Genomic DNA, 46,975 nt, shown 5'->3' on the forward strand with positions numbered 1-46,975 from the left:
AGCCATTTGAAATCAACCACCTGAACCACCAATCACCGCGGGCAACGTTTGCTCGTTGCCGGCAGCGGATGCGTACTTTACGGCTTCAGCGGCGCCCCCGCAAGGCCTTCCTGTAAAAAAATTTCAGACGCGTGACGCCAGGATGACACCTCGACGAAAGGCGACTTATCCACACCGCACAATAACAACCGGCTGTGGATACACGGCGATGTCAGGCTAGCCGCCGACCACTCACAAAAACGCCCGCACTGCGGCGGGCGTTTCTCGGACGTCGACGCGCCGATCAGGCCTTGATCATCACTCGGGCATAACGCTTCTTGCCCGCTTGAATCACGAAGGTATCGCCAACGGCCAGCATGTGGTCCTTGGCAACCACCGCTCCGTCGACCTTCACGCGCCCGTTACCCAGCATATCCTTGGCCTGGGCGCTGTTGTTGGCTAGCCCGGAACGGTTGAGAACCGCGGCGATGGGGGCCTGGTCGGCGCCGTCGAACACGATTTCTACCTCGGGCATGTCTTCCGGAAGCTCGCCATCGGCCAGCTGATTACCAGCCAGACGGTGGGCATTGGCTGCGGCCTCTTCGCCGTGATAGCGACCGATCAGCTCCCGCGCCAGCTCCATCTTGATATCACGAGGATTATCGCCGCGCTCGATACGCTGGCGCAGGTCTTCTATCTCGGCATTGTCCTTCAGCGACAATAACTCGAAGTAGCGCCAGATCAAGGTGTCGGGCATCGACACCAGCTTGTTGAACATCGAGCCCGGCGACTCATCCACGCCGACATAGTTGCCGAGCGATTTGGACATCTTCTGCACGCCGTCAAGCCCCTCGAGCAGAGGCATGGTGATCACCACCTGAGCCTCCTGACCGACGTGTTTCTGCACCTCGCGCCCCATCAGCAGGTTGAACTTCTGATCGGTGCCACCAAGCTCGACATCCGCCTCCAGCGCCACGGAGTCGTAGCCTTGCACCAGCGGGTAGAGGAACTCATGCAGGGAAATCGACTGGCCGCTCTTGTAGCGCTTCTCGAAATCGTCGCGCTCGAGCATACGCGCCACGGTGGTCTGGCCGGCCAGCTCGATCATGTCGGCCGCGCTCATCGTCGAGAACCACTCGGCATTGAAGCGCACTTCGGTCTTATCCGGATCGAGAATCTTGAACACCTGCTCCTTGTAGGTCTGGGCATTCGCCTTGACCTCGTCCTCGGTGAGCGGCTTGCGGGTCACGTTCTTGCCGGTGGGGTCACCGATACGGCCGGTAAAGTCGCCGATCAGAAAAATCACCTGATGGCCAAGGTCCTGAAACTGACGCATCTTGGTCAGCAGCACGCTGTGCCCCAGGTGCAGGTCGGGAGCGGTGGGGTCGAAGCCGGCCTTGATCCGCAGCTTGCGCCCGGAAGCGAGCTTCTTCACCAACTCGTCTTCCAGCAGAATCTCATGGGTGCCGCGCTTCAACAGCGCCAGGGCGTCAGCCACATCGGTCATGGTGTCCTCTCCACTCCTCATCAAGGCAAGTCATCAAGTCAAGTCATCAAATCATCACGACAAGGGTCGGCTGGCGACCCTGGCATTCGTCGAATGAACAGAATGGTACCATGATCCTCCACTCCGGTTGAGACGACAGGATCGCCCATGCAACGCTTCGTAGGACTGATGTCCGGCACCAGCCTCGACGGCATCGACGCCGCTCTGGTGAGTTTCGATGATCAGGGGGTCCCGCGCCTGGAAGCGACCCACGGCGAGGCCATGCCGGCAACGCTGCGCGCCACGCTCTGGCGATTGTGCCACGAACAAAGCGTGGCCTTCTCCGACCTGGCAGTCGCCGAAGAGGCATTCAGTCAATGCCAAGCCCGCGCTGTCGGCGGGCTCCTGGCCGAAGCCGAACTCCGCGCCGACGCCATCAGCGCCATCGGCAGCCATGGCCAGACCATCGAGCATGCCCCCGATGGGCATGATCAGAAGGGTCAGGCGGCGGGGCCGGCATATACCTTGCAGCTCGATAACCCTAGCCGACTGGCGGAGTTGACCGGCTGCCCGGTCGTCGCCGATTTCCGCCGACGCGACCTGGCCGCGGGAGGCCAAGCCGCCCCTCTGGCCCCCATCTTCCACCAGGCCATCTTTCGTCACCCGACTCGCTGGCGGCTGGTCCTCAATCTGGGTGGCTTCGCCAACCTGACGCTGCTGCCCCCAATTGGTGACGATCGTGACCCCGTCGGCTTCGATACCGGCCCCGCCAATGCCCTGCTGGATGCCTGGCATGAACACCACTGCCAGGGACCCTTCGATGCCGACGGCGCCTGGGCGGCGCGAGGAAGGGTCGACGCCTCGTTGCTGGAACGCCTGCTCGCCGAGCCATTCTTTCACCGCCCTCCACCACGAAGCACCGGTCGTGAGCTCTTTCACATGGGCTGGCTCGCGGGCCACCTGGCCGGCGAGGAGGCGGCCGTCGACGTACAGTCGACCCTGGCGGAACTGACGGCCACTACCATCGCCCTGGGCGTCGAGATGGCCACCGAGGCCTTGGACGCCCCACAGGATCTGGACATCGTTCCCTGCGGCGGCGGTGCACACAACATCGACCTGCTCGGGCGCCTTGCCCAACGGCTACCGGAGGCCACGCTGCTCACAAGCGATGACCTTGGATGGCCCGGCGACTGGCTCGAGGCCGCGGCCTTCGCCTGGCTGGCGCGCCAACGCCTGCTGGAGCTGCCCGGGAATCTTGCGTCGGTCACCGGCGCATCGGGGCCGCGCGTGCTGGGCGGACTCTACGCACGCTAGCCCGTAAACCGACACCCGAGGCTCGCGGAAACCGGCGAGAGGGGCCCTGCCAAGAACGCACGGCCGGATGCTGACGGCACTATAACGACAGCGTATGACGAGCGTGGCGCTCGGCGTCTTGGCGTGCGACCACGTTGTCGGTCACGAGACGGCCAAGCGCGGCATCCAGGGTCTGCATGCCGAGCTGAGCGCCGGTCTGGATCGCCGAATAGATCTGCGCCACCTTGTCCTCGCGGATCAGGTGGCGGATGGCGGACGTGATCAACAGGATTTCTCGCGCGGCAACCCGCCCTCCCTGCCGCCGCTTGATCAGTGTCTGGGATACGACCGCCTGAAGCGACTCGGAGAGCATGGCCCTGACCATGGCCTTCTCCGCCCCGGGAAAGGCGTCGATGATGCGATCGATGGTCTTGGCAGCGGAAGCGGTATGCAGTGTGGCGAAGACCAGGTGACCGGTCTCCGCCGCGGTCAATGCCAGCCGAATGGTCTCCGGGTCGCGCATCTCGCCCACCAGGATGACATCGGGGTCCTCGCGCAGGGCGCTGCGCAGCGCCGGCGCAAAGCCAAGAGTATGCCGATGGACTTCGCGCTGGGTGACCAGGCTGCGTTTGCTGTGATGAACAAACTCGATGGGGTCTTCGATGGTCAAGACATGATCGGGACGCTGACTATTGATATGGTCGATCATCGCGGCCAGCGTCGTGCTCTTGCCCGACCCGGTCGGCCCAGTGACCAGCACCAGCCCCCTTGGCAACGCGGTGAGGCGCTCGAACACTTCGCCCAGCGCCAGGTCATCCAGCGTCGGAATGCGCGTCGGAACGGCACGTAGCACTGCCGCAGTGCCCCGTTGCTGCCGATAGACATTGACCCGATAACGCGATAGTCCCGGCATCTCGTAGGAGAAATCGAGCTCCAGGGCGCTCTCGAAACCGCGCCTCTGATCGTCATCCATCAGGGTGCCGACCATGCTCGACACCTGAGCGTCATCGAGGGCCGCCAGCTCCAGCCGACGCATCTCGCCATCGACGCGAATCATCGGCGGCAACCCCGCCGACAGGTGTAGGTCTGACGCCGCGTGCTTTGCCGAGACTGCCAGCAGTTCGGTAATATCCATGAGGCTCCCTGGCTGATCCCTGGCGACAGGGAAGAAAGGTGCCTCACCATAGGACAGACATTACCCCATGACCACGCAGATCGCCGATTCCTTGACCTCCGCCAGAGACCGGCTGGCGAAGGCGCTAGAGAGCGCCGGACGCAGCACACAAGACGCTCTCCTTCTGGCGGTCAGCAAGACCAAGCCTGCCTCGCTACTGCGTCAGGCCTACGGCCTCGGCCAACGCGACTTCGGCGAGAACTATCTGCAGGAGGCACTGGGCAAGCAGGCGGAGCTTGCCGACCTGAGTGACATCGTCTGGCACTTCATCGGCCCTCTCCAATCCAACAAGACCCGCGAGGTGGCAAGCCAGTTCACCTGGGTCCACAGCGTCGATCGCGACAAGATCGCCCGGCGACTGTCGCAACAGCGCCCCGCCGCCCTGGGCCCGCTCAATGTCTGCTTGCAGGTCAACGTCAGCGGCGAGGCCTCCAAGTCGGGCGTCTCGCCGGCAGCGTTGCCGGAGCTGGCGGCGACCGTCGCCAGTTTGCCCGGCCTGCGCCTGCGTGGCTTGATGGCGATTCCGGCTCCTGGCGAGCCCCAGGACCAGGACGCCCAGCGCGCACCGTTTGCCCAGCTACGCCGAGCGCTGGAGACGCTGCGCACCGAGCTTCCTGACGCGCCCCTCGATACACTCTCCATGGGCATGTCCGCGGATCTGGAAGCCGCGGTTCTCGAAGGGGCGACGATGGTGCGTCTGGGCACCGCCATCTTCGGCTCGCGCTCCTGACGCTGGCCGCCGAGCGCCGAGACCAGCACAATCAACGACAACAGCAGCACAGAACATCCCGTCAACAGCGGCGTAGACGACGCCGCTGCCGCCATCTAAGGAGCCTTGCATGGCCAGCAACGTGACGTTTATCGGCGCCGGCAACATGGCCAGCGCTATCTTCGCGGGCATGGTCGAGAGTGGTTACCCCGCCTCCGCCATCACCGCCACCGCCACCCGCGAGGCCACCCTGGCACCGCTGCGGGAGCGCCTGGGCATCCAGGTGACCACCGATAACCAGGCCGCCATCGCCAATGCCGACGTGGTGGTACTGTCAGTCAAGCCGCAGATCATGCGCAGCGTCTGCGAGGACCTCCGCGAGGCCACCCAGGCACGCAAGCCCTTGATCGTCTCGGTGGCGGCGGGTCTCACGGCAGACACCCTCGAGTCCTGGCTCGGCGGGGACCTGGCGGTGATTCGCTGCATGCCCAACACCCCCTCCCTGGTGGGGGCCGGTGCCAGCGGCCTATACGCCAACCGACACGTCGATACCGCCCAGCGCGAGCTGGCCAGCGCACTGCTGGAAAGTGTCGGTATCGTCGAGTGGGTCGATGAAGAGGCGCTGCTCGAGGCGGTGACTGCCGTCTCGGGCAGCGCACCTGCCTACTTCTTTCTGATGTTCGAAGCCATGGAAGAAGCCGGCACCAAGCTCGGTCTGCCCGCCGCGACAGCCCGACGGCTGGCGATGCAGACCGCTTACGGCGCCGCACGTATGGCGATGGCCAGCGACAAGGCTCCCGCCGAACTCAAACGCAATGTGATGTCGCCCGGCGGCACCACGGAGCGTGCCATTGCCCACCTGGAGCAAGCCGGCTTGCGCGACGCCGTGGAAGGCGCCATGCGCGCCTGTGCCGAGCGAGCCCAGGAAATGTCTGCCGAACTCGGCAAGAGCTGACACCAGCCAACACACCACACGGAGGAGCCCCAATGGGCGGTCAAATGGGAAACGCGGGCCTGCTGCTGGTCAACACGCTCATCAACATCTACCTGTTCCTGCTGATGCTGCGCTTTCTGCTGCAGGCATCACGGGCGGACTACTACAATCCCCTGAGCCAGTCGGTGGTCAAGGTCACCCAGCCGGTCGTGCGGCCCTTTCAGACCGTTCTCGGGCCGGTCGCCGGCCGCTATGACCTGGCCAGCCTGGCGGCTGGCTTCGTGGTCAAGGTGGTCAGCATCATCATCCTGCTGCAGGTGGCCGGCATCGGCATGCCTCCGATCGGTGGGCTGGCCATCGCCGGGGTGGCGGCACTGGCCAGCGCCATTCTGAAGATCTACTTCTTCGCCCTGATCGTGATGATCATCCTGAGCTGGGTGGCGCCCCAGGCCAACCACCCCGGAGCCCTGCTGGTCATGCAACTGGTTGAGCCGATCATGGCCCCGGTACGACGGGTGATTCCGCCACTCGGTATGCTCGATCTGTCACCTATCGTGGTTTTCATCGGCATCAATCTGATCGATGGTATCGTGGTCGGATCCCTGGTCCGTGCCGCCGGCATCTCCGGCATGCTGGTCGGGCTCTAGGCAGCCCCAGCACTGGGCGCGCAGCGCCATGCGCTAGAGCGGGCCACAGGGGCACGGTTCGCGCCGGCACCTCCGGCGCGAACGACCCGAACCATCGAGACGACAACGAACAGACTTTCACTTCACTGGACACGACACGACTGATGCCCGAGCTTCCTCGCGATTCGGTCGGACTGGTGACGCCACAGACGGCGCACTTCGACGACCCTCTGTCTCTGGTCTGCGGCAAGACGCTGCCGACTTACGATCTGGTCTACGAGACCTACGGCACGCTCAATGACGAGCGTAGCAACGCCATTCTCATCTGCCATGCCTTGTCCGGACATCATCATGCCGCCGGCTACCACGCCGACGACGAGCGCAAGCCCGGCTGGTGGGACGCCCATATCGGCCCGGGCAAGTCCATCGATACCGAGCGCTTTTTCGTGGTCTCGCTGAACAATCTCGGTGGCTGCCACGGCTCCACCGGCCCCTCGAGCCTCAACCCCGAGACGGGCCGTCCCTGGGGGCCGGACTTCCCCATGGTCACGGTCTGTGACTGGGTCCAAAGCCAGGTACGCCTGGCCGAGCGCCTCGGCATCCAACGTTTTGCCGCCGTCATCGGCGGCAGTCTCGGAGGCATGCAGGTGCTGCAGTGGTCGCTGGCCTTCCCCGAGCGCATCGCCAATGCCGCCGTCATCGCCGCCACGCCCAAGCTGTCGGCCCAGAACATCGCCTTCAACGAAGTCGCGCGCCAGGCCATCCGCTCGGATGCCGACTTCCACGACGGCCACTACGCCGATCTCGAGACGCTACCTCGACGCGGTCTGAAACTCGCTCGCATGGTGGGACACATCACCTACCTGTCGGAAGACGCGATGGGATCCAAATTCGGCCGCGACTTGCGCACCGACGACTTGAACTACGACTTCGGCGTCGAGTTCCAGGTCGAGTCCTATCTGCGCTATCAGGGCGATGCCTTCTCGACATCCTTCGATGCCAACACCTATCTGTTGATGACCAAGGCGCTGGACTATTTCGATCCCGCCGCCGACCACGACGGCGACCTGGCCAAGGCCCTGGCACCGGCCGAATGTCCCTTTCTGGTCGTCAGCTTCACCACCGACTGGCGCTTTCCTCCGACGCGCTCCAAGGAGCTCGTCAACGCCCTTGTCCGCGCCGGGAAGTCGGTCAGCTATGCCAACATCGACTCGCCCCACGGACACGATGCCTTTCTGATGCCCGAGCCACGCTACCAGGCGGTGTTTGCCGGCTTCATCGATCGCATTGCCAACGACCTGGGGCTGGAACCACGCAACGAGGAGGCCGCGCGTGCGCTCTGACCTGACGCTGATCTACGACTGGGTGCCCGAGCGCGCCAAGGTTCTCGACCTGGCCTGCGGCGATGGCACCCTGCTGCACGCCCTGGCACGTGACAAACAGGTCTCTGGCTACGGGCTCGAGATCGATCCCGACGGCATCACTCGCTGCGTTAGCCAAGGCGTCAACGTGATCGAGCAGAACCTCGATGAAGGCCTGGCCAACTTCGAGGATGATGCCTGCGACCTGGTCATCATGACCCAGGCGCTACAGGCACTGCGCCGCCCCGACCTGATGCTCGACGAAATGCTCAGGGTCGCCCGCGAGTGCATCATTACCTTCCCCAACTTCGCCTACTGGCGCCACCGCGTGCACCTGGGGCTGCGCGGCTACATGCCGGTATCCAAGACGCTACCCCATGCCTGGTACGATACGCCCAATATCCACCTGTCGACGTTCAATGACTTCGAGGCCTTGTGCCGCGACAAAGGGCTGAAGATTGTCGACCGGGCGGTCGGCATCAAGGATCATGAGGGCCGCCTGATGTCACGCCTGTGGCCTAACCTGTTCGGTGAGATCGCCATCTTCCGCATCACTCGCGACTAGGATGTCAGGCCCGCCACGCCATTCGACATTCAGGCGGCCCGCCAGCGCCCCGTCATGGGGAGGAGGATTGCATGCAAGCCATTCATCGACGCCTGTTCCCGCCCCTGGGGTTGGCCATCCTGCTGGCGCTGACAGCGCCTTCCAGCCATGCCCAGCAGTTCGAGCGCTTCGGCGATGTCGAGGCACACTACAGCGCCATCCCGACCACTTTCATTCCCCGTGAAGTGGCCGATCGCCTGGGCCTCATGCGCAGCCAGGCCCAGGGCCTCGTGACCCTGACCGTGCGCGACGCCGCCGGCGAGACCCTGAACGTTCCCGTGGACGGAACGGTCACGGTGGTCGGCGAGAGCGGCGAATCACCGCTGGCCTTTCGCCGCCTCGACACGGGCGGCGGCGTTTCGCGTATCGCCACCTTCCCGTTGACGACCAGCGCTCCCATGCGCTTTCGCCTCGCCCTCCAGCTCGACCGCAATGCGGCACCGGAGACCCTTAGCTTCATGCAGCGGTTCCATCGTGACGACTGACACGCCTTCCTCCTCCCGAGCCCTCGCCGGCACCGAGCTCGGTGACGCGCTGTCCGCCTGCGCCCGCGGCTCCCTTGCAGGGCTCGAGGCCCTGGCCATTCACAGCGTGCCCAGCATGGTGACCATCGGACGCCAGTTCATGGCCAGCGACCGCGATATCGAGGATGTCGTTCACGATACCCTGGTGCTCGCCTGGCACAACGTCTGGCGCTTCGATGCCAGTCTGACGACCCCGGGCCATTGGCTGATGAGCGTCTTCGGCAGCCGCCTGGGCAGCCAACTGCGCGCACCCCACATCGAGTCCGGGGCCCTCACCCCCTCCGGCCGCCTGCTCGATGTCGATCGCATCAATCTGCCGCCCCCCCAACTACCGTTGGAGCCGTTGAGCGGCGAACGGTTGTGGGACATGGCCCAGCAACTGCCCGGCGCCGAGATCGACGATGGGCTGAAATCGCGACTCTACTGCGCCTTCGAACTGCTCTCCGCCACCGCCGCCATGCCGCTGACACCGGACGGCGAACATGCCGACCCAAGCCTGTTCGACCCCATCCTGGCACCACGCATGCAGCTATCGCGCTTCGCCTTTCGGGCCAAGGCGGCCTTCAACCGCCACCTGGGGATGCGCCTGGAAACCGCCGCCCTGGCGCTGTGGCGACATCAGGCACCGGGTAGCCGACGCATCGAAGCCACGGGCTTGCCGCGACGCGCCATCGAGAACCGCTACGCCGACGCCCTCGACGTCAACGTCGATCCTCGAGCGCTGCTGCGTCAGGTCAACTACCCTCGCTCCTTCCCCGACCGGCGCCTGCGCCATCGCATCGGGGGCCAGCTACTGTGGCACGGAGACTGGGACTTGCCCTTGACCCATGCGCTGTCCAGTCGCCGCATGCACTTCATCGCCGATATCTGGGAGCACCGCCGCGACCCAGCCCACAGCGCAAGCTTTCATCAGCTTGCCGAGCGCCTGGCCCGAGGCAAACCGGTGGCATCACACTCCGAAGGCATGCTGCTGGATCGGCCGGAACGCATCCTGGCCTATCTGAAGCGCTACCTGCTGTACATGGAGTCCATGGCCTGCTTCGGCTTCGATGAGGGGCTCGGCAAGGATCGGCTCGGCGCCGCCGTGGACCGTCACGGCGGCCTGATCAAGATCAACAAGGGACTCCACCGCATGGCCATGGCCCAGGTCCTCGGCGTGCCGAGCATCCAGGTGCGAGTACGCGGTATTCATCGTCAATGGTGGCAGCAGACGGCCGACGGCGCCCAGGGGGAGCAGGCGCTGGAGAGAGTGCTCGCGGCGCTCCCGAACTGTCGCCCCTCTCCCCCACCGGCCTGATCACCACCAGCGGCCGGACCGGCTCTCGTGGCCGGCACCCCACCCGCTCGCTTTTTGCCCGCGCCGTCAGACCAGGTCCGGCGCCGCCAGCCGAACGTCGAGGCTGTCGCCCAGCGCAATACCGAGCGGCCGGCCCAGGTCATCGCGCATCACCTCGATGCCGCTGGCCATCACCTCAACGCCGTTCCTCGCCACTCGACGCAGCGTCTCGGCGTAGACGGGGTCGAGATGGGTCGCCGGCGCGACGTCACGAATGCCCTCGTGAGCGACCAGAAACAACAGCACGGCACGCTGGCCCTCGGCCGCCAATTCGGCCAGCACTTCGAGGTGCCGGCGCCCGCGCTCGCTGACGGCATCCGGGAAGTAGCCATGGCCATCGTGCTCGCGCAGCGTCACCTGCTTGACCTCCACGAAGCAGTCGCGACGCCCCTCCGCCCGCAGGCGAAAATCGAGCCGAGCCCCCTCGACCTTGGCTTCGCGCTTGAGCTCCTCGTAATCACCTAGGCTCAGTGGCGCGCGAGCCCCCGACAACCCTTCTTCGACGATGCGGTTGGCACGCCCGGTGTGCACCGACGCCAATGCCGTGGCGCCGTCCGGCTGCGCCAGCTCGATCAGCTCCCAGGTCCAGGCCAGCTTGCGCGCCGGATTGTCACTGGCGGCCAGCCATACGCGACTGCCGGGCACATTCACCGCCCGCATCGAGCCGGTATTCGGGCAATGGGCGACGACCACACGGCCATCGTCGAGCCGCACATCGGCGAGAAAGCGCTTGTAGCGCTTGACCAGCACACCGGGTACCAAAGTGGGATACATCATGGTCGCCTCACCGTTGCCGGGCCAGGAATCGTTCGAGGCGCCCTACCGCCTCTTTGAGGCGGGGAACAGTGGTGGTGAAGGCGATGCGCACATGATGCTCACCGCCTGTCAGCGCAAAATCGGTCCCCGGGGTGATGGCGACGTTCTCCTGCTCCAGCAGCTCCTGACAGAACGCCTGGCTGTCGCGGCTATAGGCGGAAATATCCAGCCACAGGTAGAACGCCCCCTGGGGCGGCAGCGCCGGCGCCAGCCCAAGGCGCTCGAGCCCCCTCAGCAGAGCATCGCGGCGGACGGCCAACTCCTGCCGGCGCGCTTCCAGCACCTCCAGACACTGCGGTTCGAAGGCGGCCAGAGCCGCATGCTGAGCCGGCGTCGAAGGCGCCAGGAACACGTTCTGCGCCAGCCGGGTCAGGGGCTCGACCGCCTCTTCCGGCGCGACCAGCCACCCGAGGCGCCAGCCCGTCATGCCGAAGTACTTCGAGAAGCTGTTGACCACAAAGGCACGGTCGCTGATCGACGTCACCGAGAGCGGCGCCATGCCATAGTTGATGCCCTGGTAGATCTCATCGACCAGCAGATGTCCGCCTCTGGCCGCCACCACCTGCGTCACCGCCTCCAGCTCTGCACGCGGTAGCACGTGCCCGGTCGGGTTGGAGGGCGAGGCCAGCATGGCCAGACGCGTGGTCTCTCGCCAGTGGCTTGCGATCAGCTCGGCGGTCAATTGCCAGCCGCTGTCATCGCCGACCGCCACGGCATCCACCTCGGCCCCGGCAAGCGCCATGAAGTGTCGGTTGCAGGGGTAGTTCGGGTCCGCCATCACGACGCGATCGCCCGGGCCCGCCAGCAGTTGGCTGGCCAGCAGCAGCGCCCCGGAGGCCCCGGGCGTCACCAATATCCGCTCAGGCGCGACATCGGCAGCGAAGTGATCGCGATAGTGGCCCGAGATGGCCTCGCGCAGCGCCGGGATGCCACAGGCCGGGGTATAGCGGGTACGACCGTCCGTCAATGCCTGCAGCCCGGCATCGCGCACCGCAGTGGGGGTCGGAAAATCGGGCTCGCCGACCTCGAGATGAATGACGTCGTGACCGTCGGCTTCTCGCCTCTGTGCCAACTCCAGCAAATGCATGACGCGGAACGGTGCGACCCGATCCAGCCTGGCATTCCAGGTCATGGGTGTCTCCAAAACAAGCGGCCGGCCGGGCCAGACCCGAAACCTTAGCCGTGTGGGTTAGTCTAACCAATGCCTACGACTTTTGGGGAGGTAGAGCAAGTCACAGACGCTCAGGTGTTGCATTACGTCCAAATATTCGCTAAACAAGCTTCCCTTTGGCGTGAGATACCTTAGCCTAGCGTGGGGTATTGATCAGCAGTCACTAAAGTAACGAGGCAATCCCATGCCAGTAGCAGAAAAGAAAACGGAAGTGCCCAAGAAGTTCACCCCCTACGAACCGGCGGCGGGTGAAGAGTACATGAACGAGAAGCAGCTTGAGCACTTCCGCCAGATCCTGCTGGGTTGGAAACAGGAGCTGATGGAGGAGGTAGACCGCACCGTCCGCCACCTCCAGGAAGAGGCGAACAACTATGCCGACCCAGCTGACCGGGCCACCCAGGAAGAGGGCTTCAGCCTGGAACTGCGCACCCGCGACCGCGAGCGCAAGCTGCTGAAGAAGATCAATGAAACGCTCGAGATGATCGACGAAGACGATTACGGCTTCTGCGATGCCTGCGGTGTCGAGATCGGCATCCGCCGCCTCGAGGCTCGCCCCACCGCCACCTTGTGCGTGGACTGCAAGACGCTCGCAGAGCTGAAGGAAAAGCAGCTCGGCGGCTGATTGTCGTACCAGACGCAACACAACGGGCACCCCAGGGTGCCCGTTTGCGTTTGAGTCGGCTGGGCTCCCGCCTCGACAGCCAGGCCAACGGCAGTGGCGGATCCACACCAAACCGCTTGCTCGGGTGGGCCACGCGGTACCCCTGGCAGGCTGCGCCAAGGCGCCCTAGCAGCACGCCAGAGCCCCGAATGGTACGCTATCGGCCAAATTCACAGCTCCCACCCAGGTAGGGCTCGACGGGGACACCGCCACCTTGCGTGAACCACCTATCGCTCCCCGACGGGAGCCACCCCATGGCCGTTTCGCCCCAACGCCCTCCGGCCCCCTCCATGCCGGCTCCCTGGTGGCGGCGGTGGCAAGCTACCTCGATGCTCGCCATGTCGGCGGGCGCTGGACGGTGCGCATCGAAGATATCGACCCACCGCGCAACCCCACCGGGGCCGATGCCACCATCCTTGCCCAGCTCGAGGCCTTTGGCCTGCACTGGGATGGCGAGGTCAGCTACCAGAGCCGGCACGGCGAGGCCTACGGCGAGGCCCTGGCACGGCTGATCGAACAAGGGATCGCCTATCCCTGCAGTTGCTCACGCAAGCAATGGCGCGACTACGCCGTCTACCCGGGCTGGTGCCGTCACGGGGCTCGTCACCCGGATGCCCCCAAGGCCTGGCGCCTGCGCAGTGACCTGGCCACCCGCCCGGTGGCCTGGAGCGACCGCGTCTACGGCGCTCAGAGCTTCGATCCCGAGGCCCTTGGTGACGTCATCCTGAAGCGCAAGGACGGGCTCTGGGCCTACCAGCTCGCGGTGGTGGTCGATGATGCCGCCCAAGGCGTCACCGAGGTCGTGAGGGGAGCCGACCTGCTGGACAACACGCCCTGGCAACTGCAGTTGCATTCGGCGTTGAACCTGCCTTCGCCTGGCTATCTGCACCTGCCCCTGGTGATGGGCGACGATGGCCAGAAACTGTCGAAACAGAACCTGGCCGCCGCACTGCCCGGCGAGCCCCCGGCCATCCGGCGACTGCTCCACGAGACACTGGTTGCCCTCGGCCAACCCGCTGATCCGCACCGCGCAGCGTCACCGGTCGACGAACAGTTGGCCGACGCCACGCAACACTGGGACACCTCGCGGATTCCCGTCGGCGAGCTGCGCCTTGACGCGCAGGCGTACCTTGACACCGGTGAGCGCAACAGGCGTTAACATCGCGTGACCCGAAAGGCCTATGCTGGCAACGGTATCAACCACGGCCAGCCACGACGCTTGCTCAAGGAGGCACCCTTGTACGTCTATCGCATCATGCTGTTTCTGGTGTTCGGTGGCTATCTGCTGTCGCCCCTGTTGATGAGCGGCTGGGGCCAGGCCGGTGCGGCCTGGTATCGCCCGTTCGCGATCTGGGGCGTCCTGATCGCCCTGACCCTGTGGCTCGACCAGAAGCGGGCCCTCGATGAACGCTAGCCTGGCCGCCATCCTGGCCCTGGGGGTCGGCTATCTGGTGTTGCTGTTTGCCGGTGCCCAGGCCGTGGAGCGCCGCCTGATTCCGTCTCGCTGGGTGCGTCACCCGCTGACCGCCACCCTGTCCCTGGGCGCCTACGCCAGCGCCTGGGCCATCCTCGGCAGCGTCGAGTTTGCCGGCCGCGTCGGCTACGGCTACCTGGCCTACTACCTGGGCATCGCCGGCGCCTTCCTGCTGGCCCCGGTGCTGCTGGTGCCGATCCAGCGCATGGCTCGCACCCACCAACTGGCATCGCTGGCCGATCTGTTCGCGTTCCGCTTTCGCTCACGCTGGGTCGGTACCGTCATCACCCTGATCAGCCTGCTGGCGGTGATGCCGTTGCTCGCGCTGCAGGTCCAGGCCATGGGCAACGCCCTGCATCTGCTCACCGGCATCGCCTCCCCGGCACTGATCGCTTTAGCGTTCTGCTGCTTGATCGCGCTGTTCGCGATCCTCTTCGGCGCCCGCCATACCCACGCCCACCGCCGCCACGACAGCCTGATGGCGGCGCTGGCCACCGACTCCCTGGTCAAGCTACTGGCGATGCTCGGCCTGGGGCTGTTCGCCCTCTACGGTGTCTTCGACGGCCCCGGTGATCTTCAGGCCTGGCTCGACGGGCCCGGGGCGGCGATGCAGGCATCGGCCCATCAGCTGGATCCGGCCCAATGGCGCACCCTGCTGTTGCTGTTCTTCGCCGCGGCCTTCCTGATGCCCCACATGTTCCACATCACCTTCTCCGAGGCGCTGTCCCGCGACACCCTGCTCAAGGCGGGGTGGACCCTGCCGCTATTCCTGCTGCTGATGGCGATACCGGTGCCCTTGATCCTGTGGGCCGGGCAGAAGCTCGGCGTCAGTGTTAGTGCCGGCGACGCTTACGTCGTGTTCGCGCTGTCCTCGTCATGGGCCGTCGGCGCACTGGCCTTCCTCGCCGTGCTCGCCGCCGCCAGTGGCACCATGATCGTCATTTCCCTGGCCCTCGCCGGCATGATCCTCAACCACCTGGTGCTGATCGCCCATCCGCCGGTCGACCAGCCCGACCTGTATCGCTGGCTGCGCTGGGGCCGCCGTGGACTGATCGCGGCGGTGATCCTGGCCGGCTGGCTGTTCTACCGCACCGTGGGGCTCAACCACGACCTCACCTCCCTGGGCCTGGTCTCGTTTGCGGGCATGGCACAGTGCCTGCCAGGCATTCTCGCCTTGCTCTACTGGCCCGGCGCCAATCGCAAGGGCATGCTGGCCGGGCTCGGCGTGGGTGTGGGCATTTGGCTGGCGGGCCTGTGGTTGCCCTTGCTCACCGGACTGCCCTCCCCCCTGACCCTGCTTCCAGGGCTCGACCTTGTCGCCGAGGCCCCCGGCTGGTATCGCGTCAGCCTGGTGTCACTCGCGGCCAACGCCCTGACGTTCATCCTGGTATCTCTGCTGACGCGCACGTCAGCAGGAGAGCGGGCCGCCGCCGAAGCCTGCTCGGTCGACGCGGTGATCCGCCCCAAGCGTTTGCCGCTATCGGCAACCAATGGTGAAGACTTCAAGCGTCAGTTGGCGCGGGCTCTCGGCGACGACGTCGCCGAACGCGAGGTCCAACTGGCCCTGTCCAGCCTGCGCTTGTCGCCTCAGGACGGCCGCCCCTACGCCCTGCGCCGCCTACGCGATCGCATTCAGGCCAATCTGTCCGGGCTGATGGGGCCATCGGTAGCGCAGGACATCGTCGACCGCTTCCTGCCTTACCGCGACGACGGCCCCGGCGCCAAGGAAGACATTCACTTCGTCGAGAGCCGCCTCGAGGCCTATCGTTCACGGCTCACCGGCCAGGCTCGCGAGTTGGACGGCCTGCGACGCTACCATCGCCGCACCCTCACCCGGCTCCCGGTGGGGCTATGCGCCTTCGGCGATGATGGCGAAGTACTGATGTGGAATGACGCTCTGGCCCAGCTCAGCGCCATCGAAGGCGACGGCGTCGTCGGTGATCGACGCGAGAACTTGCCCGCGCCCTGGGCCGAACTGCTCGGCCGCATCCTCGCCAGCCCCCACGACCATCTCTACAAGGAAAGCGTGATCCTCGACGATACCCCGCGCTACTTCAGCCTGCACAAGGCCGCGCTGGACGATGACGGCGACGCCTTGGTCCAGCAACCCGCGGGAAGCGTCATCCTGGTCGAGGACCACAGCGAGATGAAATGGCTGGAAGACGAACTGATCCACGCCGCTCGGCTAGCGTCCATCGGCCAGATGGCCGCCGGGGTGGCCCACGAAATCGGCAACCCTATCACCGGCATCTCCTCCTTGGCGCAGAACCTGCGCTACGACACGGACGATCCCGAGGTACTCCGCACCGCCGATCAGATCCAGCAACTCACCCAACGCATGTCTCGCATCGTCGGCTCGCTGGTCGGCTTCGCCCACGACGGTCGCCATATCGGTGGCAGCCAGTTCCGACCGGTCGCCGTAGCGCCCCTGGTCGATCAGGCCTTGCACTTGATCCTTCTGGCCAGAACGGGGGAGGATGTCCGCTACGCCAACCTTTGCCCGACCGGACTCACGGTCATCGGAGATGAACAGCGCCTGTTACAGGTACTGGTCAACTTGCTGAGCAATGCGCGCGATGCCAGTACCCCCGGCGGACGGGTTCTGATCGAAGGCGGCAGCGAGCGGGGCCATCACTGGCTTTCCGTCACAGACAACGGCGAGGGCATCGCGGCATCGGTGCGAGATCGCCTGTTCGAGCCCTTCACCACCACCAAGCCTCCGGGAGAGGGAACGGGCCTCGGCCTGCCGCTGGTCTACAGCATCATCGCCGAGCACCACGGGCGAATCGAGATCGCCTCGCCGCCAGACGGCCAGCCATCGGGCACCCGTATCGTGGTGTGGTTACCCCAGCATCTGCAACGGCGTGGTAGCGATCACAAGGGCCATGAGTCGGATATGGCGTTCACAGAACCGGGAACAGAGTGACAGCCTTCATGAGTCGGATCCTGATTGTCGAAGACGAAGCCATCATTCGTGGCGCGCTCAAGCGCCTGCTGGAGCGTCATGGCTACGACGTCGTCGAGGCGGGCAGCGTCGCCGATGCCCGCGACGCCGACCCCCAGCGCTTCGACTTGATCATCAGCGACCTGCGCCTCCCGGAAGACCCCGGCACCGACCTGATCGCACTCGCCGCACCGATACCGGTCCTGATCATGACCAGCTACGCCAGCATGCGCTCGGCGGTGGATGCCTTGAAACTCGGCGCCGTCGACTACGTCGCCAAGCCCTTCGATCATGACGAACTGCTCGAGACCGTGGCTCGGGTGCTGCACCAGCAGGCCCACCGATTGAGCGAACCCCCGGCGGTATCCGGTGACGGCGGCGAGCGCCAGGCCATGATTGGCAACTGCCCTGCCATGCAGGTGGTCTACACCCGCATCCGCAAGACCGCACCCGCCGATGTCACGGTGCTGATCCAGGGCGAGTCGGGCACCGGCAAGGAGCTCGTGGCCAGGGCCCTGCATCAGCAAAGCCGGCGCGCCAGGGCACCGCTGGTGTGCGTCAACTGTGCCGCCATTCCCGAGACGTTGATCGAGTCGGAGCTCTTCGGCCACGAGAAAGGCGCCTTCACCGGCGCTACCGCGACTCGCACCGGGCTGGTCGAAGCCGCCGACGGCGGCACCCTGTTCCTGGACGAGATCGGAGAACTGCCGCTAGATGCTCAGGCCCGTTTGCTGCGCGTGCTGCAAGAGGGGGAGATCCGCCGCATCGGTTCGGTGGAGACCCGTCACGTCGACGTTCGCCTGATCGCCGCAACCCACCGCGACCTGCGCGCCCTGTCGCGCAGTGGCGAGTTCCGTCTCGACCTCTATTACCGCCTCAACGTGATGCAGATCGATCTGCCACCGCTTCGCGAGCGCGCGGACGACATCCTGGAGATCGCCGATATCCTGCTCGACAAGGCCTGCCACCGCCACGAACGCGACGGGTTGCGCCTGTCCCGGGCCGCCCGCCGCGATATCCACGACTATCCCTGGCCCGGCAACGTCCGCGAGTTGGAGAATGCCCTGGAAAGAGGCGTGATCCTGGCCGAAGGCCACCTCATCCACCCCGATGACCTGGGGCTCGGGCCCATGCCGCGCCCGCTGGAAAAGCCGTCACAGCCCTTGCCGGCACCTGCCGCAGGCCAGGCTCCCGTGCGCGACGACGCCGCGGCGCCGCTTGCGTCGTCAACCGAGGCGTCAGCGCCAGGCTCGTCGCCAGGACATGAAGGGAAAGAGTCGAAGCTCACGACCAGCGACGAGGACCTGTCCCTGGAGGACTACTTCGAGCACTTCGTCCTCGAGCACCAGGACCAGATGAGCGAAACCGAACTGGCGCACAAGCTCGGCATTTCACGCAAATGCCTGTGGGAGCGCCGCCAGCGGCTCGGCATTCCGCGCAAGAAGCCGCCGCGGCGCGCCTAGTGACCTAGTGACCTAGTGACCTAGTGACCTAGTGCCAGGCGAGCCCCTCTCAAAGCCCCTCGCTCGCGCCAGGCAACCCTTGGGTCATCGCTCACGCCTGACGATGACGGCCTGTCGGCCCCGGCTCGCCCAGGACCGCCTCTGATGAGCCCAGGCACGTCCCTCCCTTGCAATGGTCCACCGTGGCTGCCTGGCATCTCGGGGCGTCACTCCCTCACTTGTCCTGAGCACATCACGCCGCCGCGAGACCGCTTCTATCAAGCACTGCGAGGCCGGTGCCGGCGGAGGCGCCGCCCCCTCCTTTGGTCCATTCGACCATGGTGCAAGTGCCTGTAATGCCGAATACAGGCACTGTAGGCCCTGCACGCCAGCTCCCAGGTTCGCACCAGTTGTTACCATCTCACACAACGGGCGCACGAAAATGGGTAGATACGGGTAACACCTTTGAACCGGCGGCCTGCCTCCTTCCAAACACAAAGAGGCAAGCGGCTGAAAAAGAAGAAAAAATCCAAAGTAGGCACGACGACTGCAGTTAGTCTGGGCAAGAAAAACAAATCCGGTGATCGCAGGCCGCCAACAATAACAAGACACGCCATAGCGATCAGTTCTGCCAGCCAACAAGAACAACAGCTTCGAGAAACGAGCAGCACAGAAGCAGGCAGATCAGTTTTTTGCGCAGCGCCGACCGCCAACAACAACAATCGGTCAGCAGCAGCGAGTACCTTCGTCGAACAATAACAAGACGACGAAGCCCGGAAGACCAGGACGCGACGCACCAAACGACGACCGCCAAACAACATCAACAAGGTCGTCAGGGTGCACTCCCGGCAACAATGCCAAGAATCCGGGAGGAGGCATGATCCCATGCCGTCGTGGTTGGATTATTGTTTTGAATACGAGACGGTCGCCCCCAGGAGCGCCAATAACGACAACAATATTGCTTGCCTGAACCTCCTTGGTGACTGTGGTGCGTATTCAAGGCGATGCGCCATCACGAAGAAGAATCAGCAGCACGGACGCTGCATCCTGCTTTGATCGGGGAGGCCTCAGGCCTCCCCTTCTTCTTTTACGTGCCACGCTGCCAGCGGCCCGCCCCTGGCCACCCTAGCAGCCGACCCAGAAGATCGTCAGCATACGACCAAGGTGCCGGTTACCAGGCACCGAATCAGCCAAAGCCAGGAGCCAGGACACGAAACACAGGACCCCACGGATTCGCCCCACCCTGCCCCGCGTCGAGCGAGCGGGTATAGTGGCAACGAATTACCGCGGCACCTGACGCCGACCACCCAGCAGGCCCTCGCCGCCACGGTCGGCACCGGCGGCCGACGACGGTCCCCCCGAGCCGAGACCAGGCGACGACGCCCCCTTCAAGCCGACACGGCGAGCCAAATGGATCGCCCGTCATCTGCCGACCACGGTCACTGGACTGTATCGGTGCACGCTTTGCAAGGTGGGTAGCGTCCGCTACACTCATCACCTTTCCGCACCCCGCGAGTCGATATCGCCGCATGATCAAAGGATTTACCCGCTTTCTGCAGAGCCCAGGCGAGCACCTCCGGTCCCTGTTCGGCCCGCAGGAGGCAGCCGCAGGCCCCCCGACACCGCGCGTCATTGCCCGGGACGACCACCCGGTATCACGCCGCCAGTTCAGTGAAGCCGCCCTCAAGGTGCTCTACCGCCTGCACAATGCCGGCTACGAGGCCTACCTGGTCGGTGGCTGCCTGCGTGATTCGCTGCTCGGGCTGACCCCCAAGGATTTCGACGTTGCCACCGACGCGACACCGGAGCAGGTCAAGCAGCTGTTTCGCAATTCGCGCATCATCGGCCGCCGCTTCCGCATCGTCCATGTGCGCTTCGGCCGCGAAGTCATCGAGGTCACCACCTTCCGCGGCAAGCCCAACGACGATCACGCCGAGCATATCTCCGCGCAGTCCGACGATGGGCTGCTGTTGCGCGACAACGTCTGGGGCAATATCGAAGAAGACGCCATACGCCGCGACTTTACCGTCAACGCGCTGTATTACAGCATTGCCGACTTCAGCATCCACGACTTTGCCGGTGGCCTCGAGGACATCGAGAGTCGCACCTTGCGCATGATCGGCGACCCGGCAACGCGCTACCGCGAAGACCCGGTCCGCATGCTGCGCGCCGTGCGCTTCGCCGCCAAGCTCGACTTCGACTTCGCGCCGCAGACAGAAGCCCCCCTCGCCGAGATGGCACCACTGCTGCTGCAGATACCCGCGGCGCGCCTGTTCGATGAAGTGCTCAAGCTGTTCCTTTCCGGCGAAGGCCTCGTCGCCTTCCGCCTGCTGCGCGACTACGGTCTATTCGCCATGCTGTTCCCCGAGGCCGATGAGGCGATGGCGGAGCTACCCTGGTTCGAACCCCTGATCGAGCAGGCCCTCGAAAGCACCGACCGCCGCATTCGCGACGAACGCCCGGTCACGCCGGCGTTCCTTCTGGCCGCCTTCATGTGGGGGCCGGTCCAGATTCGCCAGGCGCGCCTCGAAGCCGACGGCATGCCTCCGGTGCCGGCCCTGCAAGCCGCGGCCCAGCAGGTCATCACCCACGAGCTCCAGCATGTCTCCATTCCCAAGCGCTTCAGCATGCCGATGCGCGATATCTGGGACCTGCAGCAGCGCCTGCCTCAGCGCCGAGGCAAGCGGGCCTTCCAGACCCGCGACCATCCGCGCTTCCGCGCCGCTTACGACTTCCTGCTGCTGCGCGAGGCTGCCGGCGAGCTCGAGCCCGGCCTCGGTGACTGGTGGACCGCCTTTCAGGAGGCCGATGACCACGAGCAGCGCCGCCTGCTGGGCAAGGTCGGTGCCGACCCGGCGGGTACGGCGGTGCCGCGCAAGCGCAAGCGCCGGCGGCGCAAACCGCGCGCCAATGGTCCCTCGAACGGCTCGCCAGACGGCCCTTCCGACGACTCATGAGCGACGTTCAGGCCGGCGAACGCGGGTCCGGAGAGGCTCAGGCCTGGATCGGGCTCGGCAGCAACCTGGACGGCCCTCATGAGCGTATCGTTCAGGCATTGGCGGCCCTCGAGCGGCTGCCGCTGACGCGCCTCGAGAGCGCCTCCCGGCGCTACGCCAGCCGCCCGGTAGGCCCTCAGGATCAGCCCGACTTCGTCAACGCCGTGGCCGCCGTCCGCACCCGCCTGTCACCGCTCGCCTTGCTCGATCAGCTGCAGGCACTGGAGCAACAGCATCGCCGGGTGCGAGAACGCCACTGGGGGCCCCGTACCCTGGATCTTGACCTGCTACTTTACGCCAAGGAACGCTGGCAGCATCCCCGTCTGACGCTGCCACACCCGGAGATGGCGCGACGCGCCTTCGTCCTGCTGCCGCTCGCCGAAATCGCCGCCACCCTGGTCTTGCCCGACGGCCGCCGCGTGGCCGAGGCCGCCGATGAATTGGCCATGGGGTTGGCCGCCGATGATGTTCGAGCGGTGTGACCTTGAGCGTGGCCCGTCGGTAGCAGTGTTACCTATCGACACTCCTTCACGCATCGGTAACAATTCACGGTAACACCCGAGGAGGCGCCCATGTCGCCCTCCCACCGCCAACCACGAGATCACGCCATGACGTCTGTCACCCTGAGCTCGCTCAAGGCGCGCAAGCGCGCCGGTGAGGCCTTCAGCTGCCTCACCGCCTACGACGCCTCTTTCGCCGCCGCCGCCGGCCGTGCCGGCATCGATGTGCTGCTCGTCGGCGATTCCCTGGGCATGGTCCTGCAGGGCCACGACAGCACTCTGCCCGTCACCATGGCCGACATCTGCTACCACACTCGCTCAGTGGCCCGCGGCAAGGGGGACAGCCTGCTGATGGTCGACCTGCCGTTCATGGGCAACCCGAGCCGCGAGAAGCTGCTGGAGAACGCCGCCGAGTTGATGCGCGCTGGCGCCGAGCTGGTCAAGGTCGAAGGCGAAGGCTGGATGGCCGACGACATCCGCGAACTGACCCGCCGCGGGGTGCCGATCTGCGCCCACCTCGGCCTGACTCCCCAGACGGTGCATCAGCTGGGCGGTTACAAGGTACAAGGGCGCGAGGCCGAGGCCGCCAGCCGCATCCTCGAAGACGCCCGGGCGCTGGTCGATGCCGGCGCCTCGGTCATCCTGCTCGAGTGTGTGCCAGCGAGCCTCGGCCGCGCGATCACCGAAGCGCTGGAGGTACCGGTGATCGGCATCGGAGCCGGCCCGGATACCGACGGCCAGATTCTGGTCATGCACGATGTCCTGGGCGTCACCCACGGCCGCACGCCACGCTTCGTGAAGAACTTCCTCGACGGCGCCGACGGCATCACCGATGCCTTCCGGCGCTACCACGAGGACGTGCTCGCACGCCGCTTTCCGGCCGACGAACACTGCTTCTAGGAGGTCGCGATGCACACCACCAGCGATGTCTGCGACCTGCGCACGCGACTCGATGCGCAGCGCCGCGCTGGCCACCGCATTGGCCTGGTCCCGACCATGGGCAACCTGCACCGCGGCCATCTGGCCCTGGTCGAGGCGGCTCGCGCCCGCTGCGATACCATCGTCGCCACCATCTTCGTCAATCCGCTGCAGTTCGGTCCCAACGAGGATCTCGACAACTATCCGCGCACGCTGGACGCCGACAAGGCCAAGCTCGAAGCGGCCGGCTGCGATCTCCTGTTCACGCCGACGCCCCAGGTCATGTATCCGCGTGGACTCGAGTGCCAGACCCTGGTCAGGGTGCCTGAAGTCAGTGAAGGGCTGTGCGGCGGCTCCCGCCCCGGCCACTTCGACGGGGTATCCACCGTGGTCAACATGCTGTTCCAGCTGACCCAGCCTGACGTCGCCTGCTTCGGCGAAAAGGACTACCAGCAGCTGGCGGTGATTCGGCGCATGGTGACCGATCTGCACATGCCGATCGACGTCATCGGTGTGCCCACGGTACGCGAGGATTCCGGGCTGGCCCTGTCGTCCCGCAACGGCTATTTGAGCGATGCCGAACACGCCACCGCCGCCGAGCTGCAGCAGACGCTGCGCCAGATCCGCGACGCCCTGCAAGCCGGAGGCGACATCCAGAGCCAGCTGCACCTGGGCCACGAGCGCCTGAGCCGCGCCGGCTTCGTCCCCGACTATCTCGAAGTGCGCACCCCGGATCTCGGTGCCGTGACGGCCACTACCCGTGAAGCCATCGTCCTGGCTGCCGCCAGACTCGGCACCACCCGTCTGATCGACAACCTGTCTTTGACCTTGCCGCGCGAAGCCGCGGACGCTTGACGCGAGGAATAGCCCCATGCAGACCATCATGCTCAAGGCCAAGCTGCACATGGCCCGTGTTACCCATGCGGTGCTCAACTACGAAGGGTCCTGCGCCATCGACGGCGAGCTGCTCGACCTCTCGGGCATCCGCGAAAATGAGCAGATCCAGATCTACAACGTGGAAAACGGTCAGCGTTTCACCACCTACGCCATCCGCGCCGAGGAAGGCTCACGAATCATTTCGGTCAATGGTGCCGCCGCTCACCTGGCGAGCGAAGGCCAGCGGGTGATCATCTGCAGCTACGCCCAGTACAACGAGGCGGAGCTCGAGCGCCATCGCCCGGCCCTGGTCTATCTTCAGGAAGGCAATGCGGTCAGCCACACCAGCAACGCCATCCCGGTGCAGCTCGCCTGACGCAGCCTACCGTCAGGCGCTCACCGCGCACCTCGCCGACCGGCGGGGCGCTCCATCGCCACGCGCGAATTCCCGTCCCGTTTCACTCCCCAGGAGGCTCCCCATGGCATCGCTCAAGGAACAACTCGGCGGCCTGGTCTACTCCACCGAGCACGGCGATATCTGCCCGACGTGTCGCGCCCCACGCGAGGCTTGTCGCTGCGATGAACTCGGCGACGAAGCCCGGCTCGCCGCCCTCGACGGTATCGTGCGCATCCGTCGCGAGACCAGCGGCCGCAAGGGCAAAGGCGTGACCACGATCAGCGGCGTGCCGTTACCCCAGGCCGAGCTCAAGGCACTGGCCAAGGAGCTGAAGAAACGCTGCGGCACCGGGGGGGCGTTGAAGGAGGGCGTCATCGAGATCCAGGGCGATCATCGCGAGACGCTCAAGCGCGAACTGGAAAAAAGCGGCTATCAGGTGAAGCTGGCGGGCGGCTAGGCGCCTCAGCGCCCGCTCCCGTTGCCGAGGGCCGCGACCAGCGCTTCCAAGGCCTGGTCGGCACTCGCCTCGAGCTTCAGCGCGTAAAGCTCATCGCCGCGGGTCCGCCCCAGGTTAAGACAGGCCACCGGTTGCGACCGCTTGGCGCAGGCGCGTACGAAACGGTAGCCCGAGAACACCATCAGCGACGTCCCGACGACCAGCAGGGCATCGCTGTCCTCCACCAGCGCGAAGGCATCATCGACCACCCTTCGCGGCACGCTGTCGCCAAAAAAGACGACGTCGGGTTTCCAGACGCCGTCGCCGCAGCGCGAACAACCGGGCACCCAGAAGCTAGAGAAGTCGGCCTCCAGATCCGCGTCACCATCCGGCGCCGCGCGCTCGGGGTTGGCCTCGGTCAGCCACGCCGGATTGTGGCTGGCGAGTTCGGCGTGCAGGGCGTGGCGCATCTGGCGTGCACCGCAACTCATGCACACCACGAGGTCGGCACGCCCGTGCAGATCGATCACCCGCTTCGATCCGGCACGCTGATGTAGCCCATCGACGTTCTGAGTGATCACCCCGCTGACCCGTCCTCGGCGCTCGAGCTCGGCCAGGGCGAGATGGGCACCGTTGGGACGCGCCTGCTCCAGGGTGCGAAAGCCGACCAAGGCCCTCGCCCAATAGCGTTGTCGAGCCGCCGGGCTGGTCATGAAGGCTCGATGCTGAATCGGCGGCGATCGCTTCCAGTCGCCCTGCTCATCGCGGTAGTCGGGAATGCCGCTGGCGGTACTGATGCCCGCACCGGTCAAGACCGCGAGTCGTCCATGCCCGGCGACGAAGTCCACCAGGGCCTCGACGCCCTTCGGTACTGCGCCGGGCTTCGCCGCGCCGTGATTCATGTTCGCCCCCTTTGCCAGCCCACCAGGCCTGCCAGTCTACACCGAGTCGCGTATCGATCGGCTCGACGTGGCCCCCGACGGGATAAGTTGTCTACAATGGTCCCCATTCTTCTTTCTCGCGAACGCCAGGAAGCCCTCCGTCACCGGGCAAGCTTCCAAGGCAAGGAGTGCCGATGGCCTGGCTGGACTATCTTCTGCCACTGATCTTCCTGTTCCCGCTGGTCGCTGCCGGCGTGGTCGTGGTGGCCTTGCGCAGCCTGCACGATGCGCGCGTCCACTCGCCCTTCGACGCCCATGCCCTGCGAGAGCCCGGCCAGATGCTGCGTGACCGCCTCGACCGTGCCTTCGCCAACCTGTTTCTCAATGCCGCCCTGGGCCCGCTGATCATGCTCGCGCCGCTGGTCTATGGCATGGGCCGCATGCTGTTCTCGGACCACCAGAACTGGGTCGAATGGGCCCTGTACGGCGCCCTTTGCACCGTCCTGGCCCTGCTCGTCTGCCTGCGCCTGATCCGCGACTATCAGCGCATCAGCCGGCTCAAGCTGGGGCTCGCCTGCGAGCTTGCCGTGGGACAGGAGCTCGAGCGCCTGATCCGCCCCGAGGCGCACCCCTTCTACGTCTTCCACGATGTGCCCGCCGACACCTTCCTGATCGACCACGTCGCCATCACCCCCTACGGCGTGTTCGTGATCGAGACCCGGGCGCGGACCCCGGCCATCACCCCCGCCGGCGAGACTCAGGATACGGTCGTTGTCGAGCACGAGCGGTTGCGCTTTCCCGGTTGGAACGAGCGCCTGCCCCAGCGCAAGACTCGCCAGGCGACACGCTGGGTCGCTGCCTGGCTGTGCCGCGAGCTGGGCCAGCCGGTGCCGGTACGCGGTATCCTCGCGCTACCGGGCTGGAAGATTGCGCGGGAATCGGAGCCGGGAGATCTCGAAGTGGTCAGCGGAGAGGGCCTCGCCGCCCACATCACGGACGCCCGCCCCGGCAGCATTGCCCCGATCGTTCACGATCGCATCATCACCGCCCTGCGTGGCCGTGCACGACTGGTGGAGCTCGGCCACCTCGAAGGGCCATCGGTCTAGCGCTCCCGCGTGGCGTGGCGACCGGTCAGAACGCGGGGATCTCGATCGTACGCGGGCAGCGCCCTCGCGCTATCGCCACCAGGCTGTCGGCCGCCGGGAAGTCATCGATGCGATCGGCGTCGATGCCGATCCGCGCCTCGGTCAGCAGGCGATTGCCGCGCCCACCGCATTGCAATGACAACGCCCGCCCGGTGTTGCGCCCGAAGGCTGCCTCGAAGGCCTGGATCAGATCGTTGCGCCCCACCTGACCTCCCTGGTGGACAAGCACGAACTCGGCGAAGGCGCTGGCATTGACGAGGTCAGACAGCACCACCGCAGCGGCGAAGAAATCGTCCTCGGGAAGCGTCAGACAGGCCGCATGCTTGGCGAACTCGTAGCGATCCAGACAACTGGCGCGCCCCGGCATGGCCTCGTCCAGCGCCTCCTCCAGGCCTGGCTCCAGGGCCAGCGCCGGCCCGGCCTGACAGAACCCGCCCCTCGGCCGTGAGTCCTCGACGAAGCAGCCTTCGCGGTGCCATTGCGCCACCGAGACGCCCGTCTCGATCAGCCGCTGCGGCCGCGATGGCCATAGGCCATGGATCACGAACCCATCATCGGCCGCCGCCATCAAGCGCGGCTCGCGGCACTCGCGTGGCGGTTGACGGCGCGTGGCACAGAACCCCGGATGCCAGGTCAATGCCAGGGTGTAGTGCGCGAAGCTGGTCCGTTCGATGTCCTCCAGGGCATCGCGTTGCGCACTGGACGGCGCGAACTCGGCCGCCGCCGGCGACGCGCCAACCAGGCCGATGGCCAGCCCCAGCAAGGCCGCGACGACACGGCGGCGACCCCGCGCCATCGTCGAACCGCTGGCGCCTGTGCGCGTCGTCGGTCGCAGAGAAGTCACCATCCTGTGCTCCTGATCTGGCGGCGCCATGCCGGCGCCCGATAGTCTGGCAACCGCCCCCACCGGGGCCGGCCAGGCCCGCTAGTCGCCTCTGAGGCGTCCGCCCATCTCCTGGGCCAGGTCCACCGCGTAATGGTCGGTCATGCCACCGATGAAATCGAGCATGCGCCGATAGCTGTCGTACAGCGACCAGGAGGGCAGTGGCGTGTTCTCCCCGATCAATGCCAAAACCCGCTGGTGCTTGAAGCTCGAGCGCCCGGTATGGTGCAGCTCATGGGCCGCACCGATGAAGGCCTCGAGCAGGATGCCGAGGGTCGTGTAGGCGCCGATCTCGAGCTTGGCCTTGCGGGTGTTCTTGAAGATGCGCTTGCGTGCCAGCTGCTTGGCAAGCTTCACCCCCCAGTCCAGATCCGGGTGGCACAGCTCCAGCAGGTCATCCTGCAGGGTGCCGCCGAGCAGTTCGGACTCGTGCTCGACGAAGACCTTGGCGACATCGGTCACCGCGCGTTCCATGGCCGCGCCGCGCAGCGCGGCGATACGCCGCCGCTGGGAAACACCGGCGCGGCACATTTCGGCGTAGTCGGCGGGCTCGCCACCGGCGATCTGGATCAGGATCTCGGCCACCTCGTCGAAGCCGAGAATATCCATCTCGACGCCATCCTCGAGATCCAGCAACGCATAACAGATGTCATCCGCCGCCTCGACCAGCCAGGCCAGCGGATGACGACACCAGCGATTCTCGCCCTGGGGGATCAGGCCGAGATGGTCGGCGACCTGCTCAAGCAGCTTGACCTCGCTCTGGTAGCAGCCGAACTTGCCGGCCAGCCCCCCATGAACGACCGTCCAGGGATACTTGAGCAGTGTCCCGAGGGTCGCGGCGGAGAGGCGCATGCCGCCGCGGAACTGGTTGTATTCGATCTGGGTGACGATACGAAAGCCCTGGGCGTTGCCCTCGTAGGTCAGCAGGTCCTCGCGCTCGAGCTCCGACAATCCGTCGAGCAAGCCACTGCCGTTGACCTCAGCGCACTTGAACCAGTCCCGAATGGCGTACTCGCCGGCGTGACCGAAGGGCGGGTTGCCGATGTCGTGGCCGAGACAGGCCGCCTGGATGATGACCCCGAGTTCCGCCGGAGTGATCCACTCAGGCAGCCGCCCCTTGAAGTGTTCGGCAACGCTCATGCCAAGCGAGCGCCCGACGCAGCCGACTTCCAGCGAGTGGGTCAGGCGGGTGTGAATATGGTCGTTATCGGTCAGCGGGTGGACCTGGGTCTTGCGTCCCAGACGCCGAAAGGAGCCGGCGAAGACGATCCGGTCGTGATCCTTGTGGAACGGACTACGGCCGATTTCTCTCTCGCTGGTACCGCGAGGATCGTGCAGGCGAACGGGATCGAGCAGTCGCTCCCAGGTCATTGACTTCATGAACGCTCTCTCTATGGGAACCCGATCATCTCAGGGCCCTTGTCCGTGAGGGCTCCATTCTGGCACCGGGCAGCCACAGATTGCCACGCCGAGTGGCGAGAAGTTGGTTCCGTTCGCCACCGGCGCGCTCGCCCCTCTGGCTCCCGTCGGCTTGCCTGCCAGGTTTATGCGGCTAGGCGCCGACGAGCCCGGGCACGACCAGGCCGAAGCCCAGCCAGACCAGGCAGATGACGACGCCGGCGCGCAAGATCCAGTCGCCGAGACTGGCCCCGGCGGCGTGGTCGTGATGGTGCCCATGACCGCCATGGGCAGGCGTCGCCTGACGCCACAGCACCACCAAGGCGGCGGAGCCCGCCAGGAAGATCAGGTTAAGGACGAAGCCATAGTCGAAAGCGAAGAAGTCTCGCTGGGTAATGCTCTGCTGGCCCTGGTTCTGGGGCAGCAAGTCCAGCGTCGCGAGCCCAAGGTGCAACGTCAACGATACCGCGACCAGACCACAGAACAGCAGCAGCAGGATGTACAACGACATCTTCCAGCCATAGTAGGTCGCATTGATGCGCAGCACCGGCAAGACCACCAGGTCCGAAAACACGAACGCCATCACCCCTGCGAAGCCAACGCCGTTGTCGTACAGGACGGCCGCCAGCGGGATATTGCCCATCGAGCCGATGAAGGTGAAAAATGCCGCAACGGGTGCAACCAGGGTCTGGGTGACGACGTCCAGAGGCCCTGGCGCCGCTTGTTCTCCCGCGCCCGGAAACAACACGGCGTAGAAGCTCGCCGGGACGAAGGCGGCAATGATGCCCGCCACCGTGAACCCGATCAGGACATCCTTCCACACCATCTGCCACTCCATGACATAGGTCTGGCCAATCTGCTGCCAGCCCTCGCGGCTACGCAGCTTGTCACGCCAGTTGCGGCCCTGATCATCAGGCTCGTGAGCCCCCCCGAGGCGCTCGCGGACATCTTTCACCATCTGCCAAGGACGCGTAAGCGCAACGAAGGCCCAAGCAAACAGGATCAGAAGCAATCCGCCCAGGTATTCCCCCACCACGAACTGCCAGCCCAGAAAAATGGCAATCACGAAACCCAGCTCGATGACCAGGTTGGTCGATGCCAACAGAAAGGCCAGCGATGGCACCAGGCCCGCGCCTTTTTGAAACAGCGTCCGGGTGGTGGCCAAGGCAGCGAAACTACAGGAACTGGAGAGAAAACCGAAGAAGGTACCGAGAGCGATGCTGCGTGGACCGGTCGTGCCCATGGTGCGCTGCATGCGCGCCTGGGTCACCAGCACCTGGATCAGGCTACTGACCAGGTAACCGAGGCCAAAGGCCCAGAATGCCATCCAGAAAAATCCCAGACTGGTCACCGACGCCTGATGCCAGGTGGAGAGAAAATCCGCCATACGCTCGCCTCCCGAAGGTCATGGATCACGACCGGCCTCCGATGCCGTCCCCGCCGAGCGCGTATGCCATTGTTCAACGCAAAGAAACGATGAGCGCTGCCGAGGAGAGCGATCACGCCCCGGGCGATTGCCAACCAGAGCTTTCAAGACCGAACTTCGTGTTGAGCCAACGTAAACCTATGTGCAGCACAAAGGTCAAGGCGAGGACTGCTGCACAGGCCATCATTCGCCACAATCACTAGAAAAATGATACAGAAACACGTAAAAAGCCCCCTTTCAGAAGGGGGCTTCGGGAACCTATCGGCACCGAAAAATCAAGGCGACAACCCGATCACTCCATACCGACATGCAAGGTATAACGTCCACTAACCTCCTCGACGCTACCCAGCGCCTGCCCTGTCACTTCGAGAGTATAGGTTCCGGCCTGAACGTCTTCTACCATGGTGAAATGGCCATTCTTATCCGTATCACTGGCGACAAGCCTGCCATCTTCATCATAGAGCACGCCGCCGATGGCTACCGACTGGCTGGACTCGCTGGCCAGATGCTCACTGCTGAGATACAGCTTGCCCGCGCGCGCCACCGGGATGGAATAACGCGCCGGACCTCCGCGCAGCTGCTGGGTCTGCGAAACACCCTCATCCAGCACTTTCAGCGTGGTTTCTTGATGGCCTGGTGCCGCAACAACTCCAGCGGAAACGCTCAATCCGAGGACAATGCTCAAGACTTTAAATTGACGTTTCATGATACTACCTCCGTGATGGGTTCTCCCTCACTTTGGTTGACAACACTGAAAATACGCTGAATAAAGAACCATTATTTCTCGGCCCAAATCTGTCGCTATTAGAACCACATCCTGACACCCACAACGACAACGGTATCTTCGGTAGAACCCCCCGAGTCTCTTGCCAGGTCAGCGGTTTGCGCATAGAGTTTTTTCCAGTAGGCGCCCACGTAGGGAGCGAATTTCCGATGCAGCTCATAGCGTAAACGAAGCCCGGTCTGGACCGAATTAAGGCCGTCTCCGACGCCGAATTCCGGCGCATCATCGAGCGCGGCCGCCACTTCGAGTCTCGGCTGCAGGTAGAGCCGCTGAGTCAGGCGCAGGTCGAGCTCCTGCTCGAGGCTCATGGACAGGTCGCCGTCATCACTCACCCGCAGATCGGCCTCGGTCTCGAAGCGATAGGGCGCCAGACCCTGTAGCGTCAGTACGCCAAAATAACGCTCCGGGTGATCCTCGCTGCCAAGCCCTCCTTGATAGCCGACGCCACCCTGCAATTCCCAGAAATCATCGATCAGGCGGCTATAGAGGAGGTCCAGCGACTCGAACTCGGCGTCTTCACCGTCACCCTGGGTATTTTCCCCCTCGCCCTTTACGTACAGGCGCTGAAAGTCGCCGCCGTACCAGGCCTGGAAATCCCAGCTCAGCGCCTCTTCGCCGTCCTCGGGCCAGGCGTATTCGAGACGATCGACCAGCACCGAGCCGACGGCGTGTTCGGTCATGGGCGAAGGCCAGTCCGCGGGGGCATCGTAGCCATCATCGGCCTGGGCCGTGAAGGCGACGGCCAGTGTCCAGACGGCGGTCGCGGAAAGCGTAAACCTTGGTGATTTCATAGGGTGTCCTCAGGCGACCTTGACCACGCGGAACATGCCGGCGTCCATGTGATAGAGCAGGTGACAATGGAAGGCCCAACTGCCTTCGGCATCGGCGGTGATCAACGCCGAAAGACGCTCACCGGGTTTGACGTTCAGGGTATGCTTGCGCGGGATCAGCTCTCCGGCACCGTTTTCAAGCTCCATCCACATGCCGTGCAGGTGAATGGGGTGCTCCATCATGGTCGTGTTGACCAGGATCAGGCGCAGGCGCTCGTCCTTTTGGAAGTGGATCGGCCCCGAGACTTCGCTGAATTTCTTTCCGTCGAACGACCACATGTAGCGTTCCATGTTGCCGGTCAGGTGCAATTCCAGCTCGCGCCCCGGGGGCCGGCGATCGGGCCAGGGGCGGAAAGCCTTGAGGTCGCGATAGACCAGCACTCGGCGCTCACCCGGGGTAAAGCCAATCCCCGGTTGGTCCAGGCGAGACCCTGGCTGGGCGGCGCCCGCCGGCAGCCCGCCGCCGCTCGAGGCGTCGGTGAGCGATGCCGAGCCGCCCATCCCGGCCATCTGCGAATGGTCCATGCCGGCCATCTGCGAATCGCCCATGCCGGCCATCTGCGAGTGATCCATGCCGGCCATCTGCGAATGGTCCATGCCGGCCATCTGCGAATGGTCCATGCCGGCCATCTGCGAATCGCCCATCCCGGCCATCTGCGAATCGCCCATCCCGGCCATCTGCGAGTGATCCATGCCGGCCATCTGCGAATGGTCCATGCCGGCCATCTGCGAATCGCCCATGCCGGCCATCTGCGAGTGATCCATGCCGGCCATCCCCGCCATACCTGCCATGCCGGCATGGGCTCCCATCGCCTCCATGCCACGATCGGCAATCTGGCGTGGCGGTGGAATCGCGGCTTGCATGCCGAGGCGAGGCGCCAGCGTGCCACGCGCGTAGCCGCTGCGATCCATCGACTCCGCGAACAGCGTATAGGCGACGTCGTCGTTCGGGGTGACCAGGACGTCGTAGGTCTCGGCCACCGCAATGCGAAACTCGTCCACCGGGACCGGCTGCACTGGCTGGCCATCCGCCGCCACCACGGTCATCGTCAGCCCCGGAATACGGACATCGAAGTAGCTCATCGCCGAGCCATTGATGATACGCAGGCGCTGGGTCTCGCCAGGTACAAACAGCGCCGTCCAGTTATCGGCGGGGGCATGGCCGTTCATCAGATAGGTGTAGGTGCTGCCGGTAACGTCGGCGATATCTCGCGAGCTCATGCGCATTCGCCCCCACATTCCGCGACTGGCCCAGGTCTCGGCCAGTCCCTGACGGGCAACATCGTCGAAAAAATCGCCCAGGGTGCGCTGCTGAAAGTTGTAGTACCCCTCACCGGTCTTGAGGTGACGAAACAGCGTCGCCGGCTCCTCGAAGCTCCAGTCCGTCAGCAGCAGCACATGCTCGCGATCGTAGCGAAACGGCTCGGGCTCGGCGGCATCGATGATCAAGGGACCGGCGTGCCCTAATTGTTCCTGCAGGCCGGAGTGGCTGTGGTACCAGTAGGTACCGTTCTGGCGCACCGGGAAGCGGTAGGTGAAGGTCTCGCCGGGGGCAATGCCGGCGAAGCTGACCCCAGGCACGCCGTCCATGCCCGGTGGCAGCAGCAGACCGTGCCAGTGAATCGAGGTAGGTTCGTCGAGCAGGTTGGTGACGCGCAGCACGGCATCGTCGCCCTCGCGCAGGCGAACCAGGGGGCCGGGGCTGGTGCCGTTCAGGGTGATCGGATGCGCTTCTCGGCCCGCAATCCGCTGGGTTTCCCGCCGCACGGCAAGGGATACGGCGGGCCCAACCTCCTCACCGCGGGGGTAGCGGCCGGTCTGGCCCCAGGGGTTCGCCCAGGCGGGCACCATGCCTAGCGCCGCCGAGCCCATGCCGAGGGCGGCACCGCCCTTGAGCACGCCGCGTCGAGACAGGCGCTGCGTCAACTGCCGAGTCGTTGCCATTCGAGCTTCCTTTCTGAGCGATAAGACAATCTCGATCATCGCTGCGAAAGCTGAATGCAGGCTGAATCATTTGCGCCACGCCCCGTCGCCCCGTGCTGAGCCTTGCTCCACGCCGCCCTCGTCCCCGTTCAGCATCAGCGTCATGACGACCTCGAGCCCGCCGAGGGTGGCGCGCCGAAACGCCACCTCGCCACGATAATGATCGACGAGCTGCAGCAAGATCGACAGCCCAAGTCCATTCCCGGAGCGCTGTTCATCAAGACGGCGTCCGCGCTGACCGAGGCCAGAGAGCTGGCTGTCGTCGACCCCCTCACCATCGTCTTCGACGCGCAGCGTGAGGCGCGCATCGAGGTCGAGCGCGACCCGCACATCGCGCCTTGCCCATTTGCCTGCGTTATCGAGCACTATCCCCGCCATCTCCATGAAGTCCTGCCTTTCCATGGCGATACAGGTGGACGCGTCGACGTTGGCGGTCAACACAAACCGCTTGTCCGGATAGAGCCCGCGGAACATCTCGAGCAAGCGCTCGATTTCCTCGGGCACGCTCAGGCTCTGGCCGGCATCCGGTCCCGCCAAACGCGCCCGGCGCAGCTGCGCTTCGAGCTGTGCCTGAATATCGGACAGACGCTCCAGCACCTTGCCCCGACGAGTCTCATCGATCGGGCGTCGACCACGCATGACCTGCATGACGGCCGCAAGCGGAGTCTTGATGGCATGGGAAAGATCCGCCACAGCATGGCGGGAGCGAGCCAGACGGCTGTCCTGGGCATCCATGAAACGGTTGAGCTGGGTGATCAGGGGGGCGATCTCGCTGGGGGCGGCCACCTGAATGCGCGTGCGCCGGCCCGCCCGCAGATCACGCAATTGACGCTGCAACTGCACGATCGGCTTGAGGGCAGCGCGCACCGCCAGCAGATTGAGCGCGATCAGGGCCACCAGCACAAGCCCCGCGATGGCACCGATCCACCAGTGCAACTCGGCCAGGCCCTGTTCGACGCTGTCGAAGGCTTCGCCCACCAGCAGCACCCCGGAATGCCCTTGAAAGGCAAAGGGTCGGCGGTAAACCAGCAAGTGACTGCCCTGCCGGTGCACATCGATCAGCGCCTCGTCGGTGCCGTCCAGCAACGGCTCGAGGGTCGCAAGCCAGGCGGGGTGTGAACTACTGACCTGTGCGTCCAGGCGCAATACGTACAGATGATGAAACACCTGGCTGGCCAGACTCGAGGGTGCCGCCTGGGTGGGATACCGGGCGGGAGACTCCTTGAGCTGGGACAGGGTGTACTCGGCCTCCTGGCGTAGCCGGTCGCCGAGAAAGTCACGCGCGGTCTCGCGCAGCAGAATGCCGTGCAGGACCCAGGTGAGCCCCATGACCACCAGGGCGCCGCCACCCAGGCTGAGCAGCAGGCGGACTCGTAGGCTCTTAAGATCAATGCGACGCAAACACGTACCCCTGGCCACGGCGGGTCTGAATCAGGTCACGTCCTAGACGGCGCCGCAACCGGCCGACATAGACCTCGACCAGGTTAGGCGCCGGCGCATCCTGCTCCAGGGTATAAAGCTGATCGAGCAGGCGCTGCTTGGAGTGAACCCGGTCGGGGTGGTGCATCAGGTAGCGCAGCAGGCAGAATTCGGTGGCGGTCAGCGCCTCCCAGCGCTCGCCATCGACGCTGACACTCTGCTGACGCTCGTCCAGGTGCACACCATTGACGCAGCAGCGACCGTCATCATGGCCGTGCCGACGGCGCAGCAGGGCATGCAGCCGTGCAAGCAGTTCGGGTTCGTGGAACGGCTTGGTCAGATAGTCATCGGCGCCGCGGTGCAGGCCCTCGACCTTATCCTCCCAGGTGTCACGGGCCGTCAACGCCAGCACCGGCATCGTCATGCCGCGCGCTCGCCAGGCCTCGAGCCGATCGAGCCCCGAGCCGTCCGGCAGCCCGAGATCCAGGATCACCAAGGCGTACTCTTCGCTTTTCAACAGCGCCTCGGCCACGCCGAGACGCGCGGCCGTGTCCAGGCGGTAGCCATGATCGCGCAGGGTTTCCGCCAGGCTGTCACACAGCAGATCGTCGTCTTCGACCAACAACAGCTTCATGTCGGCTTGTCACTCCCGCCTGGACGAGTCCTCAAGAACGATCGCCCGGTTCGCATCGGGTTGCCCGATGCGAATCTGGCCCTTCATGCCCGACTCGAAGTGACCGGGAATATTGCAGGCATAGATGAGGGACTCCGCGCCCGACGGCGCCGTCCACACCAGGGTACCGGTTTCGCCCGGTGCCAAGGTCAGCGCCGGCATGTCCATGCCGTGGCCACCTTGATCACCGTGATGGCCCGCCGCCATGTCATGGCCCATGTCACCGGCATCGCCGCCGGCCATCTCTCGCATCATCTCACGGTGCGCCTGTTGGTCCTCGGCCGCGCCGATGACAAACTCATGGGTGAGCTGACCGGTATTGGTGATCTCGAACGCCACGGTGTCACCAGGCGCCACCGCCAATGCCTCGGGATCGAACCACATGTCCCCGGCCTCGAAAGCGATGGTGCGATCGACCTCGCCTTCGCCAGCCTGGCTGTCGGCATGACCGCTACCTGCGTGGCCGGCGCCGGCCAGGGCAGGGGTGGCGGCGAGTCCCAACAGGACGGCCAATAGCATCTTGCGCATAACAACATCCTTCGTCAGAGAGGTGTAGCGATATTTTTACCGCCGCAACCTGAAAGGAAGCTGAATTGCCCAGATCCCCTTGGCGTCGCGGCCAAGGTTGGCGACGCGGCTTGTGCTCACCGCTCCTGCGCTGGTTATCCTCTCTACCGCAGGCTTAGCCTAGCCGCCGCTTGAGCAGCATCGCATAGACCGCCCCGGCGACGATCATGCTCACGGCGAAGGCGTAGATGCCGACCGAGATGCCGCTGGACCACAACAGGCTCCAGTCACCACCGCTGATCGACATCGCCCGGCGCAGGTTGAACTCCATCTGGCCACCAAGCAACAACCCCAGCACCACCGGCACCGTCGGAATCTCGAGCTTTCTCAATACGTATCCGAGCACACCGAAACCCAGCATCATGTACAGGTCGAAGGGGCTATTGTTGAGCGAATAGACGCCGACGAAGGCAATCAGCACGACCATCGGCATCAGAAACCAGCTCGGCGCCTGCAGCACTCGGGCGAACAGGCCGACCAGCGGCACGTTGAGCACCAGCAGCATGATGTTGCCGATGAACAGCGCCGCGACCAGCCCCCAGACCATGTCCGGCTGTTGTTCGAACAACAGCGGCCCGGGCGTGATGTTCATCGACAGCAACAACGCCAGCAGAATCGCCGTGGTGCCACTGCCGGGAATACCGAGTGACAGCATGGGGATCAACGCCCCACCGGCGGCGGCATTGTTGCCGGCTTCGGGTGCCGCCACGCCACGTGGATCGCCATTGCCGAAGTCGCCCTTCTTGCCCAGCCAACGCTTCTCCAGCATGTAGGACAGAAAACTGCCGAGCGACGCACCGGCACCGGGCAGCACCCCGGCGATGAAGCCGATCACAGAGCCGCGCCCGATGGTGCCGGCACAGGGTAGCGACGCCTTCATGCCAGGCCAGGCCGAACCGAGCTGGATGTGCGGCTTGTCGGCGTCATGACGCCGTTCGAGAAACACCAGACACTCGGACACCGCGAACAGCCCGACCAGGGCAACGATGAAGTCGATGCCGTCGTAGAGTTCGAAGGTACCGAAGGTGTAGCGCGCCACACTCGACACCGGATCGATGCCCACCGTGCCCAGCAGCAGTCCCAGGCAGGCGGCGATGAAGCTCTTGGCGAAGCTGCCGCTGGTGACCCCGCCGATGGTGGCAAAGGCCAACATGAACAAGGCGAAGTACTCCGCCGGACCGAACTTGATCGCCACCTGCACCAAGAGCGGGGCGAACAGGGTCAGGCCGATGGTGGCGAAGGTGGCGCCGACGAAGGAGGCGACAGCGGACAGACCCAGGGCCTCGCCGCCGCGCCCCTTCAGCGCCATCGGATAGCCATCGAGGGTGGTCATCATCGCCGGCTCATCGCCGGGAATGTTGAGCACGATGGAACTGATACGGCCACCGTACATGCAGCCGTAATAGACGCTGACCAGCAGGATCAGCGCCGCGGTGGGTTCGAGGCCGAAGTTGAACGCCAGCGGAATCATCAGCGCCACGCCGTTGACCGGGCCAAGCCCCGGCAATGCGCCGATCAGGGTGCCGACGGTGCAGCCGATCAGCGCCAGCAGCAGGAACTCCGGTTGCGTCGCCACGGCGAAGCCGTGGGCAAGAAAAGCTAGCGTCTCCATGTCACTCTCCTGCCCAAGGCAACGTCAGCCAGGGCACATCCGGCAGCGGCATGCCGAGACCAAACTCGAACAGCGCGTACAGCCCCAGCGCCAGCGCCACGCCGTAGATCAGCCCCTGGCGCCAGGCGGCGCCAAACAGGCGCAACAGCAGCACGCTACCGACCACCGTGACCGGCACAAACCCCAACGGCTCGAGCAAGCTGGCATAAATCACCAGCAGCACAATCACCGCCAGCTGACGGCCGAGTGCGGCACGGTCCGGCCAGCGCTCGTTGAAGCCCGGACGCAGGATCAGGTAGGCCGACAGCAACGCCAGCGGCACGGCGACCAGCCGGGGGAAAGCCCCCGGCCCGACCGGCTGCATGAAGCCGGTCACGAAACTATGCGAATGCCACCAGGCGCCGACTGCCACGATCAGCAGCACCGCCCCGGCGAGCCGGTCGCCGACCGGTGCCGGCCGGCGAAGCTCCTCCTGGGCTTGTGCCGGGCCCACTTCACTCATTGGATGACCCCGATCTCGCGGGAAATGGCCTCGACGTTGGCGATGGATTCGCGCACAAACTCGGAGAACTCGTTACCGCCCCGCCACAGCGGCACCAACCCATTCTGCGCGGCGGTCTCCTTCCATTCATCGCTGTCATAGAGGGTGTTCAACGACTCGACCATGGCGGCGTAGTCCGCATCGGAAACCTCACCGCCGGTATAGAAACCGCGCCAGTTATAGCCGGTCACGTCATAGCCCTGGCTGACCGCGGTGGGCAGGGCATCGAACGGCTCGGGCAGCGGGTCATCGGACAGCACCGCCAGCACCCGGACATCGCCGGATTCGATGAACCCCGCGACCTCGCCAAGATCGGTGGACACCACGTCGACGTGGTTGCCCATCATCTGGGTCACCGCCGGGCCGCCGCCATCGAACTGCACCCAGCGCATCTGAGCGATCTGGTCACCGGGCAGCCCCGCGGCCTTGGCCAGCATCAGCGCGCGAATATGGTCCCAGCCACCGGCGCCGCTAGAGCCGGCGACGGCGAGCGACGTCGGATCATCGACGATGGTGTCGAGCAGCTGTTCGAGGGTCTCGAATTCGCTGTCGTCGTCGACCAGAATCACCCCCACGTCGGTCCCGAGCATGCCGAGCCAGCGCATGGTGTCGGCGCCCCCCGGGTAGCGGCCCTGGGCGATCTGGGTCATGCCGACGGTACTGGTCGCCACCACCAGGTCACTGTCGTCGGCACGCTTGGAGGCCACGTTGGAGAACGCGACCGCGCCGACGCCACCGGGCATGTTGGTGACCTGCACCGAGCCGTCGGTCAACTCAAGCTCGGTCAACAGCTTGCCGACGGAGCGGCAGGTGAAGTCCCAGCCGCCGCCCGGGTCGGCCGGCGCGATGCATTCATCGATGGGCACGGCCAGGGCCGAGCCCGAGAAGGCGAGGCCGGCGGCCATAGCCGGCGCACCGAGCGCACGCTTGAAGGAAACTGGCATAGGGGTTCTCCTTGGCCGCTGGTGCGGCATTGTTGTGATGGAGCATGGTTGGCGGTCGCAACCGCCGGGTGTCAGCGTTGTGTCATGTCCCTATCGGGTCATGCGGGGTCGTGCCTGGTCTGGCGAGATGCGGCTCCCTGCGCCGCCTCTCACGCCTTTTGCGGCGCGCGCCGTGCGGCCGGTCCAGCGACTACCTTAAACCACTCCTTGCTGGCGCAAGGCCGCGCGCATCGGTTCATCGAATCCAAGTTCGGCGAGCACTTCGTCGGTGTGCTCGCCGAGCCGCGGGGCGGGGCGATGCACCGCCGCCGGCGCCTCGCGCATCTTGACCGGAAACCCGGTGGTCATGATCGCCCCGACGTCGCCCTGGTCGAGGCTCAGGAGCATCTGCTGTTGGCGAATCTGCGGATCGTCGAAGGTCTGCCCCAGGTCGTGGACGCGGCCACAGGGAACACCAGCATCGTTGAGGTGAGCGATCCACTCATCCACCGGGCGCGCCCGGGTGACCTGATTGAGAATGGCCTTGAGTGCCTCGCGGTTGGCCATGCGCGCGGCGTTGCCGGCGAAGCGCTCGTCTTCGAGGAGGTGCGACTGATCCAGCGCCCGCAGCAGTTTTGCCACCATGGCTTCGCTGCTGGGAGCGATGGCGACCTCGCCGTCGGCGGCCTCGAACAGGCCGTAAGGGTAGAGCATGGGGTGATCGTTGCCGGTACGCCGAGGGGGCTTGCCGGTGACGAAAAATTCGGCGGCCAGATAGCCGAGCATCGCCACCAGGCCGTTGGTCAGCGCGGTCTCGAGGATTTCCCCCTGCCCGGTGCGCTCGCGCCGCACCAGGGCCGCGCTGACGCCGAAGGCCAGGTTGAGGCTCGCTACCATGTCGCTGATCGGCGGCGCCGCACGCATCGGCTCGCCGCCGTCAGCGCCGTTGACGCCCATGAAGCCGCTCATCGCCTGCGCCACGAAGTCGTAGGCCGGGCGGTCGCGATAGGGGCCCGTGGAGCCGAAGCCGTTGATACGCCCCACCACCAACCGCGGGAAGCGCCGACGCAGGCTATCATCATCGAAGCCCATCCTGGCCAGCACCCCGGGGCGGAAGTTCTCCACCAGCACGTCGGCCTCTTCGAGCAGGCGCGCCAGAATCTCGCGCCCCTGGTCGCTTCTCAGGTTGAGGGTGATCGACCGCTTGTTGCGATTGAACTGGGCGAAGTAGGCGCTGAAACCATTGACCATGTTGCCCTGGGTGCGAACCACATCGCCTGCCCCGAGCGACTCGACCTTGATGACCTCCGCGCCGTGATCGCCGAGCATCTGGGAGGCGAAGGGGCCGGAAATCACGCGGGTCAGATCGATCACTCGGATGCCGTCCAGGCTGCCTCGTGACCCCAGCAATGACTCGTCCTGCATAACGTATCCTTACTCGAAGAGGGCCGAAGGCGCGCTAGCTGCTGGCAGTGGCAACGCCGCTACGCGCGTGACGCTTGAGCCTGGGGCCGGCCTTGGCCACCTGAGAGGGCAGGTCGCGGCCGATCAGGCGTGACGCCAACTGGGAGGCCTGAATCAAGCGCTCGAGCATCACTCCGGTCTCATAGCCCAGTTCGGTGAGCAGGTACACCAGCTCTTCGGTGGCCAGGTTGCCGCTGGCGCCGGGGGCAAACGGGCAACCGCCTAGGCCCCCGATCGCGCTCTCGTAGCGGCCGATGCCCAGCGCCAGGCCCTGCATCACGTTAGCCAGCGCCAGCCCGCGGGTATTGTGAAAATGCAGCGTCGTCACGACCTCGGGCGCCAACCGCGTCAGCGACTCATGCAATCGCGAGATCACCGGCGGCGTCGCCATCCCCGTGGTATCGCCCAGGGTGACATCGCCGATTCCCATGTCCTGCAGGCGTCGGGCGATCTGCCCCACCCGCTCCGGGGCGACCTCCCCTTCGAAGGGACAACCGAAGGCCGTGGCGATGGCCCCGTCGACTTCGACGCCACTGCCGGCCAGGCGCGCAACGATGGCTTCGAAGCCGGCCAGAGACTGGCCGATGGTGCGATTGACGTTCTTGGCGTTATGCGTCTCGGAGGCCGAGACGAACAGCACCACGCGATCCACGCCCGCCTCCAGAGCGCGCTCGGCCCCTCGCAGGTTGGGTACCAAGGCGCTGAAATGGGCCCCGTCCAGGCCATGGGCGGCCACCACCAGCTCCTCGGCATCGGCCAGCCCCGGCACCGCTCGGGGGCTGACGAAAGAGGTCAGCTCGAAGCGCCTGAGACCCGCGTCGTAAAGGGCGTTGAGCAACCTGAGCTTATCCTCGGTGACGAGCACCCGTGGCTCGTTCTGAAGACCATCGCGGAGCCCCACCTCGGTGACCCGAACGGAAGAAGGACAAAGCGATGAACTGAGGATAGACATGATGGCTCCAGGCGATGGTCGACAATCGATATGCTGCCAATATAGAAACTAATACCTCTTATGCACATACGTCTTTTCGCTGACGCCTGACTCAGATCAGTACCCACCCCCATCCCCCGTCCGCGCCCCTCTGGCGGGGATTCCCGAGAATTCCCCGCCGTGCTATTGATCGATAGTGTTTTTTATCGCACTTCAGCATATTTTTGCGCGCTTCCACCAATCTTGTCCCGAACGGGTCTCTACCTTGCTGCGTTCTGGACATCCTGCCATCGATCTCGGCGGGCAAGCCGCGTATTGACGACAACTCGCACCTGAAAAGGCCTGGCTGCATGCATCCCTCGAACCCTTCCGCTGCGTCGCGCTCCGGCGTTGACGCGAGTTTCTTCGGACACCCTCGCGCATTGGGGCCGCTGTTCTTCACCGAGATGTGGGAACGTTTTTCCTTCTACGGTATCCGGCCCATGCTGGTGCTGTTCATCGCCGCGTCGCTGTTCGATGGCGGTCTCGGCTTCGACGAGAAGACCGCCGCGGCCATCGTCGGCATCTATGGCGGGGCGGTCTATCTCGCCGCGCTGCCCGGTGGCTGGCTGGCCGACAACTGGCTCGGCCAGCGGCGCGCCGTGTGGTATGGCTCGGTACTGATCGCCCTCGGCCACCTGTGCATCGCCCTGTCGGCGCTGCTCGGCGCCGTGGCCTTCTTCGTTGGCCTGATCTTCATCGTCCTCGGCACGGGCCTGTTCAAGACCTGCATCTCGGTCATGGTCGGCGGCCTGTATGACGAAGACGACGTGCGTCGCGACGGCGGCTTCGCCATCTTCTACATGGGCATCAACATCGGTAGCCTGCTGGCCCCGCTGTTTACCGGTGTGCTGATGGAGACGATGGGCTGGCACTGGGGCTTCGCCATCGGCGGCCTCGGCATGCTCGTTGCCCTGCTGCTGTTCCGGCTCTGGGCGGTCCCCGCCATGCGCCGCGCCGACGCCCTGCGCGGCCGGGACTCGAGCTGGGATACGCCGCCCCGTTCTCGCCGCCACGTCGGCCGCTACGTGCTCGGCGCAGTTGGCCTGATCGCCGCCGGCGTGGCGCTGGTCGCCGGTGGCGTCATCACCCTCGACCCACGCCGGGTGGCCGAGGCCATGACCAGCGTGCTGATCATCTGTTCGCTGGCCTTCTTCGTCTACCTGATGGCGTTCTCGGGCCTCAACGGCGAAGAACGGCGACGCGTCTCCGTCTGCTTCATCCTGATCGTGGCCGCGGCCTTCTTCTGGGCCGCCTTCGAGCAGCAGCCCACCTCCTACAACCTGTTCGCCGCCCAGTACACCGACCGCTCCGTCTTCGGCTGGGAGATCCCGACCCTGTGGTTCCAGTCGCTGAACCCGATCTTCATCGTCCTGCTCGGCCCCGTGTTCGGCTGGCTGTGGCCAGCGCTGGGACGCCGCCAGCTGGAGCCCGGCAGCCCGATGAAGTTCGTGCTTGGCCTGGGCCTAGCCGCCGCCGGGTTTGCCCTGATGATGCTCGCGGCCAGGCAGGTGCTGGGCGGTCCCGGTTTGGTGTCACCGCTGTGGATCGTCGCTAGCATGCTGCTGTTGACCCTCGGCGAGCTGTGCCTGTCACCGGTGGGGTTGTCGACCATGTCGGGCCTGTCACCGCAGCGCACCCAGGGCCAGCTCATGGGCCTGTGGTTCACCGGCGTCGCCCTCGGGAATCTCGTGGCCGGCTTGATCGGCGGCCACGTCAACGCAGAAGAAGTCGCACAGATGCCCGAACTGTTCGCTCGCTCCGCCATCGCTCTGGTGGTGTTCGCTGTCGTCCTGCTATTGCTGGTGCCGGCGTTCAAGCGCATGCTTTCGGGCAATCGCTTGATCGACCCGGGCGCCGCTCGACGAGCCCAGTCGCGCCTATCGGCGGTTTGATTCCCGGGCCAACGCAAGCGTCATCCGCAGAAGTGCCGGGCCAGCGCTGGCCCGGCCCCCAGTCATTGCCACTACCGGAGTCCCCGCATGTCACTATCCACCGCCGCCGAACGTCTCGCCGCCCTGCGCGAGGCCATGCGCCGCCACGAGATCGACGCCTGGTGGCTGCCGTCCAGTGACCCGCATCACAGCGAATACCTGCCCGAGCACTGGGCCGGCCGCGAATGGCTGTCTGGCTTCGACGGCTCCGTCGGCACGCTGGTGGTGACCCAGCACGCCGCGGGGGTGTGGGTCGACAGCCGCTACTTCGTCCAGGCCGAGGCCCAGCTCGCCGGCTCCGGCATCGACATGATGAAACTGACCCAGGGCCAGGCCGGCGCGCCCATCGAGTGGCTGTCCACCCAGCTCAGTGACGGCGCGGTGCTGGGCTACGACGCTCAGGTCATATCGCTGGCCCACGCCCGTCAGATGGACGAGATCCTGACCCCGCAAGGCATCACCCGCCGTGGCGACCTGGACCTGCTGGACGAAGCCTGGGCGGAGCGCCCGCCGCTGCCGACCGCTGCGGTTCAGGCCCACGACCCGCGCTTTCTCGACCAGACCCGCGCCGAGCGCCTGACTGCCGTACGCGAGGCGATGATCGAGCAAGGCGCCGACTGGCATCCGATCTCGACATTGGACGATATCGCCTGGTTGACCCAGCTACGCGGCGCCGACGTCGGCTTCAACCCGGTCTTTCTCGCCCATCTGCTGATCGGACGCGAAGGCGCCACCCTGTTCATCGCCCCGGGCAAGCTGGAGGCGGCGGTGGTCGAGGCCCTGGCCGCAGACGGCATTGAACTCGCCGACTATCGCGACTGGACACAGCACCTGGCCGCCCTACCGACGTCCGAGCGAGCCCTGATTGACCCGGCACGACTGTCGCTGGGCAGCCGCCAAGCGCTCCCCGAGGCCATGGATGTGGTCGAAGGCTTCCAGCCCAGCACCCTGGCCAAGGGCCGTAAGAGCGACCATGAACTCGGCCATGTCCAGGCCACCATGGAAGCCGATGGCGCCGCCTTGTGCCGCTTCTTCGCCTGGCTCGACGGCATGCTGACAAGCGGCGAGCGCGTCACCGAGCTGGACGTGGACGCCCGGCTGTTCGAGGAGCGCTCGCGCCATGCCGATTTCTTCTGTGAGAGCTTCAACACCATCGCCGCCTTCAATGCCAACGGCGCCCTGCCCCACTACCGCGCCACCGAGGCCGCCCACTCGGTGATCGAGGGCGATGGCCTGCTGCTGATCGATTCCGGTGGCCAGTACCTGGGCGGTACCACCGACATCACCCGCATGGTGCCGGTGGGTACCGTCAGCGACGCCCAGCGCGAGGACTGCTCGCTGGTGCTCAAGGGCATGATCGCCCTATCCTGGGCGCAGTTCCCGGAAGGCATCGCCGCTCCTCGCCTCGACGCCATCGCCCGCGCCCCGCTGTGGGCCACCGGGCGCGACTATGGCCACGGTACCGGACACGGGGTCGGCTACTTCCTCAATGTCCATGAGGGTCCACAGGTGATCAGCTCAGGCGCCCCGGTGGCGACCCATACCGCCATGCGTGAAGGCATGATCACCTCCATCGAGCCCGGCGTGTATCGCCCACAGCGTTGGGGGGTGCGTATCGAGAACCTGGTCGCCAACCGCACGGCATCGGACAGCGAGTTCGGCGACTTCCTGCGCTTCGAGACCCTGACGCTATGCCCCATCGATAGCCGCTGCCTAGATCTCGACGCCCTCGATGCCAGCGAGCTGGCCTGGCTCGACGTCTACCACGGCGAGGTCCGCCGCCGCCTGGCACCTCACCTGGAAGGCAAGGCGCTGGATTGGCTGATGGCTCGCACGGAGCCACTCGGCGCCTGATGGCGCCACGCCAACAGCACACGAGGCCCCGCTATCTGTCGATAGCGGGGCCTCGTCATTGGCACTTAGGATAGCCTCTTAGGCCAGCCACTTAGGCCAACCACTTAGAACAGCCACTTAGGACAGCCACTTAGAACAAGCTTTTCCGCCAGGCTAAGCTCGACGCCCACTCGCGGTGTCTGAAGCCGGATGTCGCGTCGAGCGCAACCGGGAAAGCCCCGTGATCGGTGGTCAAGGAGCCATGCGCTTGGAGTCTGTCATGGCGTTGCAAGGCCACGATCAGGCACGACCGATACGCGCACTGCCGGGTTCCCTGTCACGTATTGGATACGCGGGCCACCGTCGTACTGCGCTGTGGTGGCGCGGACGCTCTCGGCATACACCCACGCCTGACCAGCCCACTCTCGCTCGCGCTCGCCGGCTACCGCGGCGGCGCTTGCTTGTACCATCTGGGGTCGCGGCGGCCGATCGTGGGTCTGGGTCTGGGCCACCACAGGCCACGCCGATAGCGCCAGGAGAGCGGCCAACCCCATGGCCAGTCCCGCGCGAAACAGCGCGTCGAAAGTCATCGTAGTGAAAGTCGTCGTCATCATTGCTGCACCTCTCCAACACTCTCCCCGGTGACCAGCACCGGGGGTCAGCGAAGGCCGCCGCATCCTCTGGCGGCACACAGGCTTGCCACTCGCATCTTAGGCCTCGGCCATTGCCAGCAGCATCGGTCGGTCGAGGAAGGCGCAAGCCCCCATCGGGGATAGGCGGCCGATGAGAGCCTTGAGAAAAGCCCAGGTGGAACAGCTCTTGTGGAGAAGCTCTTGTAGAGAAGCTCTGGTAGAAAAGCCCAGGTGGAACAGCTCTTGTGGAGAAGCTCTGGTAGAAAAGCCCAGGTGGAACAGCTCTTGTGGAGAAGCTCTTGTGGAAAGCGGCACCGCCTCTTCCACGCCCTGCCCCGCCCCGCTCGCGTTTTTGCCTCGGTTCCCCGGTTCAGGCACCGACCTCAGTCATCGGCAAGGGACGGCAGCAGTACCTTGAGC

General features: G+C 65.3%; 42 protein-coding genes. 22 read left to right on the top strand and 20 right to left on the bottom strand.

Features of this window, described 5'->3' with window-relative positions; all coding sequences use genetic code 11:
* Positions 1-283 precede the first annotated feature (283 nt).
* Positions 284-1,486 (bottom strand): tyrosine--tRNA ligase, encoded by a 1,203-nt coding sequence (tyrS, locus tag ACUN9Y_RS21285; protein WP_445462747.1) that lies wholly within the window; start codon positions 1,484-1,486, stop codon positions 284-286.
* A gap of 147 nt (positions 1,487-1,633) precedes the next feature.
* Between tyrS and ACUN9Y_RS21290 the strand changes: the two genes are divergently transcribed.
* Positions 1,634-2,779, top strand: a complete 1,146-nt coding sequence (locus tag ACUN9Y_RS21290; RefSeq protein WP_445462748.1) for an anhydro-N-acetylmuramic acid kinase — start codon at positions 1,634-1,636, stop codon at positions 2,777-2,779.
* A 79-nt stretch (positions 2,780-2,858) separates the two neighbouring features.
* Here the strand turns inward: ACUN9Y_RS21290 and ACUN9Y_RS21295 are convergent, their stop codons facing one another.
* On the bottom strand, positions 2,859-3,893 hold the full coding sequence (locus tag ACUN9Y_RS21295) for a type IV pilus twitching motility protein PilT (protein WP_445462749.1): 1,035 nt from the start codon (positions 3,891-3,893) through the stop codon (positions 2,859-2,861).
* Between the two features lie 67 nt (positions 3,894-3,960).
* Here ACUN9Y_RS21295 and ACUN9Y_RS21300 point away from each other — a divergent pair, with 67 nt between their 5' ends.
* From ACUN9Y_RS21300 to ACUN9Y_RS21330, 7 genes are all read left to right on the top strand, one after another.
* A complete protein-coding gene (locus tag ACUN9Y_RS21300) occupies positions 3,961-4,662 on the top strand; it encodes a YggS family pyridoxal phosphate-dependent enzyme (protein WP_445462750.1) in 702 nt (233 codons plus the stop codon).
* Between the two features lie 109 nt (positions 4,663-4,771).
* Positions 4,772-5,596 (top strand): pyrroline-5-carboxylate reductase, encoded by an 825-nt coding sequence (gene proC, locus ACUN9Y_RS21305; protein WP_445462751.1) that lies wholly within the window; start codon positions 4,772-4,774, stop codon positions 5,594-5,596.
* Between the two features lie 32 nt (positions 5,597-5,628).
* A complete protein-coding gene (locus ACUN9Y_RS21310; protein ID WP_445462752.1) occupies positions 5,629-6,222 on the top strand; it encodes a YggT family protein in 594 nt (197 codons plus the stop codon).
* Between the two features lie 143 nt (positions 6,223-6,365).
* Positions 6,366-7,544 carry a homoserine O-succinyltransferase MetX gene (gene metX, locus ACUN9Y_RS21315; protein WP_445462753.1) on the top strand — a complete coding sequence of 393 codons (1,179 nt, stop codon included), beginning with the start codon at positions 6,366-6,368 and terminating at the stop codon, positions 7,542-7,544.
* The gene (gene metW, locus ACUN9Y_RS21320) at positions 7,534-8,127 is read left to right on the top strand and encodes a methionine biosynthesis protein MetW (protein ID WP_445462754.1); all 594 of its coding nucleotides are present in this window, start codon (positions 7,534-7,536) and stop codon (positions 8,125-8,127) included. Before metX ends, metW begins: the two co-directional genes overlap by 11 nt.
* A 71-nt stretch (positions 8,128-8,198) precedes the next feature.
* A complete protein-coding gene (locus ACUN9Y_RS21325; protein WP_445462755.1) occupies positions 8,199-8,651 on the top strand; it encodes a DUF4426 domain-containing protein in 453 nt (150 codons plus the stop codon).
* Complete coding sequence (locus ACUN9Y_RS21330) at positions 8,641-9,987, top strand: hypothetical protein (RefSeq protein WP_445462756.1); 1,347 nt, start codon at positions 8,641-8,643, stop codon at positions 9,985-9,987. Before ACUN9Y_RS21325 ends, ACUN9Y_RS21330 begins: the two co-directional genes overlap by 11 nt.
* A 66-nt stretch (positions 9,988-10,053) precedes the next feature.
* Here ACUN9Y_RS21330 and sfsA read toward each other — a convergent pair whose 3' ends face one another.
* Together sfsA and ACUN9Y_RS21340 are read right to left on the bottom strand one after the other, a co-directional pair.
* Positions 10,054-10,803, bottom strand: a complete 750-nt coding sequence (gene sfsA / locus ACUN9Y_RS21335; protein WP_445462757.1) for a DNA/RNA nuclease SfsA — start codon at positions 10,801-10,803, stop codon at positions 10,054-10,056.
* Positions 10,804-10,810: 7 nt separating this feature from the next.
* On the bottom strand, positions 10,811-11,974 hold the full coding sequence (locus tag ACUN9Y_RS21340) for an aminotransferase class I/II-fold pyridoxal phosphate-dependent enzyme (RefSeq protein ID WP_445462758.1): 1,164 nt from the start codon (positions 11,972-11,974) through the stop codon (positions 10,811-10,813).
* 223 nt (positions 11,975-12,197) lie between these two features.
* Here ACUN9Y_RS21340 and dksA point away from each other — a divergent pair, with 223 nt between their 5' ends.
* From dksA to ACUN9Y_RS21395, 11 genes are all read left to right on the top strand, one after another.
* Positions 12,198-12,635, top strand: coding sequence for an RNA polymerase-binding protein DksA (dksA, locus tag ACUN9Y_RS21345; protein WP_445462759.1), 438 nt, complete (start codon positions 12,198-12,200; stop codon positions 12,633-12,635).
* Positions 12,636-12,888: 253 nt separating this feature from the next.
* Positions 12,889-13,833 carry a tRNA glutamyl-Q(34) synthetase GluQRS gene (gene gluQRS / locus ACUN9Y_RS21350; protein ID WP_445462760.1) on the top strand — a complete coding sequence of 315 codons (945 nt, stop codon included), beginning with the start codon at positions 12,889-12,891 and terminating at the stop codon, positions 13,831-13,833.
* Between the two features lie 6 nt (positions 13,834-13,839).
* Complete coding sequence (locus ACUN9Y_RS21355) at positions 13,840-14,088, top strand: hypothetical protein (RefSeq protein WP_445462788.1); 249 nt, start codon at positions 13,840-13,842, stop codon at positions 14,086-14,088.
* Positions 14,078-17,074 (top strand): ATP-binding protein, encoded by a 2,997-nt coding sequence (locus ACUN9Y_RS21360; protein ID WP_445462761.1) that lies wholly within the window; start codon positions 14,078-14,080, stop codon positions 17,072-17,074. Before ACUN9Y_RS21355 ends, ACUN9Y_RS21360 begins: the two co-directional genes overlap by 11 nt.
* Before the next feature lie 8 nt (positions 17,075-17,082).
* Positions 17,083-18,555 (top strand): sigma-54-dependent transcriptional regulator, encoded by a 1,473-nt coding sequence (locus tag ACUN9Y_RS21365; protein WP_445462762.1) that lies wholly within the window; start codon positions 17,083-17,085, stop codon positions 18,553-18,555.
* A gap of 1,508 nt (positions 18,556-20,063) precedes the next feature.
* On the top strand, positions 20,064-21,491 hold the full coding sequence (pcnB, locus tag ACUN9Y_RS21370; protein ID WP_445462763.1) for a polynucleotide adenylyltransferase PcnB: 1,428 nt from the start codon (positions 20,064-20,066) through the stop codon (positions 21,489-21,491).
* Positions 21,488-22,012, top strand: a complete 525-nt coding sequence (folK, locus tag ACUN9Y_RS21375) for a 2-amino-4-hydroxy-6-hydroxymethyldihydropteridine diphosphokinase (protein WP_445462764.1) — start codon at positions 21,488-21,490, stop codon at positions 22,010-22,012. The genes pcnB and folK overlap by 4 nt, the downstream gene beginning before the upstream one ends.
* Before the next feature lie 126 nt (positions 22,013-22,138).
* Entirely contained in the window at positions 22,139-22,930 is a 792-nt protein-coding gene (gene panB / locus ACUN9Y_RS21380) for a 3-methyl-2-oxobutanoate hydroxymethyltransferase (protein WP_445462765.1), read from the top strand.
* A 9-nt stretch (positions 22,931-22,939) separates the two neighbouring features.
* Positions 22,940-23,803: a pantoate--beta-alanine ligase gene (gene panC, locus ACUN9Y_RS21385; protein ID WP_445462766.1), complete on the top strand. Its 864-nt coding sequence runs from the start codon at positions 22,940-22,942 to the stop codon at positions 23,801-23,803.
* A 16-nt stretch (positions 23,804-23,819) separates the two neighbouring features.
* A complete protein-coding gene (gene panD, locus ACUN9Y_RS21390; protein ID WP_445462767.1) occupies positions 23,820-24,200 on the top strand; it encodes an aspartate 1-decarboxylase in 381 nt (126 codons plus the stop codon).
* A 103-nt stretch (positions 24,201-24,303) separates the two neighbouring features.
* Positions 24,304-24,678, top strand: coding sequence for a translation initiation factor Sui1 (locus ACUN9Y_RS21395; RefSeq protein ID WP_445462768.1), 375 nt, complete (start codon positions 24,304-24,306; stop codon positions 24,676-24,678).
* 5 nt (positions 24,679-24,683) lie between these two features.
* Here the strand turns inward: ACUN9Y_RS21395 and ACUN9Y_RS21400 are convergent, their stop codons facing one another.
* A complete protein-coding gene (locus ACUN9Y_RS21400; RefSeq protein ID WP_445462769.1) occupies positions 24,684-25,559 on the bottom strand; it encodes an NAD-dependent protein deacetylase in 876 nt (291 codons plus the stop codon).
* A gap of 173 nt (positions 25,560-25,732) precedes the next feature.
* Here ACUN9Y_RS21400 and ACUN9Y_RS21405 point away from each other — a divergent pair, with 173 nt between their 5' ends.
* Complete coding sequence (locus ACUN9Y_RS21405) at positions 25,733-26,644, top strand: nuclease-related domain-containing protein (RefSeq protein WP_445462770.1); 912 nt, start codon at positions 25,733-25,735, stop codon at positions 26,642-26,644.
* A gap of 25 nt (positions 26,645-26,669) precedes the next feature.
* Here ACUN9Y_RS21405 and ACUN9Y_RS21410 read toward each other — a convergent pair whose 3' ends face one another.
* The 14 genes from ACUN9Y_RS21410 to ACUN9Y_RS21475 all read right to left on the bottom strand — a co-directional run bounded on the left by ACUN9Y_RS21410 (position 26,670) and on the right by ACUN9Y_RS21475 (position 42,138).
* Positions 26,670-27,530: a ribonuclease T2 family protein gene (locus ACUN9Y_RS21410; protein ID WP_445462771.1), complete on the bottom strand. Its 861-nt coding sequence runs from the start codon at positions 27,528-27,530 to the stop codon at positions 26,670-26,672.
* A gap of 78 nt (positions 27,531-27,608) precedes the next feature.
* Positions 27,609-28,946 carry a deoxyguanosinetriphosphate triphosphohydrolase gene (locus ACUN9Y_RS21415; RefSeq protein WP_445462772.1) on the bottom strand — a complete coding sequence of 446 codons (1,338 nt, stop codon included), beginning with the start codon at positions 28,944-28,946 and terminating at the stop codon, positions 27,609-27,611.
* A 172-nt stretch (positions 28,947-29,118) separates the two neighbouring features.
* Complete coding sequence (locus ACUN9Y_RS21420; RefSeq protein ID WP_445462773.1) at positions 29,119-30,351, bottom strand: permease; 1,233 nt, start codon at positions 30,349-30,351, stop codon at positions 29,119-29,121.
* 331 nt (positions 30,352-30,682) lie between these two features.
* A complete protein-coding gene (locus tag ACUN9Y_RS21425) occupies positions 30,683-31,096 on the bottom strand; it encodes a hypothetical protein (protein WP_445462774.1) in 414 nt (137 codons plus the stop codon).
* 98 nt (positions 31,097-31,194) lie between these two features.
* On the bottom strand, positions 31,195-31,965 hold the full coding sequence (locus ACUN9Y_RS21430) for a copper resistance protein B (protein ID WP_445462775.1): 771 nt from the start codon (positions 31,963-31,965) through the stop codon (positions 31,195-31,197).
* A gap of 9 nt (positions 31,966-31,974) precedes the next feature.
* On the bottom strand, positions 31,975-33,948 hold the full coding sequence (locus ACUN9Y_RS21435; protein ID WP_445462776.1) for a copper resistance system multicopper oxidase: 1,974 nt from the start codon (positions 33,946-33,948) through the stop codon (positions 31,975-31,977).
* Positions 33,949-34,014: 66 nt separating this feature from the next.
* Positions 34,015-35,388 carry an ATP-binding protein gene (locus ACUN9Y_RS21440; protein ID WP_445462777.1) on the bottom strand — a complete coding sequence of 458 codons (1,374 nt, stop codon included), beginning with the start codon at positions 35,386-35,388 and terminating at the stop codon, positions 34,015-34,017.
* On the bottom strand, positions 35,375-36,040 hold the full coding sequence (locus tag ACUN9Y_RS21445) for a response regulator (protein WP_445462778.1): 666 nt from the start codon (positions 36,038-36,040) through the stop codon (positions 35,375-35,377). The genes ACUN9Y_RS21440 and ACUN9Y_RS21445 overlap by 14 nt, the downstream gene beginning before the upstream one ends.
* A gap of 9 nt (positions 36,041-36,049) precedes the next feature.
* A complete protein-coding gene (locus ACUN9Y_RS21450) occupies positions 36,050-36,607 on the bottom strand; it encodes a cupredoxin domain-containing protein (RefSeq protein WP_445462779.1) in 558 nt (185 codons plus the stop codon).
* A 154-nt stretch (positions 36,608-36,761) separates the two neighbouring features.
* Positions 36,762-38,258: a tripartite tricarboxylate transporter permease gene (locus ACUN9Y_RS21455; RefSeq protein WP_445462780.1), complete on the bottom strand. Its 1,497-nt coding sequence runs from the start codon at positions 38,256-38,258 to the stop codon at positions 36,762-36,764.
* A gap of 1 nt (position 38,259) precedes the next feature.
* Complete coding sequence (locus tag ACUN9Y_RS21460) at positions 38,260-38,760, bottom strand: tripartite tricarboxylate transporter TctB family protein (RefSeq protein ID WP_445462781.1); 501 nt, start codon at positions 38,758-38,760, stop codon at positions 38,260-38,262.
* Positions 38,757-39,743, bottom strand: a complete 987-nt coding sequence (locus tag ACUN9Y_RS21465) for a Bug family tripartite tricarboxylate transporter substrate binding protein (protein ID WP_445462782.1) — start codon at positions 39,741-39,743, stop codon at positions 38,757-38,759. Before ACUN9Y_RS21465 ends, ACUN9Y_RS21460 begins: the two co-directional genes overlap by 4 nt.
* Positions 39,744-39,938: 195 nt before the next feature.
* A complete protein-coding gene (locus ACUN9Y_RS21470; protein WP_445462783.1) occupies positions 39,939-41,147 on the bottom strand; it encodes a CaiB/BaiF CoA transferase family protein in 1,209 nt (402 codons plus the stop codon).
* A gap of 34 nt (positions 41,148-41,181) precedes the next feature.
* Positions 41,182-42,138, bottom strand: coding sequence for a hydroxymethylglutaryl-CoA lyase (locus ACUN9Y_RS21475; RefSeq protein ID WP_445462784.1), 957 nt, complete (start codon positions 42,136-42,138; stop codon positions 41,182-41,184).
* Positions 42,139-42,467: 329 nt separating this feature from the next.
* Between ACUN9Y_RS21475 and ACUN9Y_RS21480 the strand changes: the two genes are divergently transcribed.
* A complete protein-coding gene (locus tag ACUN9Y_RS21480; RefSeq protein ID WP_445462785.1) occupies positions 42,468-44,051 on the top strand; it encodes a peptide MFS transporter in 1,584 nt (527 codons plus the stop codon).
* A gap of 87 nt (positions 44,052-44,138) precedes the next feature.
* Positions 44,139-45,944, top strand: a complete 1,806-nt coding sequence (locus ACUN9Y_RS21485) for an aminopeptidase P family protein (RefSeq protein WP_445462786.1) — start codon at positions 44,139-44,141, stop codon at positions 45,942-45,944.
* A gap of 257 nt (positions 45,945-46,201) precedes the next feature.
* On the opposite strand, the gene ACUN9Y_RS21490 is transcribed toward ACUN9Y_RS21485, so the two are convergent.
* Positions 46,202-46,537, bottom strand: coding sequence for a hypothetical protein (locus tag ACUN9Y_RS21490; protein WP_445462787.1), 336 nt, complete (start codon positions 46,535-46,537; stop codon positions 46,202-46,204).
* Positions 46,538-46,975 lie beyond the last annotated feature (438 nt).

The sequence above is a fragment of the Halomonas sp. V046 genome, assembly GCF_052645355.1.

Bases quoted from the DNA above. Each gene is read 5' to 3' on its own strand.
- tyrS (WP_445462747.1), bottom strand. From the start codon at position 1,486: ATGACCGATGTGGCTGACGCCCTGGCGCTGTTGAAGCGCGGCACCCAT.
- ACUN9Y_RS21290 (WP_445462748.1), top strand. From the start codon at position 1,634: ATGCAACGCTTCGTAGGACTGATGTCCGGCACCAGCCTCGACGGCATC.
- ACUN9Y_RS21295 (WP_445462749.1), bottom strand. From the start codon at position 3,893: ATGGATATTACCGAACTGCTGGCAGTCTCGGCAAAGCACGCGGCGTCA.
- ACUN9Y_RS21300 (WP_445462750.1), top strand. From the start codon at position 3,961: ATGACCACGCAGATCGCCGATTCCTTGACCTCCGCCAGAGACCGGCTG.
- proC (WP_445462751.1), top strand. From the start codon at position 4,772: ATGGCCAGCAACGTGACGTTTATCGGCGCCGGCAACATGGCCAGCGCT.
- ACUN9Y_RS21310 (WP_445462752.1), top strand. From the start codon at position 5,629: ATGGGCGGTCAAATGGGAAACGCGGGCCTGCTGCTGGTCAACACGCTC.
- metX (WP_445462753.1), top strand. From the start codon at position 6,366: ATGCCCGAGCTTCCTCGCGATTCGGTCGGACTGGTGACGCCACAGACG.
- ACUN9Y_RS21325 (WP_445462755.1), top strand. From the start codon at position 8,199: ATGCAAGCCATTCATCGACGCCTGTTCCCGCCCCTGGGGTTGGCCATC.
- sfsA (WP_445462757.1), bottom strand. From the start codon at position 10,803: ATGATGTATCCCACTTTGGTACCCGGTGTGCTGGTCAAGCGCTACAAG.
- ACUN9Y_RS21340 (WP_445462758.1), bottom strand. From the start codon at position 11,974: ATGACCTGGAATGCCAGGCTGGATCGGGTCGCACCGTTCCGCGTCATG.
- dksA (WP_445462759.1), top strand. From the start codon at position 12,198: ATGCCAGTAGCAGAAAAGAAAACGGAAGTGCCCAAGAAGTTCACCCCC.
- ACUN9Y_RS21360 (WP_445462761.1), top strand. From the start codon at position 14,078: ATGAACGCTAGCCTGGCCGCCATCCTGGCCCTGGGGGTCGGCTATCTG.
- ACUN9Y_RS21365 (WP_445462762.1), top strand. From the start codon at position 17,083: ATGAGTCGGATCCTGATTGTCGAAGACGAAGCCATCATTCGTGGCGCG.
- pcnB (WP_445462763.1), top strand. From the start codon at position 20,064: ATGATCAAAGGATTTACCCGCTTTCTGCAGAGCCCAGGCGAGCACCTC.
- folK (WP_445462764.1), top strand. From the start codon at position 21,488: ATGAGCGACGTTCAGGCCGGCGAACGCGGGTCCGGAGAGGCTCAGGCC.
- panB (WP_445462765.1), top strand. From the start codon at position 22,139: ATGACGTCTGTCACCCTGAGCTCGCTCAAGGCGCGCAAGCGCGCCGGT.
- panC (WP_445462766.1), top strand. From the start codon at position 22,940: ATGCACACCACCAGCGATGTCTGCGACCTGCGCACGCGACTCGATGCG.
- panD (WP_445462767.1), top strand. From the start codon at position 23,820: ATGCAGACCATCATGCTCAAGGCCAAGCTGCACATGGCCCGTGTTACC.
- ACUN9Y_RS21395 (WP_445462768.1), top strand. From the start codon at position 24,304: ATGGCATCGCTCAAGGAACAACTCGGCGGCCTGGTCTACTCCACCGAG.
- ACUN9Y_RS21400 (WP_445462769.1), bottom strand. From the start codon at position 25,559: ATGAATCACGGCGCGGCGAAGCCCGGCGCAGTACCGAAGGGCGTCGAG.
- ACUN9Y_RS21405 (WP_445462770.1), top strand. From the start codon at position 25,733: ATGGCCTGGCTGGACTATCTTCTGCCACTGATCTTCCTGTTCCCGCTG.
- ACUN9Y_RS21410 (WP_445462771.1), bottom strand. From the start codon at position 27,530: ATGGTGACTTCTCTGCGACCGACGACGCGCACAGGCGCCAGCGGTTCG.
- ACUN9Y_RS21415 (WP_445462772.1), bottom strand. From the start codon at position 28,946: ATGAAGTCAATGACCTGGGAGCGACTGCTCGATCCCGTTCGCCTGCAC.
- ACUN9Y_RS21420 (WP_445462773.1), bottom strand. From the start codon at position 30,351: ATGGCGGATTTTCTCTCCACCTGGCATCAGGCGTCGGTGACCAGTCTG.
- ACUN9Y_RS21425 (WP_445462774.1), bottom strand. From the start codon at position 31,096: ATGAAACGTCAATTTAAAGTCTTGAGCATTGTCCTCGGATTGAGCGTT.
- ACUN9Y_RS21430 (WP_445462775.1), bottom strand. From the start codon at position 31,965: ATGAAATCACCAAGGTTTACGCTTTCCGCGACCGCCGTCTGGACACTG.
- ACUN9Y_RS21435 (WP_445462776.1), bottom strand. From the start codon at position 33,948: ATGGCAACGACTCGGCAGTTGACGCAGCGCCTGTCTCGACGCGGCGTG.
- ACUN9Y_RS21445 (WP_445462778.1), bottom strand. From the start codon at position 36,040: ATGAAGCTGTTGTTGGTCGAAGACGACGATCTGCTGTGTGACAGCCTG.
- ACUN9Y_RS21450 (WP_445462779.1), bottom strand. From the start codon at position 36,607: ATGCGCAAGATGCTATTGGCCGTCCTGTTGGGACTCGCCGCCACCCCT.
- ACUN9Y_RS21455 (WP_445462780.1), bottom strand. From the start codon at position 38,258: ATGGAGACGCTAGCTTTTCTTGCCCACGGCTTCGCCGTGGCGACGCAA.
- ACUN9Y_RS21460 (WP_445462781.1), bottom strand. From the start codon at position 38,760: ATGAGTGAAGTGGGCCCGGCACAAGCCCAGGAGGAGCTTCGCCGGCCG.
- ACUN9Y_RS21465 (WP_445462782.1), bottom strand. From the start codon at position 39,743: ATGCCAGTTTCCTTCAAGCGTGCGCTCGGTGCGCCGGCTATGGCCGCC.
- ACUN9Y_RS21470 (WP_445462783.1), bottom strand. From the start codon at position 41,147: ATGCAGGACGAGTCATTGCTGGGGTCACGAGGCAGCCTGGACGGCATC.
- ACUN9Y_RS21475 (WP_445462784.1), bottom strand. From the start codon at position 42,138: ATGTCTATCCTCAGTTCATCGCTTTGTCCTTCTTCCGTTCGGGTCACC.
- ACUN9Y_RS21480 (WP_445462785.1), top strand. From the start codon at position 42,468: ATGCATCCCTCGAACCCTTCCGCTGCGTCGCGCTCCGGCGTTGACGCG.
- ACUN9Y_RS21485 (WP_445462786.1), top strand. From the start codon at position 44,139: ATGTCACTATCCACCGCCGCCGAACGTCTCGCCGCCCTGCGCGAGGCC.
- ACUN9Y_RS21490 (WP_445462787.1), bottom strand. From the start codon at position 46,537: ATGATGACGACGACTTTCACTACGATGACTTTCGACGCGCTGTTTCGC.